The organism is Amycolatopsis sp. NPDC043887 (assembly GCF_056435665.1).
In genome coordinates this window covers 230687-287578 of sequence record NZ_JBWKEB010000002.1, presented here as the reverse complement: position 1 = coordinate 287578, position 56892 = coordinate 230687, and the positions used below count along the sequence as shown (strand labels likewise).

The window sequence follows — 56892 nt, the reverse complement described above, 5'->3', positions numbered from 1 at the left end:
ACTTCCGCGAAGGCCGCGTCACGACGTCGTTCATCGAGGAGCGCCCGCATCTGCTCACCGCGCGCCATTCGGCCGACCGCGGGACCAGGCTGCTGACCTACCTCGCCGACAAGACGGTCAACAAACCGCACGGCGAGCGTCCGCGCACCCTCGACCCGCAGGTCAAGCTGCCGAAGGTGCCCAAGGGGCTCGAACCGGCGCCCGGCTCGAAGCAGAAGCTCACCGAACTGGGCCCGGACGGTTTCGCCCGCTGGCTGCGGGAGTCGCCGACCATCGGCGTCACCGACACCACCTTCCGTGACGCGCACCAGTCGCTGCTCGCCACCCGGGTGCGGACGAAGGACCTCCTCGCGGTCGCGCCGGTGGTCGCTCGGACCACGCCGCAGCTGCTTTCGCTGGAATGCTGGGGCGGCGCGACCTACGACGTCGCGCTGAGGTTCCTGGCGGAGGACCCGTGGGAGCGGCTGGCGAAGCTGCGGGAAGCGGTGCCGAACATCTGCCTGCAGATGCTGCTGCGAGGCCGCAACACCGTCGGGTACACGCCGTACCCCACCGAGGTGACCAACGCCTTCGTCGAGGAGGCGACGGCGACCGGCATCGACATCTTCCGGATCTTCGACGCGCTCAACGACGTCGAGCAGATGCGCCCGGCGATCGAAGCCGTCCGCGAGACCGGCACCGCCGTCGCCGAGGTGGCGCTCTGCTACACCTCGGACCTGTCGGACCCGGCGGAGAAGCTGTACACGCTGGACTACTACCTCAAGCTGGCGGAGCAGATCGTCGGCGCGGGGGCGCACGTCCTGGCCATCAAGGACATGGCGGGCCTGCTGCGGGCGCCGGCGGCGGCGCGGCTGGTTTCCGCGCTGCGCAAGGAGTTCGACCTCCCCGTGCACATCCACACGCACGACACCGCGGGTGGCCAGCTGGCGACGTACCTGGCCGCGATCCAGGCCGGGGCGGACGCCGTCGACGGTGCCGTCGCGTCCATGGCGGGCACGACGTCGCAGCCGTCGCTTTCCGCGCTCGTCGCGGCCACCGACCACTCGGACCGGCCGACCGGGCTCGACCTGCAGGCGATCGGTGACCTGGAGCCGTACTGGGAGAGCGTGCGCAAGATCTACGCGCCGTTCGAGGCGGGGCTCTCCTCGCCGACCGGGCGGGTGTACCACCACGAGATCCCGGGCGGTCAGCTGTCGAACCTGCGCACCCAGGCGATTTCGCTCGGTCTCGGGGAGCGGTTCGAGGACATCGAGGCGATGTACGCGGCCGCGGACAAGATCCTCGGCCACCTGGTCAAGGTCACGCCTTCGTCCAAAGTGGTCGGTGACCTCGCGCTGCACCTCGTAGGCGCGGGTGTCTCGCCGTCCGACTTCGAGGCGGAGCCGAACAAGTTCGACATCCCCGACTCGGTGATCGGCTTCCTGCGCGGCGAACTGGGCGACCCGCCCGGGGGCTGGCCGGAGCCGTTCCGCACGAAGGCACTCGAAGGCCGCGCGCGGCCGAAGCCGGTGCAGGAACTGTCCGAAGAGGACCGCAAGGGGCTGGCCGAGAACCGGCGCGCGACGCTGAACCGGCTGCTGTTCCCCGGGCCCACGAAGGACTTCGAGGCGCACCGCGAGCAGTACGGTGACACCTCCGTCCTGCCGTCCAAGGACTTCTTCTACGGCCTGCGGCCGGGCGAGGAGTACTCGGTCGACCTCGAACAGGGTGTCCGGCTGCTGATCGAACTGGAGGCCATCGGCGAGGCCGACGAGCGCGGGCTGCGCACGGTGATGTCCACGCTCAACGGCCAGCTGCGCCCGATCCAGGTCCGCGACACCTCGATCGCGTCGGACATCCCGGCGACCGAGAAGGCCGACAAGGGCGACCCGAAGCAGATCGCCGCGCCGTTCGCGGGCGTGGTCACGTTGCAGGTGTCCGAGGGCGACGAGGTCGAGGCCGGTGCGACGGTCGCGACCATCGAGGCGATGAAGATGGAGGCGTCGATCACCGCGGCGAGCGGCGGCAAGGTGTCGCGGCGCGCGATCAACGCCGTCCAGCAGGTGGAAGGCGGGGACCTGCTCCTCGTCCTGGAGTGACCTAATCCGGAGTGCCGTGAAGGCCTCCTTCACTACCTTCAGGGTAGGGAAGGAGGCCTTCACGGACTTGCGGCCGCCGCTAGCCTGGACCGGGTGCTGATCAACGCCGTACCCCAGTTCCAGGGCGCTCTGACCGAACGCGCGCCGGAGTTGCCCGAAGGTTGCGTCGCGCTCGCCGAGCTCGCGGGCCACGTGCTGGGCGTGCCGGTGCACCACATCCGGCAGACCCGCGAGACGTCGCCCGCGGTCGACGGCATCGCCAACCGCGCGGTGCTCACCGGCGCGAACCGCGCCGCACAGCTCGCCGCCCTCGAAGCACCGGGCGGCCCGGTGCTCACCATCGGCGGGGACTGCGGCGTCGAGCTGATCCCGATCGGGGTCGCGCGCTACCGCTTCGGGCCGGGGCTCGGCGTCGCCTGGTTCGACGCGCATTCCGACCTCAACACCGCGGAGACGTCGCCATCCGGCGCGTTCCACGGCATGGTGCTGCGGTCGCTGCTCGGCGAGGGCGACCCGGAGTTCGCCGCGAACCCGCCGGTCGAACCCGGACGCGTCGTCCTCGCGGGGACGAGGGCCTTCGACGACGCCGAGCGGGCCGTGGTCGACCGCGGGCTCGTCGTCGAGACGGCCGACGTCGCCGCCGGGCTGGCCGGCGCGGACAAGGTCTACGTCCATCTCGATCTCGACGTGCTCGACCCGGCGGAGTTCGACGGGCTGAACTATCCGGAGCCCGGTGGCTTGACGATCGAGCGCCTGGTGGCGATGCTTCGCGGGCTGAGCGGGTTCGAGGTCGTGGGCGCGGGGATCACCGAATGCGCCGGCACCGAGGTCCGCGTGCTGGAGCCCGTGCTCGAAGTACTCGGGGAATTGCTCACCGGAAAGCAGTGACGCTCCGTATTCATCGGCCGTTCGTACGTACCGCGCGAGGCGTTTGCCGGGCACTTGTCATCAAAATTCAGGGATGACCCGTGATTTTGTCACGATGATGACAAGAAATCGGTTTCTTCTGCGAAAGGTGACACATTCACGAGCGACTCCGCGATGTGTTCGTTGTCACCCCACGACGATCGTGGGAGGTCGGGACGCTGGGCGGAGCAAAGGAGCTGCGATGTCGGTGGAGCGCGGAATCGAACACGCTGCGCAGCCCCCTGCGGCACTTCCCCGTAAGCTCGCCGACATTTTGCGACCGGAACTGGGCAGTCTCGCCAACGAGATCGTCGACGAGATCCGGGCGACCATCCCCGCGTACGCGCGCCCGCTCGACGGGCCGTACGGGAAGTCGATCCGCGCGGGCGTCGAGTACGCGATCACGTTGTTCGTCGCCCAGATCGCGGATCCGAGCGTCTCCAAGGAACAGTCGCACGAGGTCCACCACCGCCTCGGGCAGAACGAGATGCGGGAGGGCCGGAGCCTCGACACCCTCCAGTCGGCGTACCGGGTCGGCGCCAGGGTTTCATGGCGGCGCATCATGCGGGTCGGCCGCCGCAGCGGTCTCTCGTCCGCGGTCATGTCGCAACTGGCCGACGCGATGCTCGCGTTCATGGACGAACTCGCGTCCGTCGCGCTGGACGGATACCTCGAAGCGAAGGCGCGCACCGCGGGGGCGCTGGACACCTGGCGCCGCAAACTGCTGCACCTGGTGCTGGAAACCCCGCCCGCGCCGTCGAAGGCGATCGCGGAACTCGCGCAGCTGACCGGCTGGACGGTGCCCGAGCGCGCGACGCCGGTGGTGCTGCACCCGATCGGCGAAACCGTCAGACCCCGGCGGCACAACGCCGTGGATTCGGACGTGCTCGCCGAACTCGACTGCGCTGAGCCGCGTGTGCTCGTCCCCGGCGAGATCTCCGTCGCCCGCCTGGCCACCCTGCAGGCCGCGCTGCCGGACTACCGGCTCTCGATCGGCCCGTGCCGCCCGCTGGACTCCGTCGCCGATTCCCTCCGCTGGGCGCGCGAGGCCCTGCACCTGTCCGAACGCGGCATCATCCAGGCCCGCCGGGTGATCCGCGCCGAAGAACACCTCGCCACCCTGCTCGTGAACGCGGACGCCGCGCTGACCTGCCAGCTGCGCGACCGCCTGTTCGCCCCGCTCGCGGAGATGACCGGGAAACAGCGGGAACGGCTGCTCGAAACCCTGCGAGCCTGGCTCGACAGCCAGGGCAACGTCGTCGACATCGCCGAGCGTCTCCAGGTCCACCCGCAGACCGTGCGCTACCGCATGCGGCAGTTGCAGGCGACGTTCGGCGAGCACCTGCGGGACCCGGGGGCACGGTTCGAGATGGAGCTCGCGCTGCGGGCCGGGGTCAGCCCTTCGGCGTCGGCGGGGTTCGCGCTGCCTGAGGTGCTTCCGGCGCCGCGGAAGAGTCCACAGTGGACGCCGAGTGGCTCGTAGCGACCTGGTTGCCGCCGGGGTGACCCCGGTGAGCCGCGCGCAGCTTCTCCGATTCGGAGGAGACCGGCGGCGTGACCGGCTGTCCCGCCGTCACCGGTGCGGCCTCGGCGATCCGGGCCGGGACCGTCAGGACGGCGGCCACGCTGAGGGCCGCGACGACGAAGGCCGTCCGTGCGCCGACGGGTCTCCGGATCCGGGCTCTCACAGCGTTTTCCATTGCTCGTAGCGCTCCTTTTCCGCGGAAGGGGGCAAGAGGTGGTCGATCCGCCTGAGCTGGCTGAGCAGGCTCAACCGTCCGACGATCGCGCGGGCTTCAGGTCCTGGCGACGGACCCGCCAGGAGTTCGCGTGCCGTTTCGACCGGCGGCGAGTCGTGCAGGAACTCGTGGAGGAGTCGCATCGGGTCGAGGAGAGCGATGTCCGTCCTGGGGCCGACGGCGAGGATCAGCGCAGCAGTCAGATGGAACCTGTTCGCCGTCGCGGATTGCCTGCTGTATCCGCCGTAGGGCATCAGCCAGGAAAAGAACGTCTCGGCGATCTCGGCGCAGTGCCGCAACCGATCGTCGGTGAGTTCCCGGCAGTGCTTGATGAACCCGCCCCGGAAGTCCTCGTCGATCAACGCCCAGGGCGTCTCCTCCAGCAGGTCGATCGGATTCGCCTTCGCCAGCCGCGTGGGATCGACGGCCGCCAGCCTGTCGGTCAGCTCCTCGAAGGTCATCCACCTGACCTCCGAGAACGTGGGCATAGCCGTCTGGTTTTCCTTCATGAGATGAAGTACCCCTTCGCTTCGAAGGCGTTCTTGCCGATCTGGTAGTAGCCGCGCTAACGCGAATCGCTCGGCGCCTCGACACTGCCCTCGTTGGTGCGGCGGCCGGGGCCGGCCATTCGCGACTTCGACGAACCCGGCTTCGCGGCGGCCTCCCTGGACGGCGCCGTCCGGGAGGGCGGCGTCGCTCGGCCGAGACACGTGGCACACTGGCCGAAGTGAACGGGCGGACGGCGCGCGTTCGCCGGATCGGTGGCCTCGCCGATCCTCAGCGGCGCGCCACAGGCGGATCCACATTGGGGCACTTGCGCTCCAGATCCCAGGGCAACCCGACCTGGTTGACTCCGACACAAGCCTGGTTCCCCGGCCCCGACGCCATCCCGCTCATCAGCGAGTCGAGATCCTCCTTCACACCGCAGCCCGAAAACGGGGGCAACGTGAAGTCCCGATAGGCGGGATCCGTCCACTTCGGATCGGTGCGCACGACGCCACCGGTGAACATCCCGTACTTCTCCCCGCGGAGATTGATCTTGATCGGCTCGGCGGTGAGGCAGTTGTCGCCGACGTCGAGGCCGACCCCGTTGATGGTGACCCCGCTCAGTTTCCCGTAGACCTTGAGCGGGGTGAGGACGGTCGAGCTGCCCTCCGGTTCCGGGATCGAAACGCCGTCGACGTCGATGATGTGATTGCCGGTCGCGTAGTCCTCCGGCAACAGCTCCATGGTCGCGGTGATCGGGACGAAGCCGAAACCGAGGAAGGTGATCGTGCTCGGCGGCATCATGACGGAGCCGGTGATCTTGCCGGGGCCTTCGGTGTTCTCCAGGTCGACGTGCCACACCGCGTTGACCATGAACGCGGGCTTCAGCCGGGCGAAGGCGCCGAGTTTCGTGATCGACGACGTGCCCTGCAGTTCGAACGGCTGCAACGCGATGGGGTAGAGGGCGTTGGCGTGGACGTCATCAGCGGCTCGCGCGTCGGCACCGGGCTTCTTCTGCTCACCGGGCTTGCCGGACTCCGGCTTGGGCTTCCCGAGCGGCAGGAGCGCGACACTGCCGAGCAGCGTGTTCTGGTCCGGCGCCTGGGTGCAGGTGATCGGTTTCAGCGGTGTCTCGGCGGCGGTCAGCGCGAGCGACGGCGCGCCCGTGCTCAGCCGCAGTTCGGACGGCACCTTCAGCAGGATGTCGGGGACGGTGCCCGTCGCGACCAGCTTCAGTTCGCCGGTGGCGGGCACCTTCGTCGCCGGGATCGTCAGGGAGACCGGGACCGGGGTCTTCTTGTCCCCGTTCGCGGCCGTGAGCTCGACGGTCGCACCGCCCGCGACCTCGGCGACGGCTCCGAGTGACCCTTCGCCGATGGTGAAGGTCAGCGAGAAGTCCTTGACCTGAACGGGTTTTCCGGTCTGGACGACCTTCGGCAGCGTCGCCTGGACGTCCATGGTGACCGGCCGTTCCCCGACTGGATCCGGGAAGACACAGGTGTTCGCGAGACTCTGGTGCGCGGACGTGGCGCCTTGCAGCGGTGCCGGCGGTGGTGTGGCCGGGTCGGTCGCGGCCGAAGAGGACAGTGCGCCGCTCACCCCCACGAGCAGGATGACGCCCGCCAGAACGGGAAACCTCCCGAGTGCCCGGCGAACCTGCTGCGTCATGGGTGTTCCTCTCGTGCCTTGCGCGGATGGAGACCGTGCGGGGCGGGCGTCCCCGCCCCGCACGGGTGGTTCATCAGGTGATCGGGATCGCCGGGCTGAACGCGCGGTTCTGTGCCGGGTTGGTGTTCTTCACGGTGCAGTTGAAGTTCCACGTCGTCCAGGTGCCGTCCTTCTTGTGGAAGTCCAGCGGAGCGTTGATCGTGGTGCCGAGCGAGGCGGTCGCCGAACCGGGAGCGCCGGCGGTGAACGTCGGGACACCGGTGCCCGCGCCCTGGACGATGTTGAACGACCGGGGGCCGGGCACGTACGGGTTGATCTGGGTCGGGACGTCCAGGTTCGTCACCGTCGCCGAAGTGGGCGTGGCGTTGGTGATGGTGATCGGCATGTTGGCCTTGCCGCGGACGCCGTCGTAGTTGGCGGCGTTGAGCAGCGCGTTGATGGTGGCGTTGATCGTCGCGGTCCCCGAGATGTTCGTCGGGGTGGCGGTGCCGCCCGAGGCGATCGACGTCGGGCCGTCGAACTGGGCCTTCACGTCCAGCTGCTGCTGGCCGATGCCGGGGAAGTTGCACATGTAGGCGACGGTGCCGGTGGCGTAGGTGGTCGCGGCGGCGGCCGTGCCGGCGGTGAGCACGGCGACCGCGCCCATCGCGACGGCGGTGGTGGCGACGCCGGCTGACAACTTGCCAAGTCTACGGGACATACCTGTCATCTCCTTTGATCCAGTTTACGTCTCGGGCGGCTTTCCCCATGCGCCTTTCGGCGGATTTTTCTGATCAAATATGCTCGACTCGAGCGGCTTTCTCGGTGGTGGGGTAAACCGAGGTTACCCGCGAGTTATGTACGTAACAAGGATTCATGTCGACATGTTTCGAAGTGGGCGATGGGCCCGTTCTTTCTTGTCAGCGCGCGCTGAATTCGATTATGAAGTTTGTCCGGGGATGACAAAGAGGCGGCCGATCGGTGGAACCGGGTTAACATTCCGCGCATGTCTTCCGAGAATCGACGATCGGGATCACGACGGGTAGCGGGCGTCGCGATTACCGTAATGATCGCAACGGTTTCCCTTTCCGGTACGGCAAGCGCCGCGCCGACCGGCGAAGCGCGGCCATGGGGGAGCAACGACTACGGACAGGGGACCATACCGGCCGCGGCGCTCGGCGCCAGTGCGGTCTCCGCGGGCGCGATCACCCACCTCGCGCTCAAGGGCGGCGGGGTGATCGCCTGGGGGAACGACAGCTACGGCCAGCTGGCCGTCCCGTCCGCGGCCACGTCCGGGGTCTCGGCGATCGCCGCCGGCTGGGCGCACGAACTCGCGCTGAAGAACGGCGGTGTTATCGCCTGGGGCAACGGTTTCTACGGTCAGAACGTGGTACCGGCGGCCGCGACGTCGGGGGTCACGGCGATCTCCACCAGCGCGTACTTCAATCTGGCGCTCAAAACGAACGGCAGCGTGCTGAGCTGGGGTTCGAGGACGGCCGTGCCCACGACGGTTTCGTCGGGGGTCACCGCGATCTCGGCGGGCGGCGATCACGGGCTGGCGCTCAAGAACGGCGGCGTCGTCGCCTGGGGGAGCAACGGGAAAGGCCAGATCACCGTGCCCGCGGCGGCCACGTCCGGGGTCTCGGCGGTCTCCGCCGGGTTCCGGCACAGCATCGCGCTGAAGAACGGCGGCGTCATCGCGTGGGGCGACAACTTCTACGGCCAGGCCACGGTTCCGCCGGAGGCGCAGTCCGGCGTCGTCGCCATCGACGCGGGGTTCAACCACAATGTCGCGCTGAAAGCCGACGGGAGCGTCTTCGCCTGGGGCAGCAACGTGAAGTCGGAAAGCCGTGACACCAGCACGGAACCGCCGACGGACTTCTGGAAGTTCTCCGGGGTCTGCGCTCCGGTCTACGCCGTTTCCGCAGGTGACAGCACCGGGGTCGCGCTGGTCGACCCGACGGCGCCGTATTTCTGCTGACGGTCCGTGAAGGCCTCCTTGCCTACCCTGAAGGTAGGGAAGGAGGCCTTCACGGACTGCAGGCCCCGACGGGTGTCAGGACAGGTTGGACTTCATGCTCAGGTCGATCGTGTTGCCGGGACCGGAGATCAACGCCCCCAGCGCGAGGTCGTTGATGAAGCAGTCCTTGAACTCGGGGATGGTGAACGTCCCCGAAGACGGGATGGTCGGCGCGAACAGGTCGACGTTCTTCGACACCAGGGTCAGGTCGAGCGGTTTGACGGTCTTGCAGGCGTTCGGCACCGTCGGGAGCGGGATGACCGGCCAGAACAGGCCGACCACGATGTTGTCGATCAGCATGTTCGCCTGAGAGTGGGTGGTCAGGTCGCCGTTGGCGAGCGTGCCGGTGACCGGGCCGGTCGGCTCGATCCGCACACGGGCCTTGATCTTGAAGACACCCGAGACCAGCGAGATGTTCGCCGTCGAGGGCGGCAGGGAAAGGTTTCCGCGGATGCCGACGTTGTCACCGTCGATGACCAGGGCGCCGTCGAGCTGGCCGGGGCCGAGATCGAGGGTGCCGCCGGTCTTCTTCACCGTGGTCTTCCCGGTGACGGTGTAGGACACCGGGATCTCCACCGGATCGTCCGCGAGGGCGGGGGTCGCGGCGAGGCTGCCCGCCACGGCGAGCGCGGACGTGAGCGCGACGACCGTGCCGAGACGGCGACGGGCTGATTTAGGGCGCGTTCGACCGAACATGGGATTCTCCTCGTTTTCTCTCCTGGTTTACAAAGCGGACGAATGAGGGATCACCGGGGGACGAGATCGGTGATGACCCAGTTGTCGCCTTCACGTTCCGCGGTGATCGAAAGCTGCGCCGCGGCCGCTGTCGAAGAATTGTTGTCGGCCCGGGTGGCCGCTTGATCGAGGAATACCAGCAACTTCGCTTTACCGTCGCCGAGTTCCTGGACGGCGGATGAGGAGACGCGGGTGGTGAGAACGAGTTTCTGCGCCGGAGCCTTTTCCCTGACCTGGGCGAACAACTGGTTGTAGGACTCCAGCGCCTTGCCTCTGAGCACCGACGCGGCCGCCTTTTCGGTGGCGTCGGTCCGGTCGTAGGAATAGGAGAAGATCTTGTCGAGCGCCACGGTCACCGCGGAGTTCACCTCGGCGGTCGCGCCGACGTCGGTGAGCGCGGTGTTGGCCGCCGACGGCGCCGCCGAGATCGACTTCGCCTCCAGCGTGAACCACACCCCGGCCGCGACCAGCACGGCCGCCGCCACCAGCAGGATCAGCGGCAGCTTCGACCGGCGTGATGGCGTCTCGGTGACCTCTTCTTCGACGACCTCGGTTTCGGTGTCGGCCGTGGCGGTCATCGCGCACCCACCGGCAGCTGGTCGAGCGCGCTGAGCTTCCAGCCCTCGTCCGTCCTGGTCAGCCCGGCGGCGAACCGGTTGCGCTTCGTCGTCGGCGCCGCGCCCTCCTTCGCCATCGTGATCTCCACCGACGCCAGCATCTTGGCCGTTCCCGCGTGGTCGTCCAGTTCGCTGATCGCCGCGTCGAGCACCTTGCCCGTCGAGACGGTCGCGTCCTGGGTGAGCGTCCGTTTCGTCGCGTCGTCGGCCTTGCCCAGCTGCTCGCGCAGCGGGCCGGTGGACGCGGCGAGCCAGTCGGCGATGCCCTGGTCGACGCGGTGGTGGTCGAGGCTCGTGAGCCGGGCGACGAGTTCACGCCCGGACTTCAGCGCTTCGTCGCGCGAGTTGCCGTAGGACACGGCCTCGGAACCCGTCGCGGTGAACCAGGTGTACCCGGCCCATCCCGCGAACGCGCAGGCCGCGGCGAACACGGCGATCGCGATCTTCAGTTGCGCAGCCACAACATCTCCTCGAGGCTGGTGGACGTCGGCTGGCCGTCGGCGCCGAAGCCGCCGGGGATCGCGGCGGGCGGGACGCCGCCCTTCGGCGCGTTCTGCGAGCCTCGGACCGAACTCGCGTTGCCCTTTTCGAGCGTGCACGCGGCACCGGTGTTGAACGGCAGCGCCGAGAGTTCCGCGCTGCTGCGGACCTTCGTGCCCCCGTAGCCCTTGGCGCACGGCATCGGGTCGAAGAACGTCAGGACCAGCCCGATCTTCCCGGACTGCTCGTCGACGGCGGCGTCGACCGCGGACACCGCCTTCGGGGTGTTGATCAGGAGCTGCCGGAGGCCGTCAGTGCGGGCGGAGAACACGTGCGAGGTGGTGAGCAGGTTCGCCAGCAGGATCGGCAGGCCCGGTTCGTTGTCCCGCAGCAGCCCGGAGAGCTGGGTCGCCGCGTCGGGCGCCGTCGCGATCAGCCGCCGCAGGTCACCGTCCGAACGGGACAGTTGCTCGGCGAACTGCTTGGCGTTGCCGCTGAACTGCCGCCACGCCTGCGACGAGTCGACTTGCGTCTTCAGCACGGTCGAGCCGTCGGTGATCAGCTTCTCCGTCTGCGGCAGGTGGTTCGCGGCCTGTTTGGTGAAGTCGGTGGTGGAGTCCAGCAGCACCTGCAGGTTCGCGCCGGAACCGCGCAGGGCGTTGTCGAGTTCGTCGACCACGGTTCGCAGGTCCTCGGTCGGCACGGACGCGGTCAGCGAGTCGAGGTCGGTCAGCAGATGCTGCACCGGCAGTGGAACGGCCGTCGCCTCACGCGGGATGACCGAACCTTCGGCGAGGTACGGCCCGTCGCCGGTCCGCGGCTGGAGGTCGACGAACTGCTCGCCCACCGCGGACCGGTTCGCCACGACCGCCCGCGAGTTCGCGGGGATCGGGGGCGCGTCGTCGTCGATCACCAGGTCCGCTTCCATGCCACCGTCGGTGAGCCGCAGTTCGCCGACCCGGCCGACGGCGACGCCCCGATAGGTCACCTCGCCGTTGGTGAACAGGCCCCCGCCGTCGGTCAGCGAAAGCTTCACGGTGTACCCGCCCGCCCCGAAGAGCCGGCCGAGGCCCGCGTAACTGGCCCCGACGAACGCCGTCGTCGCCAGCGCGAGGATGACGAACGCGATCACCTGGATCCGGACACGGGTGGTGAGCATCAGCTACCTCCGGAGGACGGCAGCGGCAAGGTCGGGAGCCCCGGCGGAACCCCTTCGCCAGGGGGCGGGAGTTCGACACCCGGCGCGGGGATCACCGAGGCGTACACGTTCAGGTAATCGCCCTTGATGCCGTCGCGGACGGCGTCGGTGAACGGGAACGTCGGCAGGATCTCCAGCGACTTGGGCAGGCTCTCGCCGGCGTCGGCCAGCCGCTTGAGGATCGGCGCGAGCGCGGTGAGGTCCGCGACGAGATCTGCCCGGCTCTTCTTGATCACGTCGACACCGACGCCGGAGAGCCGGTCCAGTGACTGCAGCATCGAGACGAGCTGGGTGCGCTGGTCGGAAAGGCTCTGGAGGCCGGGGGTGAGATCGGTGAGCGCGCCCTCGACCTGCTTCTTCCGGTTCGCCAGCGTCGTGGAGAGCCGGTTGAGCCCGTCGAGCGCGGAGGTGATGTCGGAGCGGTGCGTGTCCAGGTTGGACACCAGCTGTTCCACAGTGGACAAGAACGAGCGGATCTCCTCCTCGTTGCCGTCCATCACCTTCGACAACTCCCGGTTGATGGTCTGCAACTGGCCGATCCCGCCGCCGTTGAGCAGCAGCGACAGCGCGCCGAAGATCTCCTCGAACTCCGGGTTGCGGTTCGTGCTCGCGACCGGGATCACCGCGCCCTCGCCCAGCCTGCCCTCGGCCTTCGCCGCGCTCGGGGCCAGTTCGATGAACTTCTCGCCGAGCAGGCTGGACTGGCGCAGCCGCGCGATGGCGTTGGCGGGCAGGTGGACGTCGCCGTTGACCGCAAGGACGGTCTCGGCCGTCCAGCCGTCTTCACCGAGCTTGATGGTCTCGACCCGGCCGACCGGGACGTCGCCGACCTTCACCGCGGCCTGGGGGACCAGGTCGAGGACGTCGGCGAACTGCACGGTCACCCGGTACGGATGGTCGCCGATGTCCGCGCCGCCGGGGAGCGGCAGGTCGTAGACGCCCTTGAAATCCGAGGAACAGGCGGTGAGCGCGACACAGCACGCGGCGAGCGCGGCGATCTTCCGTTTCGCGGCCATCAGCGCCCCCCGGTGTAGGTGTCGCCGGTGACCGGCAGCGGGAGCGGGAGGTATTCGAGCATGTTGCCGCGGCTCTGCAGCTTGCCGGTCTTCGGGTCGACGGCTTCGAGCACGTTCGTCACCGCAAGCGGGATCGTGTCGAGGGTTTCGGCCAGCGCGGCGCGCTTGTCGACCAGTGTCCCGGTTGTCACCGCGAGCTTGTCCACATTGGACTTGATCAGCGCGCGGTTGTCCTTGATGAACTGCTGGATCTCCGCCAGCGCGCCGCCGAGACCGTTGAGCGCGCGGGCGAGCTCGTCCTTGTTCCGGGCGAGCGTGCCGGTCACCGAGGCGAGCTGCTTGTTGACCTCGCTGACGTTCCGGTCGTTGGTGGCCAGCATCGAGGTGAACCGCTGCAGTTCGTCGACGGTGGCGAACAGGTTCTGCGAGTTCCCGGAGAGGGTCCTGGCGAGGTCGGCGAAGTTGCGCACCGACTCGTTGAACGGCTTGCCGTTGCCCTGGAGGTTCTTCGCGCCGGTGCGCAGGAGTTCCGAAAGCGCGCCGTCGGCGTTCGCGCCGTTGGGGCCGAGGGCCTTGGCGAGGGTGTCGAGGCTGGAGTAGAGCTGGTCGAGTTCCACCGGCGTTCCGGTGCGCTCGACCGGGATCACCGCGCCGTTGTCCAGCCGGTTCCCGGCGCGGGTGAGCTTGGTGAACTGGACGTAGCGGTCGGCCACCACGCTCGGCGCCACGACCAGGACGTTCGTATCGGCGGCGATCGGGGTCGACCCGTCGACGGTCAGGACGACCTTCACCCGTTCCCCTTCCGGGTCCACCGATTCGACCTGGCCGACGCGGACGCCGAGCACCCGCACGTCCGATCCGCTGTAGACGCCGACGGCGCGCGAGAAGTACACGGTGACGCGGTCGAGCCCGGTGCCGGAGAAGATCCACCAGAGCCCGCCGACGACGGCCAGCGCGAGCACGAGCGCGAGGGTGACGAATCTGCTGATCACCGGCCACCTCCCGGGATCGGCGGGGTGCAGGGATCCCGGTTCTCCGGGATGAGCCCGCACAGGTAGCCGTCCACCCAGCGTCCGTTGCCGAGCGAGTTGTTCACCACGCGGAAGTACGGCGCGGCGAGTTCGAGGCTCTTGGCGAGATTGTCGTTCTGCCGCTGCAGGATGTCGGTCACCTCTCCGAGCTGGCTGAGCGCTCCGCCGAGCTGGTCCTTGTTGTCCTTCACCAGTCCCGAAAGCTGGACGGCGAGGTCCTGCGAACCGGTCAGCAGGTCGTGGATCGCCTGCCGCCGGTTGTCCAGTTCGGTCAGCAGCAGGTTGCCGTCCGAAAGGAGTTTGGCGAAGTCGTCGTTCGAGTTCGCGAGCGTGGTGGTGAGGCCGTGCGCGTTGGACAGCAGGCTGGCGAGCTCGTTGTCCCTGGAGGACACGGTCTTCGACAGCGATGTCAGCCCTTCGAGCGCCTTCTTGATGTGCGCGGGCGAGTTCTTGAACGTGTCGCTGAGTGTCGTGAAGCTCTCCGCGAGCTGATCGGTGTCGATGGCGCCCGCGGTGTCGGCCAGCCCGTTGAACGCCTCGGTGACGTCGTACGGTGTCACGGTCCTGGTGCGCGGGATGACCTGCTTCGGGTTCTGCACCGACTCGCCGGTCGGGCGCAGGGCGAGGAACTTCCTGCCCAGCAGGGTCTTGATCTTGATCTCGGCGGCGGTCCTGTCGCCGATCCAGGCGTCCTTGACCCGGAAGCTGACCACGACGTGATCTTCGGCGAGCCGGACGTCGCTCACCTCGCCGACCTTGATCCCGGCGATGCGGACTTCGTCGTCCGCCTGCAACCCGGCGGCTTCGGAGAATTCGGCCTGATAGGTGGTTCCGGAGCCGATGATCGGGAGGTTCTCGTAGTTGAGCGTCGCGGTCAGCAGCGCGGCCGCGACGGCGCTGCCGACGAGACCGATGACGATCGGGTTCCGCTCCTTGAAGGGTTTCACGACGTGCACCTCTCCGCCGTCGCCGGGACCCCGCGCGGAGGCTTGGTCTGCAGGACGGCCGAGCACAGGTAGAAGTTCATCCAGGATCCGTAGGAGCCGATCCGCCCCAGGTCGTTCAGCTTCCCCGGGAGAACGGTGAGGAAGCGGTCGACCTCGGCCTTGCCGGTCTCCGTCGTCAGCTGACCGGCGAGCAGGCCCAGCCCTTCGATGCTGTCCTTGAGCGGTTTCCTGCCCTGTTCGAGCAGACCGGCCGTGGCGGTGGTGAGATCCGCCAGCCCGGAGACGGCTTCCCCGATCTCGGTGCGGTCACCGGCGAGCCCCGCCACCAGCTCCTTCAGCGTGGAGACCAAAGTGGACAGTGCGTCGCCCTTGCCGTTGATGCTCTTCAGCACCGTGTCCAGGTTCATGATCACGTCGCCGATCACCTTGTCGCGGCCGGCGAGCGTGGTGGTCAGCGAACCGGTGTGCGCAAGCAGGCTTTCCACCGTGCCGCCTTCACCCTGCAGCACCTGGACGATCTCGCCGGAGAGCTGGTTGACGTCCTTGGGCGACAACGCCTGGAACAGCGGTTTGAAGCCGTTGAACAGCTCCGTGAGATCCAGCGCGGGCGTCGTGCGCTCCAGGGGGATCTCCGCGCCGGGCTCCAGTAGCTCGCGCGTGCCCTTGCCGCGTTCGAGCGCGATGTAACGCTGGCCGACCATGTTGCGGTACTTGATCACCGCGGTCACGTCGGCGGGCAGCGTGCGCTGGGAGTCGAGGGAGAACCGGACGCGGGCCAGGCTGTGGTCGGCGATCTCGAGTTCCTCGATCTGGCCGACGCGGACCCCGGAGATCCGGACGTCGTCGCCGACGTTAAGCGACGTCGCGTCGAGGAACTTGGCGCTGTAGGTCTTCGTGTCACCGAGGCCGGTGTTCGTGATGGACACGGCCAGCAGCACCGTGGCCAGCGTCGTGACGACGACGAAGATCAGCCCCTTGATCAGCGGGCTCACGAAGTTCCTCATCGCAGGGTCACCTCCGTGCCCCGGTAGAGCGGGCCGACGAGCACGCTGCCCCAGGCGGGGACCTGGTTGGCCGGGACGCCGATCGAGGGGGCGACCAGCGTGGAGATCAGTTCCCGTTCCTGCGGCGAGTTCGCCAGGCCGAGGTCGCCCTGCGCGCCGAGCGTCGGAACGGTGTCGATCGCTTCGATCCCTTGGCTCATCAGGCCGTTCGACGGGTAGCAGCGCGGTTCACCGGTGGCGTCGTAGACCGGATCGTCCTTGCCGGGAACGTATTTGGCCCGGGGCTGGCTGACGGTGATCTCCGCGTGCAGGCCGGGTTCGTCCGTGCCGGCGCCCAGCACCTTGTCCATCTGCGGCTTCAGTTTGGCGAGCGCGTCCAGCGTGCAGGCGAAACTGGGCGAGTACTTCGCGGCGACCTCCAGTGGTGCGCGGCTGTCGGCGGCGAGCGCGATGATGTTGGCGCGGTTGTTGGCGAGGAACGTCGTGACCTGCTGGGAGGACGACGTCACCTGCTGGTACACCGACGCCAGTTCGGCACGTTTCTCCTCGACCGTGTCGAGCGTGACGGCCGAGGCGCTCAGCGCGTCGAGCAGATCCGGCGCGATGTCGCCGTACAGCTTGGAAACTTCCGCGAGGTCACGGATGTTGTCGTTCAGCTTCGGCAGGTTCGGGTTGAAGTCCTTCAGGTAGGCGGCCGCGGTGGCGAGCGTGTCGCCGATCTGGTCGCCGCGGCCTTCCAGCGCGGTGCCGACGGTGGTCAGCGTGGTCGCGAGCTTCTGCGGCTGGACCGCCTTGAGCAGGGGCAGCAGATTGTCGAAGACCCGCTCCAGCTCGATCGCGTTGGCCGACCGGTCCTGCGTGATCACGTCGCCGGAGGCGAGCGGTCCCGCCGTCGAACCGTCCGGAATGGACAGTTGCACGTACCGCTCACCGAACAGCGTCTTCGGCACGAGCAGCGCGGACACGTTCTTGGGCAGTTTCGAGACCTTGCCGGGTTCCATGGCCAGGTCGATCTCCGCGCCGCCCGGCGTCGCGCGGACGTCACGGATCTCGCCGACCACCACGCCGCGGGCCTTGACCTGCCCGCCCGTGCGCAACTGGTTGCCGACGCGGTCCGCCTGCAGCGTCACCGGCACGGATTCGACGAAATCCTTCCGGTAGATCTTGATCGACAGCAGCACGAGGGCGGACATCACCACGAGGAACAGCACCCCGGCCGTCCTGACCCCGGCTTTGCGCAGCCCGCGCCGGCTCATCCGGCCACCTGCACCGTCGTGGTCGCGCCCCAGATCGCGAGGCTGAGGAAGAAGTCCAGCACGCTGACCGCCACGATCGCCGTCCGCACGCCGCGGCCGACGGCGACGCCGACGCCCGCCGGCCCGCCACTCGCGCGGAAGCCGTAGTAACAGTGGGCGAGCACGATCACGACGCTGAACACCAGTACCTTGCCGAACGACCAGAGCACGTCGCCCGGTGGCAGGAACAGCAGGAAGTAGTGGTCGTAGGTGCCCGCGGACTGGCCGTAGAACCAGACGGTGATCTGGCGTGACGCGAGATACGAGGTCAGCAGGCCGATCGCGTACAACGGGATGACCGCGAGGAAACCCGCGATGATCCGGGTGGTCACCAGGTACGGGACGCTGGGGATGCCCATCACTTCCAGCGCGTCGATCTCCTCGGAGATCCGCATGGCGCCCAGTTGCGCGGTGAAACCGCAGCCGACGGTGGCCGACAACGCCAGCCCGGCCACGAGCGGCGCGATCTCGCGGGTGTTGAAGTACGCGGAGACGAACCCGGCGAACGCCGACGTGCCGACCTGGTTGAGCGCCGAGTAACCCTGGAGCCCGACGACCGTGCCGGTGAACACGGTCATCCCGATCATCACGCCGATCGTGCCGCCGATGACCGCGAGCGCGCCGCTGCCGAAGCTGACTTCGGCCAGCAGGCGGGTGATCTCGCGGAGGTAGCGGCGCACCGCGCGTGGCACCCAGGCGAGTGCCTTGAGGAAAAAGAGGATCTGGTCGCCGAGCGTGTCCAGGAACCCGAACCGGCGATCGACCGCCTCGCGGACCCGCGTCGCGCGGGTGGGTGTCGTCGTGACCATCAGCTGCCCTTCGCCGGGACGAGCTGCAGGTAAAGCGTCGTCAGCACGAGGTTCAACAGGAACAGGAGCAGGAACGTGATGACCACGGATTGGTTCACCGCGTCACCGACGCCTTTCGGGCCGCCTTTCGGATTGAGTCCGCGATAAGACGCGACGATCGCCGCGACGAAACCGAAGATGACCGCCTTGATCTCGCTGATCCAGAGGTCCGGAAGCTGCGCGAGAGCGGAGAAACTGGCCAGATACGCACCCGGTGTCCCGTTCTGCATGATGACGTTGAAGAAATAGCCGCCGAGGACGCCGACCACGCTGACCATTCCGTTGAGGAATGCGGCGACCCCCATCGCGGCGAGCACCCGCGGCACGATCAGGCGCTGGATGGGGGAGACCCCGAGCACCTCCATCGCGTCGATCTCCTCGCGGATCGTGCGGGAGCCGAGGTCCGCGCACATCGCCGAGCCGCCGGCACCCGCGATCAGCAACGCGGTCACGATCGGGCTGGCCTGCTGGATGATCGCCAGCACACTGGCCGCGCCGGTGAAGGACTGCGCGCCGATCTGCGCGGTCAGCGAACCGATGTGCAGCGCGATCACCGCGCCGAACGGGATCGCGACCAGCGCCGTCGGCAGGATCGACACACTCGCGATGAACCAGAACTGCTGGATCAGCTCGCGCGCCTGGAACGGCCGCCGGAAGGTCAGGCGGACGACGTCGAGGCCGAGTGAGTAGAGCCTGCCGGTCTCCCGGATCGCACCCGCGCCGGGGAATGAGGGTGCGTTAGTCCGGACGCCCACGCCGACCCTCCCGTTTTCCGGGCACGGCGAATACACCCCAGCTTGCGCAATTCCTTTGCTCCGAATGGCGGAACGGAATCGTTGAACAGTATCAACGGGGTGTTACCGTGCTGTTTGCTACTGGTCGGTACGCTAATCACGCGCCTGCCTGGTGACAAGAACTTCGGTGTGATCAAGACGTCACGTCCTGGTAACCGGAGAATTCTTGTTCCTTTTTGACAAAGGCGGGCTCGGGCCTTGTCCGTTCTTTCGTGTCCGGTGGCGCGCTGGTCCATTCGTGGCGCGGCGGCGGCTCTCGATCGATCCTCGAGGTCGGCGGCGACCGGTGCTGCCTCGCGCGCACTGGCGGGGCGGCTGCGCACCCACGTGTCGCTTGTCCGTGAAGGCCTCCTTGCCTACCTTGAGGGTAGGGAAGGAGGCCTTCACGGCGAGACAGAAGCCTCAGCGCGCCAGTTCGGAGACCAGCTCGTACGACCGCACCCGGTCCGCCTGGTCGTGCACCATGGTCGTGATCATCAGCTCGTTCGCGCCCGTGTCGGCCAGCAGGGTCTCGAGTCCCTTGTGGACCGTCTCGGGCGAGCCGATGATGCTGCTCGCGGCCCGGTCCTCGATGAACACGCGCTCGATGTCGGTGTACGGGTAGGCCGTGGCCTCTTCCGGGGTCGGCAGCGGAATGGGGCGGCCCTTGCGCAGGCTGAGGAACGTCAGGCCGCTGGGGGCGGCGAGGTACTGGGCGCGCTCGTCGGTCTCGGCGGCCACCACGGAGACGCCGAGCATCACGTACGGCTCGTCGAGGACGTCCGACGGTTTGAACGAGTCGCGGTAGAGCGCCACGGCGGGGAGCGTGTTCTCGGCGCTGAAGTGGTGCGCGAACGAGAACGGCAGGCCCAGTTCGCCCGTCATCCGCGCGCTGAAGCCGCTCGACCCGAGCAGCCACACCGGCGGCTTGTTGCCTTCGGCGGTGACGGCGTTGACGGCGCGCTGGTCGGAGTGCTCGAAGTAGGCCAGCAACTCCGCGAACTGCTGCGGGAAGTTCTCCGCGGTGAGCCCGCCGGGGCCGCGCAGCGCCAGGGCGGTCCGCTGGTCGGTGCCCGGGGCGCGCCCGATGCCGAGGTCGATCCGGCCGGGGTGGAACGCCTCCAGGGTGCCGAACTGCTCGGCCACCACCAGCGGCGCGTGGTTCGGCAGCATGACCCCGCCGGAGCCGACCCGGATGCGTTCGGTGGCGGCCGCGACCTGGCCGATCATCACGGCGGTCGCGGAGCTCGCGATACCGGGCATGTTGTGGTGCTCGGCGAGCCAGTACCGGTGGTAACCGAGGGCTTCGGTCCGGCGCGCGAGGTCGAGAGTGTTGCGCAGCGCGTCCGCGACACCGCCTCCGGCCACGACGGGCGAGAGGTCGAGCACGGACAGCGGGATGTCAGGCAAGGAGGTCACGCGTCGGTACAACGCCGCGGACCCGCGATCCCTTCCCGCACCTGTCGGTCGATCGAAATTAACCGACTCGATGTACCCGGTACGCGGCGGAGTCTTCCTGTTTCCAGGGTACGGTTGCCCCCTAATACGAGCGTGGGAAACCACTGAAAAGAAAGGATTAAAGGGTGCCGCGTCCGGAACGACCGTTGGACCCCGGGGACGATCCGTTGCTGGGGTTCGCCGCCGATCTCCGGCGTCTGCGGGAGAAGGCCGGGAATCCGACGTACCGGGAGCTGGGCAGGCGCGCCCACTACTCCGCCGGCACCCTCTCCGAGGCCGCCGGCGGGAAGAAGATGCCCAGCTTGGCGGTCACGTTGGCCTATGTCCGGGCGTGCGACGGCCCCGAGGAGGAGTGGGAGGCCCGATGGCACGACGTGACCGAGCGGACGCGTGCCGGAGTCGGTGATTCACCGATTGTCCCGGCGAATGGGGAATCGGTCCCTTATATCGGTCTGGCCGCATTCGGGCCGGAGGACGCGAGCCGATTCTTCGGGCGCGAACGACTTGTCGAAAAAATCGTCGGCAGGCTTTCGGGTCAACGATTCTTGGCCGTTCTGGGTGCTTCGGGTTCGGGTAAGTCGTCCTTGCTCAGGGCAGGCCTCCTTCCCGCGCTCGCCGAGACCTCCGTCACCCTGCTGATGACCCCGGGTTCACGGCCGTTGCAGGAGTGCGCCGTCCAGTTCGGCGCCGCGCTCGGGCTCGCACCCGGCGGGCTGCTCACCGAGTTCACCGACCATCCCCGCAACCTCGGCCTCGCCGCCCGTCAGCTGGTCGCCGACCGCGAGGGCGACGTCGTGCTGGTCGTCGACCAGTTCGAAGAGGTCTTCACACTCTGCCAGGACGCAGACGAACGGACGGCGTTCCTGTCGGCGCTGCTCACCGCGACGACCGAGCCGGAGAGCCGGGCCAGGGTCGTCCTCGGCATCCGCACCGACTTCTACACCCACTGCGCGCGGCATCCCGAGCTGGTCGAGGCCATGCAGGACGCGCAGATCCTCGTCGGCCCGATGAGCACCGAGGAGCTGCGGCAGGCCATCTCGCGGCCGGCGATCGACGCCGGGTACCGCGTCGAGAACGCGCTGGTCTCACGGCTCGTCGCCGACGCGACCGGGCAGCCCGGTGTGTTGCCGCTGCTCTCCCACGCACTGCTGGAGACCTGGCGCCGCCGTCATGGCAACACCCTCACCCTCACCGGCTACGAGTCCACCGGCGGGATCGAACGGTCGGTCGCGCAGACCTCCGAGCACACCTTCACCGCGCTGACCGAACACCAGCAGCGGCTGGCGAACCAGATCTTCCTGCGGATGACCGCGCTCGGTGAAGGCACCGAGGACACCAAACGCCGCATCACCCGCGACGAGGTGGACGCCGACGACCCGGACGTCGCCGTCGTGCTGGACAGGCTGGCGTCTTCGCGGCTGGTCACGCTCGACGACAACGGCATCGATATCGCGCACGAGGCGCTGATCCGGGGCTGGCCGCGCCTGCGCGAGTGGCTCGCCGAGGACCGTGAAGGCCTGCGTGTGCACCGCCAGCTCACCGAGGCGACCGACGCTTGGGAGTCCGTCGGCCGCGACGACGGCTGGCTCTACCGCGGCGCGCGGCTGGCCATCGCCAGGGAGTGGGCGGGGGAGCACGACAGCGCGCTTTCCCAGCGTGAGCGCCGGTTCCTCGAGGCGAGCGTCGCGATCGAGAACCACGAGCAGGCTGTCGCCCGGCGCCGCACCCGGCGGCTGCGTCAGCTGGTCGCGCTCCTGGCCGTGCTGCTCGTGCTGGCGACGGCGGCGATGGTGTACGCGGTGCGCGCCGAGCAGACCGCGACCAGCCAGCGCAACAGCGCGCTCGCGCAGAAGGTCGCCGGGCAGGCCATCGAGATGCGGACGACGAATCCGGCGCTGGCCGCGCAGCTCGCGCTGGCGGCGTACCGCGTCGATCCGAGCGTGGACACCCGCGGCAGCGTGCTCGGGATGTTCGAGTCGCCCTACTCGACCAGGGTCCGCGGGCACGGCCACCGCGTCAACGCGACCGCCCTGCGCGGCGACGGCCAGGTGATGGTCACCGGCAGCTGGGACCAGACGGCCAAGCTGTGGGACATCAAGGATCCCCACCGCCCGAACGAGCTGGCCACGCTCTCCGGGCACACCGCCAACGTCAACTCGGTGTCCTTCAGCGCCGACGGCGCGACGGTCGCGACGGCGGGCTGGGACAAGACCGCGCGACTGTGGAACGTCGCCGAACCGGCGAAACCCGGGCCGGGCGTACTGGTGGGGGAGCATCCGAGCCGGGTCAACGCGGTGGCGTTCAGCCCGAAGGCGGCGGTGCTCGCCACCGCGGACGGCGATGGCACGGTGCGCCTGTTCGACGTCCGCGATCCCGCGAAACCGGTGCTCGCGGCCACCCTCACCGGGCACACCGGCAACGTCAACGGTCTCGCCTACGCCCCCGACGGGCGGACGCTCGTCTCGACCGGCGCCGACAAGACCGCGCGGTTGTGGGACGTCGCCGACCCGCTCAAGGCCAGGCCACTCGGCGTGGTGAGCGGGCACACCGCGGGTATCCACTCCGCGGCGTTCAGCCCGGACGGCCGGACGCTCGCCACCGCGAGCATCGACCAGACCGCGCGCCTGTGGAACGTCGCCGATCCGATGGCGCCGTCACCGCTGGGGACGACGGCCGCGCACAAGACCATCGTGCGGTCCGTGGCGTTCAGCCCCGACGGGACGACGCTGGCCACGACCGGTTTCGACCGCGCCGCACGGCTGTGGGACATCGCCGATCCGGCGAAGCCGCGCGAGAAGCCGGCGCTCGTCGGGCATACCGCGGCCGTGGTCTGGGCGGTGTTCTCCCCGGACGGCCGCACGCTGGTGACGGCGAGCGACGACCAGACGGTACGGATGTGGGATCTGCCGGGTCCCGCGATCAGCGGTCCCGCGAGGTCGGCGTGCCGGGCGGTGTTCAGCTCCGACGGGAAGCTGCTGGCCACCGGCAGCCAGGACGGCGTGGTGCGCCTGGTCGACGTCTCCGACACCCGGAATCCGCGTGAGGTGGGCAAGGTCGCGGGCTTCGGCCAGGGCGTCTGCGGTCTCGCCTTCAGTCCGGACGGGCGGACGCTCGCCGCCGGCTCCTGGGACCACACCATGCGGCTGATCGACGTCACCGACCCGCGCAAGCCGGTCGACACCGGCGTCTTCTACCGCCCGTCGGACGAGATCGACCCCGTCGCGTTCAGTCCGGACGGCCGGACGCTCGCGACCGCGGGCAGCGGGCACACCGTGAAGCTGTGGGACGTCGCCGACATCCGGCGGCCGGTCGAACTCGCGACCCTCACCGGACACGAGGACGACGTCCATTCGATCGCGTTCAGCCCGGACGGCCGCATCCTGCTCAGCGGTGGCTGGGACCATACCGCCCGGCTGTGGGACGTCTCGATGGCGAAGGCGCCGAAGTCGCTTTCGGTATTGAAGGGGCACTCCGACACGGTGTTCTCGGTCGCCTACAGCCCGGACGGCAAACTCGCCGCGACCGGGAGCGCCGATCGCACCGGCAGGCTGTGGGACGTGACGAATCCGGCTGCCCCGCGGGAGGCGGCGCTGCTGGCCGGGCACACCGACAACGTCATCTCGGTCGCCTTCAGCGGGGGCGGGAAGACCTTCGCGACCGGCAGCTACGACCGGTCCGTGCGACTATGGGACGTCTCCGATCCGGGAGCCGTCCGCGAATCGGCGAACCTGACCGACGACGTCGACCGGGTCAACGCCGTGGCGTTCGCCCCCGACGGGCACACTCTCGCGGGCTCGGTCGCGGACGGCAGCGTGCGGTTGTGGGAGACCAGCCCCGAACGGGCCGCCGAACGCATCTGCGCGACCGTGTACCCGCGGATCACGGCGGAAGAGTGGGAACAACACCTGCCGGGGCTCGATTACCGGCCTCCGTGCCCGTGACCACGGCCGATTCGTTGTTCGGCGTTGTTGTTCGGTGAGATCGCCGTGACACCGAACAACGAACAGGCGCTAGAAATACCCCTGGACGTGCGATGCGTCCCCACATCGTTCACTCACCGGGGGTCTGAAGGGCTCCTTCAGGGCATTCACCAGTGTCCTGAAGGAGCCCTTCAGCTTTTTCGCGCACGCGTTTAGTCCTCTGGATGCGGTAGTTGCACACGCAACTACCGCATCCAGAGGACTAAACGCGTGAGGGGGTCAGGCGGCCGGGATCCAGTCCGGGTTCGAGGCCAGGACGGTCAGCTGCTGGGTCGCGCGGGTCAGCGCGACGTACAGCACCCGGCGTCCGGTGGTCGACTCCGTGATGAGGTCGTTGGGCTCCACCAGGACGACGGCGTCGTACTCGAGGCCCTTGGAGTCGAGGCTGCCGACGACCTTGAGCCGCTCGTCCGACAGCCCGTCGAGCCAGCCCTCGACCTCGGGCACCCGGTCCATGGCGGTGATCACGCCGACGGTGCCTTCGACGACACCCAGCATTTCCTTCACCGCGGTCTGCGTCGCCGCCTCCAGCCCGGCGGCCTCGACGGGCCGGACCTCCGGCGTGATACCGGTCTGCCGCACCGCGCGCGGGAGCTCGTCGGCCTCCGCGTGACCGGCGACGACCTTCGCGGCCAGGTCGAAGATCTCCGCCGAGTTCCGGTAGTTGGTGCGCAGGGTGAACCGGCGCCGCGTCGTCTTGAGCCCGAAGGCCTGGTCCCGCGCCATCGCGGCCTCGGCCGGATCCGGCCACGAACTCTGCACCGGGTCGCCGACCACGGTCCAGCTCGCGTACTTGCCGCGCCGCCCGACCATCCGCCACTGCATCGGCGAGAGGTCCTGCGACTCGTCGACGACCACGTGCGAGTACTCGTCGTAGTGCTCGGGCCGGGTCGGGGCGCCGCCGCGTTCCGGGTTGACCTCGACGTTCTGGCGGGTCCGGCGGCTCTTGGGCGGCGGGCCGATCAGGACGCGCAGCTCGTCGAGGAGCGCGACGTCCGCGATGGTCCAGCCGCGCGAGCGATCGGCGAAATCGGCCGCGAGCATGCTGATCTCGCCGCGGTTGAGCAGGCCTTTCGCCGCGGACGCGAGCCGCTTCTCGTCGCCGAGCCACCGCAGGATCTGCGCCGGGTACAGGATCGGCCACCAGACCACCAGGAACCGGTGGAATTCGATGCGCTCACCGAGTTCGGTGATCAGCTCGGCCTTGTCGATCTGACGGCCGTCGTCCTTCGCATGCTGCTCGGCCTTCGCGGCGAGCGCGTCGAGCAGTAGTTCGGCGGCGCGGATCCGCGACCGGTTCGGCGGCCCGCCCGCGGTGTGCACCTTGCGGCGAACCTTGTCGAGCTCGCGCGCGTTGAGCCGCAGCACCTCGCCGCGGTAGACGATCTTCATGTCCTCCGGCGCGTCTTCCGGCGTGTCCCGCAGCGCGCGCAGCAGGATCTTGCGCATCCGCAGCGATCCCTTGATCGCCGCAAGCGGCGCCGGGTCCTGGCGGGTCGCTTCGAGACCGTCGAGGACCTCGCCGAGCGCGCGCAGTTCGACGTTCGTCTCACCCATCGACGGCAGCACCCGCGAGATGTAGCTGGTGAACACCCCGGACGGGCCGATCACCAGCACGCCCGCGCCGCCGAGCTGGCGCCGGTGGCGGTAGAGCAGGTACGCCGCGCGGTGCAGCGCGACCGCGGTCTTGCCGGTGCCGGGGCCGCCGGTGATCTCCGTGACCCCGCGCCACGGCGCCCGGATGACCTCGTCCTGCTCCTTCTGGATGGTGGCGACGATGTCCCGCATCTTCTCGCCACGCGACCGCCCGAGCGCGGCCATCAACGCGCCTTCGCCGACGATCTGCATGCCGTCAGGGACCGCGTCCGCGATCAGGACGTCGTCGTCGACGTCGAGCACGGTTTGGCCGGAGCACCGGATCACCCGGCGCCGGACGACGTCCATCGGCTCCTCGGCCGTCGCCTGGTAGAACGCCGCGGCCGCGGGCGCGCGCCAGTCGGTGACGAGGTTGTCGAACTCGGCGTCGCGGATGCCGAGGCGGCCCACGTAGATGTGGTCGTTGTCGAGGTGGTCGAGCCTGCCGAACACCAGCCCCTCGTACTCCGCGTCGAGGGTCTGGAGGGTCTGATTGGCGTGGTACACCATCATGTCCCGTTCGAACAGCATGGACGCCTGCTCGAAGATGGCTTCCCGCCCGGCGCCATGGCCGATCTCATAGCCCTTGGTACGCATGGCCTCAGCCTGGGCTCGCAATTCGGCGAGCCGGGTGTAGACGGTGTCCACATGGGCTTGCTCGATGGCGATCTCGGCCCGTCTGACCCGAGGTTCGGACACGCAACGCTCCTAAACGCTTCTATCGCCTCCGAGGGCGAAGGACGACTCTACGCGAGCTGGGCGGCGGCTTCACCAAGTCCCGGCCAACGTCACGGCGGAAGGCGTTGAGGCACGATGCACGCATGACCAGGATCGTGGCGGGGACCGCGGGCGGCAGGCGGCTGAAGGTCCCGCCGAAAGGCACGAGGCCCACGTCGGAACGCGTGCGCGAGGCGCTGTTCAACGCGCTGGAGGTCGCCGGCGAGCTCCAGGGTGCCCAGGTCCTCGACCTTTACGCCGGTTCGGGCGCGCTCGGGCTGGAGGCGTTGTCCCGCGGCGCGTCCGGCGCGCTGTTCGTCGAGTCGGACCGGCGCGCGGTAGAAGTGCTCAAGGGGAACGTCGCCGCGCTGGGGCTCGGCGGCGCGGTCCGGGCCGGGGCCGTCGAGTCCGTCGTGGCCGCGCCGGCGCCGGAGACGTTCGACATCGTCCTCGCCGATCCGCCCTACGCTGTGGATTCCACCCGTCTGGGGGAGGTCATGGCCGCGCTCGCGGCGGGCCGGTGGGTCACGGACGGCGCGCTGGTGGTGATCGAGCGGGCCGCTAGGGACGGCGAGCCGGACTGGCCGCCGGGCTTCGAGCCGATGCGGACGAAGCGCTACGGCGACACCGCGCTCTACTGGGCCGAATATCAGGTGTGACGCAGAACGCGCAGAACGCGCAGGACGATCCTCGCCTTGGTAGCGTCCGCGCCATGCGGCGTGCGGTCTGTCCCGGGTCCTACGACCCGGCCACCAATGGACATCTCGACATCATCGAGCGGGCGGCGAAGCTGTTCGACGAGGTCGTCGTCGCGGTGGGGGTGAACAAGAGCAAGAAGGGCCTGTTCACCACCGAGGAGCGGATGGACATGCTTCGCGAGATCACCGCGAAGCTGCCGAACGTCCGCGTCGACTCGTGGCAGGGACTCCTGGTCGACTACTGCCGCGAGAACGACATCATCGCGGTCGCGAAGGGGCTGCGATCGGTCAGCGACTTCGACTACGAGCTCCAGATGGCGCAGATGAACCGCGAGCTGACCGGGCTCGAAACGCTGCTGATGGCCAACAACCCGGCGTACGGATTCGTGTCGAGTTCGCTGGTCAAGGAGGTCACCGCGCTCGGCGGCGACATCGAGCACCTGGTGCCGCCGATAGTGTTCAAACGCCTCTCGGAGAAGTACTCCGAACGAGGTTGACCCGAACGGCCGAAGCCGTTGGTCGGGCGTTGGTGAGCGGGGATGAAGAGTTCATCTCGGCGCCTTCTGGTGAATACACGATCGGGTTACGGTCCGAAAATGACCAACAAACGATCGCGGATCGCCGCCGCGCTGCTCGTTCTGCTTGTCACGTTCTTCGGCGGGCTGAGTGCCGCGCAGGCCACGGCCGCCCCCGTCTCGGTCCAGCAGAACCCGTGCGGGGATCTCACCGGGTTCAAGCACGTGTCGCTGTCGTCGCTGCCCGCCGAGGCGACGACGACCTACGACCTCATCCAGAAGGGTGGCCCGTTCCCGTACCCGGACAAGGACGGCACGGTCTTCTCCAACCGCGAGAACATCCTCCCGAAGTGCGCGTCGGGCTACTACCGCGAGTACACGGTCCCGACACCGGGCTCGCCCGATCGCGGTGCGCGCCGCATCGTCACCGGTAACGCCGGTGAGCACTTCTACACCGCCGACCACTACAAGACCTTCTCCGTGATCGACGCCGACGGCACCCCGGCGCCGTCCTGCGGCGACACCTCGAAGCTGACGAAGATCGGCTACTCGACGCTGTCCTCCGCGGCGAAGTCCGTGGTGGACAAGGCTCGCGGCGGCGCGACCGGCACGGTCTACGAGAACCGCGAAGGTGTCCTGCCGTCGTGCGCTTCCGGCTACTACCAGCTGTTCCCGGTGGGCACGAGCGACCGCGTGATCTCCGGCAAGGGCGGTGAGATCGTCTATACGCCGGACCGCTACGCGACCTTCAAACTGGTGAACCTCGCCGGCTGATCCGCCCCCGTGCAACATTTCGTGCCTCCCCGTCCGTGAGATACACCGGAACACGGACGAGGAGGCACGATGCGGTCTGGGGATGACGCGAGCTTCAGGGAGTTCGCCAGGGACAAGGCGCTACCGCTCAGGCGGACGGCGTATCTGCTCTGCGGCGACTGGCATCTCGCGGAGGATCTGGTCCAAACCGCGCTCATACGCCTTTACCGGGTCTGGCCGAAGGTCCGCCGGAAAGGGCCCGTCGACAACTACACGAGGCAGATCCTGATGCGCTGCTGGCTCGACGAGCGGCGACGACCATGGCGGAGCAGAGAGAACCGCGACGGCGTCGTCCCCGAAGAGCCCGTGGCCCCGGCCGATGCCGGGATCTCGGATTCGCTGCTTCGCGCCCTCGCCGAAGTTCCCCCGAAACAGCGCGCCGCCGTCGTGCTGCGCTGTTCGGAAGGGACGGTCAGGAGCCAGGCCGCGCGAGGACTCGACGTCCTGCGCGCGGCCCTGCAGAGACAGCACGACGAGGCTGTCTCCGGGAGGAGCGCGTGATGGACGAACTCGAAAACAGGCTGCGCGGGATCACACTGGCCGAACCCCCGCTCGGTTTCGACCCGGACGAGGTCGCCGGGACGGCGGCGAAGAAGGCGCGGAATCGGCGAGGGATCCTCGCCACCGGGGCCGCGACGCTGGCGGTGATCGCGGCCGCGGTGGTGTTCGTGGCGCCGGGGGACGATCCCGTGGTCACGCCCGCCGTGCCGACTGTCTCAGCGAAGCCGCCGGAAACCGGGAAACCGCCGGTGTCGCCGAAAGTGAATCTGACGGCTCAGAAAGCGCGGATCACCGGGCATCTGACGACCACGCTGCCCACCGTGCTCACCGGGGCCGGTGACATTCAGGTCCGCTCCATCCACCAGTTGCGGACCGAGAACGACTGGGACGTCCTCGTCGCCGTGGCCGGGTACCGGGACGCCGGCGGCTTCGCCCGTGCCCTCGTCATCACGATCAGCGGTACCGAGGCCGCCAAGCTGGGCTTCTCCCTCGAAGACAGCTGCAAGCCGGGACGAAAGGCCATCGCCGGACTCGACGCGGACATCTCCGGCGTGACGAGCGGCGAACCGGTGGACTGCGTGAAGCTGCCCCAAGCCGACGGAAGCACCGTCGTCCTCTCCGGGATCGTCCCGTCACTGCCTCCCGGTGAAGTCGAGGCCACGCGCGGGGCGGTCGTGTACCGGGCCGACGGCACGTCCGTGACCGTGACGGACAGCGCGGTCGACGGTGGCTCGCCCTCGTCCGACGATCAGCTGATCAGACTGGTCACGGATCCCGGGCTCAACCTGCGGTAGGTGGCGCGCGGTACCGGCGGGGACACGCCCGGTACCGCGCGCTTTCACCCCTTACGGCGGTGATGAGGGCAAACTGATCTCAGGGAATGTGGGGATCGCTGTAGCAGTAGGTAGGGAGTGGGCCGTGTACCGGGTTTTCGAGGCGCTCGACGAACTCGTCACCATCGTGGAGGAAGCCCGCGGCGTGCCGATGACCTCCAGTTGTGTCGTCCCGCGTGGGGACACCCTGGAACTGCTCGACGACATCCGCGACGCGCTGCCGGGCGAGGTGGACGACGCCCAGGACGTCCTGGACAAACGTGATCAGCTGATCCAGACCGCCCGCACCGAAGCGGCGGAGACGATCACCACGGCGAACACCGAGGCCGACCGCACGGTCGCCGACGCGCAGGCCGAGGCCGAGCGCATCCTCGCCGACGCCCGCGCCCGCGCCGAGCAGATGATGAGCGACGCGCACGCCGAGGCCGAGCGCATGGTCGCCGCCGGGCAGGCCGAGTTCCAGAACCTCACCGACCGCTCCCGCGCGGAGTCGGAGCGGATGATCCAGGCGGGCCGCGACGCCTACGAGCGCGCCATCGAGGACGGCCGCGCCGAACAGGCCCGGCTCGTCGCCCAGACCGAGGTCGTCCAGGCCGCGCACGGCGAGGCGGCCCGCATCGTCGACGAGGCGCACGTCGAGGCCGACAAGCAGCGCGGCGACTGCGACGCCTACGTCGACGGGAAGCTTGCCGAGTTCTCCGAACTGCTGGCGACCACGCTGCGGACGGTCGACTCCGGGCGCAACCACCTCCGGTCCCCGGTCAACCTGCCGGGCAACAGCCGGACGTCGCTGTACGACTACCAGTCCTGATCGCTCAAGTACTTGAAGGCTCCCTCCACGCGCTAGAGCCGGCTCGGGAACCCTGCGACACCAGTTCGACAGCTGTTCATCGCCCATGCCAGCGGCGGCGCTCGACGAACTTTCGCCACCGCACCGCGCCGCGCTGCTGGTTCATTTGGCAACGGAGGTGGTGAAGGCCTCCTTCCTTACCTTGAGGGTAGGTAAGGAGGCCTTCACGGCACTTCCGAGCTCCGGCCGCCCGAAAGTGAGTGGCGGTACCTGCGTACCCTGGTGACCGATGTCTGAGAACAAGTCGCCGCAGGCCAGGCCTGCGCAACTGGACGACCGGAACCCGTGGGTGCTCGACACCCGCGAACTCGGCCGTCACGCCGGCCTGAGCAAGGCCGTCCAACGGTCGATCCCCGTCGAGACCGCGCTCGGTGTGCCCGACGTCATCACCATCGACGCCGGTTCCACCCTCGGACTCGACCTGATGCTCGAGTCCGTCGTCGAGGGTGTGCTCGTCAGCGGCACGGCGTCCGCCGTCGCGACGGGGCACTGCTCGCGGTGCCTCGACCCGATCACCGAGGACGTCGAGGTCGACCTGACCGAGCTCTTCGCCTACCCCGGCTCCGCGACCGAGGAGACCACCGACGAGGACGAGATCCCGCGCCTGGTGGACGACCGGATCGACCTCGAGCCGACGGTCCGTGACGCGGTGGTGCTGGCACTGCCGCTGGCCCCGCTGTGCGCCGAGGACTGCCGGGGACTGTGCACCGAATGCGGTGTCAAGTGGGCCGATCTCGAGCCCGGGCACGGGCATGAGAAGATAGACCCTCGGTGGGCCGCGCTGGTCGATCGTTTCGATGACGAAACGGGCGATGACCAGGCTGATGGCCCCGGAAAGCAAGCCTGACGAGCACCAGCTCGTTCCGGAGAAGCAAGTTCGCTCGCGACCGCGGGCAGACCGTCTGAAGGAGATCTACTCGTGGCCGTCCCGAAGCGGAAGATGTCGCGATCCAACACCCGCGCGCGCCGCAGCCAGTGGAAGGCGGCTCCGGTTCAGCTGGTGCCCTGCTCCAACCGCGCCTGCAAGCAGCCGAAGCTCCAGCACATCGCGTGCCCGGCCTGCGGCCAGCACAACGGTCGCCAGGTCGTCGAGCCCGCCTGATCGGCAGCCGACGACATGGGGGGCAAATCTGCCGGTGGACCACCCGCGGACCCCGCACCACTGCTCGAAGCTCTCGGGATCACGATCGAACCCGAGCTGCTGACGCTGTCGCTGACCCACCGTTCTTATGCCTATGAGAACGGTGGGTTGCCGCCGAACGAGCGTTTGGAGTTCCTCGGCGACGCGGTGCTGGGCCTGGTCGTCACCGACCACCTCTACAACACCCATCCCGAACTGGCCGAGGGACAGCTCGCGAAGCTCCGGGCCAGCGTGGTCAACATGCACGCGCTGGCCAGGGTCGCGCGCGGCCTCGGTGAGGGCGGGCTGGGCAAGCACCTGTTGCTGGGCAAGGGCGAAGAGCTCACCGGCGGCCGGGACAAGGCGAGCATCCTCGCCGACGGGCTCGAAGCCGTCATCGGCGCCGCGTACCAGCAGCACGGCATCGACGTCGCGCGCAAGCTCGTGCACCACCTGTTCGACGACCTGCTCGCCGAGGCGCCGCTGCGTGGCGCCGGCCTGGACTGGAAGACCAGCCTCCAGGAGCTGACGGCGTCGGCCGGGCTCGGCGTGCCCGAGTACAAGGTCGAGGACACCGGGCCCGATCACCGCAAGGAGTTCAGCGCCACCGTCCTCGTCGGCGGGCGTGAACTCGGCTACGGCTCGGGAACGACCAAGAAGGAAGCCGAGCAGAAGGCCGCCGAGACGGCCTGGCGACAGCTTTCGGCCGAGCTCGACGTCGACCAGCCGCCGAAGACGACCTGAGTCTTCCTCAGCGGGACGGTTCGTTGACGCACGAGCCGGTGAATCAGTAACGTCATCGCAGTCCGCCGCCACTGACGCGACCGTTCAGGTCGCCTGTCGAGAGGTCGGCGGATGCGTGTTCTCTGCCTTGTCACAGCGACGGCTTTGGCGCTGGTGACAGGTCCTGCCACTGCTTCGGGTGCTCAGGTCGTCCGGGTGACGTCGCTGAGCGCGTTGCAGTCCGCGATCGACAAGGCCGCTCCCGGCGACGAGATCCGGCTGGCCGACGGCAGCTATTCGGCGGGTTCGGCCATCGCGATCAAACGGTCGGGGACGGCGAACGCGCCGATCACGATCACCGCGGAACACGTCGGCAAGGCCGAGATCAAGGGATCGATGGGGTTCTCGTTCTCCTCCGGGGCCTCGCATGTCGTGCTGCGCGGGTTCAAGCTCCGGCACGGTGGATCGCTGAGCGTGCCGGTGGGCAGCACGCACAACCGGCTGACCAGGCTCGACGTCCGGCTCACCGGCGGCGGCAACTGGGTCACCCTCAACGGCGACGACACCGAGTTCGACCACAACGTGCTGCAGAACCGCACCACCCAAGGTGTCTTCCTCCAGGTGCTCGGCCCGGCGAAGGACATGGCGAAGCGGGTGCATGTGCACCACAACCACTTCTCCAACCACGGGTTCACCGGTGCGAACGGTGGCGAGTCGATCCGGTTCGGGCTGAGCCACCACCAGAAGTACAAGGCGGGCGGGATCGTCGAGTACAACCTGTTCGAGAAGGCCGACGGGGATTCCGAGGCGATTTCCGTGAAGTCGTCGGACAACGTCATCCGGTACAACACGATCCGCGACAGCCGCGGTTTCCTCGTGCTGCGCCACGGCGATCGCAGCGTGGTGGAGGGGAACATCCTGCTGGGCCGGTCCGGGATCCGCTTCCACGGCAACGACCACAAGATCGTCAACAACTACGTGCACACCACGGCGAACCGCGGGATCGTCTTCGGCTCGGGCAACGAGGCGGACAGCGGACCGGACAGCAAACTCCACGACCGGCCCGACCGGGTCGTGGTCGCGTACAACACCGTCGTCGGGACCACGGACGTCGTCCACGGCGACGGCGGTGACTTCAAACCCAAGGACTGCGTGCTCGCGAACAACGTCCTGCAGGGGACGGGAAAGCTCGTGACCATGCCGGGCGGTTCGGTCGTGAAGTACGAGGGGAACATCGCCTGGGGCGGGCCGGCGGGGATGCCGTCCGGGTACCGGTCGGTCGACCCGAAGCTGGTGCGGGACGGGTTGTACCGCCTGTCGTCCGGGAGCCCCGCGGTCGACGCCGGTGTCGGTTCCTACCCGTACGCGGGCACGGATTTCGATCTGCAGAAGCGATCCGGGAAGTACGACGTCGGGGCCGACGAGCTGCTGCCGGGCGGGGCGCGGAAGGCACTGACGAAGGCGGATGTCGGGCCGCTCGCCCCCTGACCCCGCTCCATACCGGTACCTCGCCCGCTTCACGCGCCGCGGGGGCGACCGTGGCGGCGGCGAAGGTAGCGAAGGCCTCCTTCCCTACCTTCAGGGTAGGTAAGGAGGCCTTCACGGACCGACCCCACGAGCCACTCACGAGGTGATACGAGGGCCGATGGGAGAATCGACGGCATGCCCGAACTCCCCGAGGTCGAGGTGGTCCGTGCCGGGCTCGAGGCGCATGTCTCCGGCCGGACGATCACCGAGGTCGAAGTTCTCCACGCCCGCGCGATCCGCCGCCACGAACTCGGCGCCGAGGACTTCAGCGGACGGCTTTCCGGGGTGAAGATCACCGCCGCCCGCCGACGCGGCAAGTATCTCTGGCTGGAGCTCTCCGACGGCCAGGCCATGCTCGCGCACCTCGGCATGAGCGGCCAGATGCTCGTCCAGCCCGAGGACGCACCCGACGAGAAGCACCTTCGCGTGCGGTTCCGCTTCGCCGACAACGGGCCGGAGTTGCGCTTCGTCGACCAGCGGACCTTCGGAGGGCTCGCGCTCGCGGAACTCACCGAAGTCGACGGGACGGCCTTGCCGGGCACCATCGCGCATATCGCCCGCGACCCGATGGATCCGCGGTTCGACCTCGATCAGGCCGTCCGCGCGCTGCGGTCGAGGCGGACCGAGCTCAAACGCGCCCTGCTCGACCAGACCCTCGTCTCCGGGATCGGCAACATCTACGCCGACGAGGCACTCTGGCGCTCCAAGCTCCACTGGGCCCGCCCGACCGACAGGCTCACCGCCGCCCATGGCCGCGCCGTGCTCACCGCCGCCAGCGACGTGATGGCCGAGGCGCTGGTCGCCGGCGGGACGTCGTTCGACGCGCTTTACGTCAACATCAACGGCGAGTCCGGCTACTTCGACAGGTCACTCGACGCCTACGGCCAGGAAGGACTGCCCTGTGGCCGGTGCGGGACGGCCATCCGGCGCGACCCCTTCATGAACCGGTCGTCGTTCTCCTGCCCGCGATGCCAGCCGAAGCCGCGCGCGAGGTGAAAACTGTCGTGTACGCCGTGGGCGTCGCGTCAACTAGCATGAACGGGCACGACATGTAGGGAGTGGGATGGTGGCCGCGACCGAGCCCGGTAAGACGACGCTCGCCGAGAAGATCGACAAGCTGTTCCAGATCGTGCTGAGACCCGATCGCGAGCCGTACAGCCACGAGGAGGTCGCCAAGGCCTGCCGCGAGGCGACCGGCGAGAGCTTCTCGACGACGTACCTGTGGCAATTGCGCACGGGGCGTCGCGACAATCCGACGAAACGCCATCTCGAGGCGCTCGCGCAGTTCTTCGGCGTCTCGCCCGCGTACTTCTTCGACGACGAGCAGAGCGCCAAGATCGCCGAGGAACTCGCGCTCCTCGGCGCCCTTCGCGACGCCGGTGTCCGCGACGTCGCGCTGCGGGCCGTAACGCTTTCCCCCGACGGACTCGACACCATCAGCGACATGATCGACGCGATCGCCCGCAGGGAATCCGGACGGGGCGGCCCGAAGAAGGAGTCGTGAGTGGACCGCCGTCGTAAGGAGTTGTGGCGCCGCTGCCGGAGTCTCGCCGACGGCGTCACCCTTCCCGAACCCTTCGACGCCGAGTCCTTCGTCGCGGACCTGGCGGCCGAACGCGGCCGCCCCATCGAATTGATGCAGGTCAGCGTTCCTTCCAGCGGCCCGTGCGGGCTGCTGATGAGCACGGAACGCGCGGACTACATCCTGTATCCGACCAACACCACCGCGCTGCACCGGCGGCACATCCTGCTGCACGAGGTCGGCCACCTCTTGTGCGGCCACGTCGGCTCGGACGCCGGGGCCGACGGGATCGTGCTCGACGCCGCCGCGGGAAAGACCCTCATGCCGAACCTGTCACCCGAACTCGTCCGCCGTGTCCTCGGCCGCACGAGCTACAGCGCCGTCGAGGAGCAGGAGGCCGAACTGCTCGCCAGCCTCCTCGCGCACCGTGTCGCGCGGACCGTGATGCGCGGCGCCGCGCGTCCCGACGAGAGCGGGAGCGATCTCGCCGGCGGGATGGCGAGGGTCGACGACCTCTTCGGCAGCCGGAAACGGCGCCTGCCGTGACCGAAACCATCGCGTACCTCTGCTGCGTGGTGGCTTTCGCGGGCTTCGGCTACAAGCTGATCCAGGCCCGCCACACCCAGCCGGCGCGGCGGATGTGGTTCCTCTCCGCCTTCGGGATGTGCATCGCGGGCGGCATCATGCTGCTCACCCCGGCCATGGAGAACGCCGTCGGCGTGGAAGAACCCATGGGCAGCCTCCTGAACCTCGGGGCGGACCTGCTCAAGATCGGCGCGATGGCGTTCGCGGTCGCGTTCGCGCGTTCGCTGAAACTGGGGGAGGGCAAGCGGATCGGGTGGCACGCGGTGCTTTCCTGGGCCGTGGTGGTCGCCGAAACCGCGCTCTTCTTCCTGTCCGACAGCTACCGGGTAGGCGACCACACCGCAGCCGGTCCGGGCAGGCTCGGCTGGTTCGTCGCGTACAACGTCCTTTTCCTCGTCTACGGCCTGATCAGCCTGCTGACCTTCTCCATCGTCTTCGCCCGTTTCGCGCGTCATGCCGATCCCGGTCCGCTTCGCATCGGGCTGTGGCTGCTCGTCGGTGGCGGGGTTTCCGCGCTGGGCTGGACATTCTGGGACGTCGACGACATCTACATCCTCGCCACCACCGATGCGGTCGACGCCGGTGAGGACACGTTCTCGGCGATCCTGGCGGCGCTGAGCGTCGGGCTCGCAGGGGCGGGCGCGACGCTCAGCGTGTGGGGGCCCGCGCTGGCCACGCCGTTCCGGCTGATCGGCGCGTACCGGACGTATCGCCGGATCGAACCGCTGTGGGCCGCGCTGCGCGAAGCCGTCCCGGGAATCGCGCTGGATCCAGGCCCCGGTATGCCGGGTGGCGTCGAATTCGCCTTGTACCGCAGGGTCATCGAGATCCGGGACGGCCATCTCGCGCTGCGGCCCTACTTCGATCCGGACGTCCCGCCGGTCGCGGAAGCCGAAGCACGCGAGGCGAAGGTCCCCGAAGCCCGGATCGCCGCGACGATCGAGGCCGCGGCCTTGGCCGCCGCGCTCGTCGCCGCCGAGGCGGGCCGCCGGTACGCCCCCGACGACGTTCCGGCGACCTACCTCGACGAGCCGGACATCGCCACCGAAGCGGCGTGGCTGGTGGAGGTCACGCGAGCCTGGCGGCGGTCCATTGTGGTCGGACGCATTCGCGAACGGACCCGGGAAACCCTTACGGTCTAAGCAATGATCGCGGTGACGGCGGCCGCCGCCGAGACCAGCGCGAGCCAGACCGGCGGGGCGACGTCCTTGATCCCGTCGCCCGCCCGCACGTGGGAGACCACCGCCCCGATCAGCAACGCCACCAGGCCGATCGCCGCCGCGACCCCGAGCGGCCGCCAGAAGAACCCGGCCACCAGACCCGCCGCCCCCGCGAGTTCGAGCGCGCCGATCCCCTGGATCGCCCGGACCGAGAAGCCGAGCCTCTCGGTCCGGGAGACCAACGCCGGCTGACGCAGGACCTTCGCCACCCCCAGTACGGCGAAGATCGCGGCCAGCAGCACCGACAGCACCACATGAGTCACGGCCATTACGGAACTCCTTGGTGTTGAAGGACTTCAGACGGTGACGCGGCGCATCGTCGCGAACCCGCCCGCCCCGGCGAGGCAGACCAGCAGCGCGATCACCCCGGTCACGCCGCCGACGGTCAGCGTGCTGAAGAACGTGCCGAGTTTCGGCCAGGAATCGGTCCAGCTGAGCAGCAGCACCCCGCCTACCAGTATCAGGACCTGCGCGGCGGTGAACAGGGTCACGCCCAGGACCGCGGCGCGCCGGTAGATCAGGCCGTACCACATGCCGTAGACGAACATCAGCGTCAGCAGCACGAACGACGTGAGCAGGGTCAGGTACCAGGAACCGTCGAGCAGCCAGGGCACCCGGAAGTAGTTGAGGCCGAGTCCCCAGCCGCCGGTCGCGTTCTCGATCGCCTGGAACACGACGATCCCCACCGCGTACAGCGCGGACAGCCCGGCGACCAGGAGGATCGTGCCCAGATAGTACGACCGCCTCGACACGCCCAGCGCGAGCCCGAACGGCAGCGACTTCGTCATGCTCAAGGCACCGCAGACGAACATGAACACGTACAGCGTGAACAGGCCGCCGGAGTAGTTCTCCTCGGGTGTCTCGGGGATCACCGCGAAGATGGTGAGATTCACCAGGAACGCGAAGAACGTGACGCCGACCGGGAGGACCAGGAACTGGAGCCGGTCCACCAGGTGGTAGCGCGCGACGTTGACCAGGGTGTTCATGCGGACGCCTCCTCTGCGGCCTGTCCGTTGGAGGTGTGCACCATCAGTTGCTGCAAGGAAAGCGGCTCGAGTTTCAGGTGCAGGGCCGTCGCCTTCGCCTTCGAAGCGGCGTCGAGCGCGTCGGCGACGGTGACCGAAGCCCGCGAACCGATCTTGCGGCGGTGCAACACCCGGCGCCCGGTGACGAAGTCGTCCACCGCGAGGGCGGGACCCGAGACCGTGACGGCCGAGCCGCGCAGTTCGTCGGCCGCCGCGTCGAGGACGACGCGGCCCTTGTCGATCATCACCACGTGCTCCAGCAGATCGGCCACTTCGTCGATCAGGTGCGTGGAGAGCAGGATCGTGCGCGGATGGGCCGAGTAGTCGTCGAGCAACCGGTCGTAGAACAGTTGGCGCGCGACGGCGTCGAGACCCGCGTACGGCTCGTCGAGCAGCGTGAGTTCCGCTCGCGCCGCGAGTCCGATCGTGATGGACAGCGCCGAGCGCATCCCTCGCGAGAGCTTCTTGATCGGGCGCTTCGTCGGCAGGTCGAAATCGCGGAGCAGCGTGTCGGCGAGTTCCGCGTCCCAGTTCGGATAGAACCACGACGCGGCCGAAAGCGCGTGCCGCACCTTGAAATCCGGGAACTGCTGGTCTTCGCGGACGAGCACCAGGCGCTTCAGCACCCGCTCGTTTTCCACCGGGCTCTCGCCGAACACGCGGACCGAGCCCGCGGTGGCGAACTCCTGCGCGGTGACGATGCGCAGGAAGGTGCTCTTGCCCGCGCCGTTGCGGCCCAGCAGGCCGGTGATCTTGCCTTCTTCGATGTCGACCGAGACATCGCCGAGCGCGAGATGGTCGCCGTAGCGCCGGGTCAGGCCGGTGGTCGAAATGGTCGGCGTCATGCGGCGGGTCCTCCGTTCCGGTGTCCGTTCCCGCGGATGAGCGAGATCAGGGTTTCGTCGTCGATGCCGAGGCGTCGCGCTTCGCTGAGCATCGGGTCGAGGTACTGCTCGGCGAACCGTTGCCGCCGGTCGGTGAGCAGCTTCTGCCGCGCCCCGGCGGCGACGAACATGCCGATACCGCGCCGCTTTTCGAGCAGGCCGTCATCGGCGAGCACGTTGATCCCCTTGGCCGCCGTCGCCGGATTGATCCGGTAGAAGGCGGCGAGTTCGTTGGTTGACGGCACGCGTTCCCCCTCGGCCAGGCTTCCCTCGGCGATGTCGTCGGCGATCTGTTCGGCGATCTGCACGAACAGGGGTGTTCCTTCGTCGAGCACGACACCTCCGTCCCCAGTCTTCGAGCACCTCATTGGTGCGGTGGTTCATTACTGGACTAAGTAACCCATGGACCACCCCTTCGACGCAAGTCGCCTCCGCCGTGCGCACTACTGTGCAATGCGTGGTACCTTCTGTTGCGTAAGACTGGGAGGGACGCGACTGTGGAGATCAGTCAGCTACTAAAAGGCGTGCTGGACCTCGCCGTTCTCGCGGTGCTTCGCGGAGAGGACGGCTACGGCTACGACGTGCTTCGAAGACTTCGCATCGCGGGGTTGCAGGAAGTGGGCGACGCTTCGGTGTACGGGACTCTTCGGCGCCTGTACAAGGCAGGCCTGCTGACGTCCTATGTGGTGCCGAGCGAGGAAGGCCCGCACCGCAAGTACTACAGCCTCAACGAGCCGGGTCGCCAGCGGCTCGAAGAGTCGGGGCAGACCTGGCGCACTTTCGCCACGACGATGAACAGCCTGTTGGGAGAGGCAGTATGAGCACGCAGAATCCGACCGCCGTGCGGGTGTATCTGGCGAGGGTCAGGAGCGCGCTCGCCGACCTGCCGGAGAGTGAAGTCGAGGAGATCCTTGAAGACGTCCGGCCTCATCTCGCCGAGATGGAGGCGGAACTGGGGGACAATCCCAAGGTCGAAGCCTTGATCGAGCGTCTTGGCAGCCCGGAGAGCTACGCCGCCGAGCTGCGGGCGTCCGGTGGCTACCCGCCGCGTCCGCCCGACGCGGGCGGCAAAACCACCGTGCTGAAGGCGAAGACCGGGATCGGCGGAGCGCGGTTCGCGTTCTGGGGCCTGCTGTTCTCGGTCTGCGGCTTCGCGTTGTTCGGCTTCGCGGCCGCGGTGTGGGTCCGGGTGGATCCGTTGCTGGGCCTGCTTTTCGTCGCGCCCGTGCTCGCGATCAGCGTCGCCTACGTGGTCCGCAACGGCGTCGCCCCCATCGCGGAACTGCCTGAAGTGGCCAAGCTCCGCGAGATCGCGAACTCGTTCCAGAACGACCGGAACAGCAAGGGGCTCACCTACTTCCGCATGCTCAAGCCGGCGTGGTGGCTACTGTGCGCGGCGGTACTGGTCATCTTCGGCTTGTTGCTCGTGCTCCGCGACACCGAAGCCGTGCTGCTCATGCCGCTGATGCTGTTGGCGGCCGTGGCGGTGGTCTGGGCAGGCTCGAAGCTGAAGACCGACCGGCGGCTGCTGTGGCTGGCCGTGCCGATTTCGGCGTTCGTCGTCGGCAGCATGCTCGGCGGTGCGGGCGCGGCGGTCGACCTGATCGCGAAGCGGTCCTACGGTGGCGGCTCCTACAACAGCGGTTACACGCCCAACTACAACGACAACTATGGCAATCCGCAGTTGATGTACGGCAGCCAGGAGGTGGAGAACATCTACGCGTTCGACGCCGAGGGCAAACCGCTGACCGAGATCTACCTCTACGACGAGGACGGCCGTCCGCTCAGCACGACCAGGTACGCCTGTGAGCGCAGCACGGGCGAGAAGCGGAAGGCCGGCGACGACAACCGCTACCCGCGTCCGCGGGTCGAGCGAGGAGTCCGGGACAGCGAAGGAAACCTCGACGGCTACAACGGTTCGCACGGTTACTGTCTGGAAAGGACGGACGTGCCCTTCAGCGCGGCGATCCCCAAGGCCGTGCCGGTGCCGCCGACTTCTCAGGCCGCTCCGCCGTCGTCCACCTCGGTGGCGCCGCCGTCGAACTCCACCCAGCCGACGCGCTAGGTGGCCCGGGTGGAGGCGGACGCCGGGGGCCGCCTCCACCCGATTTCTCCCGCGTTTCGTCCTCTGAATGCGGTAGTTCGCGTTGCCAACCACCGCATTCAGAGGACGAAACGCGGATGCGAGACGCCCCGTAGCGGATGACAGGAAAGGGTCGTTCAGGACGAAAAACGTCCTGAACGACCCTTTCATGACACATCAGGCGGGGGGCTCAGTGGTTGAACGCGCTCCTGGCGGCCAGGTCGGCCAGCAGGGCGCGGCCCTTCTCGGCGTTGCGCGGCTGGGCCAGCACGTCGTAACGCCGGGCGACCAGCTGGCTCTGCGAGATGAACCCGCGCTTGTTCTTCGAAGCCGCGTATCCCAGCGCGCCGAACAGCAGGTTGAATCCGATACCGCCGACGAGGCCGACGAGGATCGGCACCAGCCCGGCGCCCGGGTTCAGCAGGCTCAGCACGAGGCCGAGGAACATACCGAACATCGCGCCCGACAGCGCCGAGCTGGTCAGCACCTTGCTCCAGCCCATCCGTCCGGCGATCCGCTCGACCAGGACCGGCTCGACACCGACGATCGTGACGTCCGTGATCGGGAAGTCCGTTCCCGCGAGGTGGTCGACGGCACGCTGCGCTTCGGAGTACGACTCGTACGAGCCGATCGGCCACCCACTGGGCATCGTCGGGAGCTGAGCCCGCCCCTGGGGCTCGGTGAACGTGGTCTGCTGCGTGAATGCCTGTGTCATTCCTTCTCACCTCTCTTGATCCGTACAACGTCCCGGATGCGCGGATCTCCTCCCGGTGCGGCGGGATTCACAGCATCTTCTCAGCCGGGCATCGCAGACAATCCGCCCAGGGATCAACTACGGTGAGCAATGGGTAACCAAACAGACCATTGATCGAGTTGACCATGGTGGGCCGACCCGGTAGGAAGAAGCCGCAAAGGTACCGCTTCGAACCTTTAGGTGAGGCTGATGGCGAACAGGCGCGGCATGCTCACGCTGGATCGGCTCCGGGAACTGGTCGAGGACGGCACCGTCGACACGGTGCTGGTGGCGATCACCGATATGCAGGGCAGGCTGCAGGGCAAACGCTGCGCCGCCGAGTACTTCCTCAACGAGGTCGTCGAGCACGCCACCGAAGCGTGCAACTACCTGCTCGCGGTCGACGTGGACATGAACACCGTCGACGGCTACGCGATGTCGTCCTGGGAGACCGGCTACGGCGACTTCGTCATGCGCCCGGACTTCGGCACGCTGCGCCTGCTTCCGTGGCAGGAGGGCACCGCGCTCGTCCTCGCCGACCTCGAACGGGTGGAGGGGGGCGCCGTGGCCCCTTCGCCGCGCCAGATCCTGCGCGGTCAGCTCGACCGGCTCGCCGCACGAGGTCTCGCCGCGTACGTCGGGACCGAACTGGAGTTCATCGTCTTCGACGACACCTACGAATCGGCCTGGGACAAGCGGTACCAGGACCTGCGGCCGGCCAATCAGTACAACGTCGACTATTCGATGCTCGGCACCGCGCGGATCGAGCCGCTGCTGCGTCGTATCCGCAACGACATGGGCGGAGCGGGCCTGTACGTCGAGTCCGCCAAGGGCGAGTGCAACCCCGGCCAGCACGAGATCGCGTTCCGTTACGCCGACGCGCTGACCACCTGCGACAACCACAGCGTCTACAAGACCGGCTCCAAGGAGATCGCCGCGCAGGAGGGGAAGAGTCTCACGTTCATGGCGAAGTACAACGAACGCGAGGGCAACTCGTGCCACATCCACATCAGCCTGCGCTCCGCCGAGGGCGAGCCCGTCCTGGCGGGTGACGGTCCCGGCGGGTTCTCGCCGCTGATGGAGCACTTCCTCGCCGGCCAGCTCGCCGGGCTGCGTGAGCTGACCTGCTTCTTCGCCCCGAACATCAACTCCTACAAGCGGTTCGTCCCCGGCAGTTTCGCGCCGACGGCCGTCGCGTGGGGCACCGACAACCGCACGTGCGCGCTCCGCGTCGTCGGGCACGGCGACTCGCTGCGCACCGAGAACCGAGTCCCGGGCGGCGACGTCAACCCGTACCTCGCGGTGGCCGCGTTGATCGCGGCAGGTTTGCACGGCATCGAGAACGGACTGGAGCTGGAGCCGGAGTTCCACGGCAACGCCTACGGTTCCGGCAAGCCGACCGTGCCGACGACCCTGCGGGAAGCCGCGGCGCTGTTGGACGAGAGCGAGCTTGCCAGGACCGCGTTCGGGGACGAGGTCGTCGACCACTACCTGAACGCGGCGAAGGTCGAACTGACCGCGTACGACGCCGCCGTCACCGACTGGGAGCGGATCCGTGGCTTCGAACGTCTCTGAGCCCCTGATCGGGCTCACTTCCTATCTGGAGCCCGCGAAGTTCCTCGTCTGGGAGACCGAAGCCGCCCTGCTGCACCGGGTCTACGTCGACGGGATCGTCGCGGCGGGCGGCGTCCCGGTCCTGCTGCCGCCGGTGAGCGGGGCACACGATCGGCTGATCTCCGCCGTGGACGGACTCGTGCTGGCCGGCGGCGCCGACGTCGACCCTGCGCGCTACGGCCAGGAGCAGCACGCGACGACGTACACGAGGCCGAACCGGGACGCCTTCGAGTTCGGCCTGCTGCGGTCCGCTTTGGACGCGGGAAAACCGGTGCTGGGTGTGTGCCGCGGGCTGCAGGTGCTCAGCGTCGCGCTGGGCGGCACGCTCGCGCAGCATCTACCGGACACTTTGGACAGTGCGGATCACCAGCCCGCGCCGGGGACCTTCGGCACCACTACGGTGAGCCTCGCCGAGGGCAGCCGCGTCGCCTCGATCCTCGGCGCCGAGACCAGGGTGCCGTGTTACCACCATCAGGCGATCGACAAGCTCGGCGACGGGCTGGTCCCGGTCGGCTGGGCCGCCGACGGGACCATCGAGGCGGCCGAGCTGCCCGGCGGCGGGTTCGTCCTCGGCGTCCAATGGCATCCCGAACAGAACCCCGACGACATCAGGCTTTTCGAGGCGCTGGTGAAAGCTGCGAAGGAGCACGCATGACCACGTTCGAGGTGATCAACCCAGCCACCGAAGAGGTGGTGAGGTCGGTCGAGCTGACCTCGGCGGAGGAGACCGGCGCGGCGATCGCCCGCGCGCACGCGGCGTTCCCCACCTGGCGCGCCGTGGCCCCCGGCGACCGGGCGCGGCTGCTGCGCCGGTTCGCCGACGCCGTCGACGCCGACATCGAGAACCTCGCCGCGCTGGAGGTCGCCAACGCGGGCCACACGATCGGCAACGCGCGCTGGGAAGCGGGCAACGTCCGCGATGTGCTGACGTACTACTCGGCTTCGCCCGAACGGTTGAGCGGCAAGCAGATCCCGGTACCCGGCGGGGTGAACATGACGTTCCACGAGCCGCTCGGCGTCGTCGGGGTCATCGTGCCGTGGAACTTCCCGATGCCCATCGCGGGCTGGGGGTTCGCGCCCGCGCTCGCCGCCGGGAACACCGTCGTGCTGAAGCCCGCCGAGCTCACCCCGCTGACCGCGATCCGCCTCGGCGAACTCGCCCGTGAGTCGGGGATCCCCGAAGACGTCTTCCAGGTGCTTCCCGGCAAGGGATCGGTGGTGGGGCAGCGGTTCGTGGACCACCCGGCGGTGCGGAAGGTGGTGTTCACCGGCTCGACCGAGGTCGGCAAGCAGATCATGGCGGGCTGTGCCGCGCGGGTGAAGCGGGTGACGCTGGAACTGGGCGGCAAGAACGCGAACATCGTCTTCGCCGACGCAGACCTGGAGAAGGCCGCGGCCACCGCGCCGTACGGCGTCTTCGACAACGCCGGGCAGGACTGTTGCGCGCGGTCGCTGATCCTGGTGCAGTCGAGCGTGTACGAGAAGTTCATGGAGCTGCTGGAACCCGCGGTGAACGGCGTCGTCGTGGGGGATCCGCGGCTGGAAGTGACCGAGATGGGCCCGCTGATCTCGGCGGGACACCACGCGAAGGTGTCGTCCTATGTGGACGACGCGGCGCCGGTCGCCTTCCGGGGCAACGCGCCCGTCGGACCCGGATACTGGTTCGCGCCGACCGTCGTCACCCCGCCGGACCTGCGGCATCCGCTGGCGTCGGACGAGATCTTCGGCCCGGTCGTCGCCGTGGTCCCGTTCGCCGACGAGACGGACGCGGTGACCATGGCCAACCACACCGAGTACGGGCTGTCCGGCTCGATCTGGACCCGCGACGTCGGCCGGGCCTTCCGCGTCGCGCGCGGCGTCGAAGCCGGGAACCTGTCGGTCAACTCGCATTCGTCCGTCCGGTACTGGACGCCGTTCGGCGGGTTCAAGCAGTCCGGGCTGGGCCGCGAACTGGGCCCCGACGCCGTCGATGCCTTCACCGAGACCAAGAACGTCTTCATCAACACAGAGTGAGCCGGTCTCTTTTCGTATCAAGACCATCAGCACGGAGGAATAGGCATGGTTCAGCGTTTCGAAGGCCGCGTCGCGGTCATCACCGGCGGGAGCAGCGGCATCGGCCTCGCCACGGCGCGGCGGCTGGCGAGCGAGGGCGCGAAGGTCGTCATCGGCGACATCTCCGCCGGGACGGGCAAAGCCGCGGCCGACGAGGTCGGCGGCCTGTTCGTGCAGGCCGACGTCACCGACGCCGAGCAGGTCGAGGCCCTGTTCCAGACCACTGTGGACACTTTCGGCTCGGTCGACGTCGCGTTCAACAACGCGGGCATCTCCCCGCCCGAGGACGACTCGATCCTCACCACGGGCATCGACGCGTGGGAGAAGGTGCAGAAGGTCAACCTGACCTCGGTCTACCTGTGCTGCAAGGCCGTGCTGCCGCATATGCGGCGGCAGGGCAAGGGCTCGATCGTCAACACGGCGTCGTTCGTCGCGGTCATGGGCGCGGCGACGTCGCAGATCTCCTACACCGCGTCCAAGGGCGGGGTGCTGGCGATGAGCCGGGAACTGGGCGTGCAGTTCGCGCGGGAGAACATCCGGGTGAACGCGCTGTGCCCGGGACCGGTGAACACGCCGCTGCTGAAGGAACTGTTCGCGAAAGACCCCGAGCGGGCCGCGCGGCGGCTGGTGCACGTGCCGGTCGGGCGGTTCGCGGAGCCGGAGGAGATCGCGGCGGCCGTCGCGTTCCTGGCGAGCGACGACGCCTCGTTCATCACGGCTTCGCAGTTCCTGGTGGACGGCGGCATCTCCGGCGCCTACGTCACGCCCCTCTGACCGCCACGCATTTAGTCCTCTAAATGCGCGCCGTTGGGTCGCGATGTCCGTGAAGGCCTCCTTCCCTACCTTGAGAGTAGGGAAGGAGGCCTTCACGGACTTGGGCCCGGCGCGAACCGTGGCTGTACTTCCGGCCGCCGTCACTCGTCCCGGTGGCCGGGATGGCGACCCGCTGACCTGCGCTGTAGTCCTGAGACGCGGGACCACCCGGTTCCGCGATCCGAGAAGCGCGGGAGGCCCCAGAATGACCCGGCAGATGAGCACCGCCATGCGTGACTGCATCGACCTGTGCAACGAGTGCCACGTCAGGTGCGAGGAGATGATGACGCGCTGCATGGAGATGGGCGGCGCGAAGCTCGGCATGATGATGGTGACCTGCGCGGACATGTCCCGCATGTGCGCCGACATGATGATGCGCTGCTCCGCCATGGTCGCCGACCTCGAGATGATGCGCATGTGCGCGAAGATGTGCGGCCTCGCCTCCCAGATGATGCGCATGTGCGCCGAGGAGTGCGCCAAGACCGGCGACGCCGAGCTCGCCGACGCCGCCGACATGATGATGCGGTGCGCCGAGCTCTGCGGCACGATCACCGCCGAGATGATGATGGAGAACGCGTAACTCGCGTGCTCAGGCACGTAACTCGCGTGCTTGGAGGCGGAACTCACGAGTTACGTCTCCAAGCACGCGAGTTCCGGCTCCAAGCACGCGAGTGCGGCTCAAGTGACGTGCTCGGCTGGAAGTAGACGCGCGCTGAACACGCCAGGTACGGTGTGCGCACAACTTCAGACAGGGCCGTCGAGCTGGAGCGGGAGAGCCCCCACGAACGTGGTGGGGCACCGAAGGAGCAAACTCCCCGGAATCTCTCAGGTACCCACTACCGCTTCACGCGAGGCCACTCTGGAAAGCAGGCGCGCAAGTGCGTCTCACCCAAGGTGAAAGCCACCCTGAACGGTGGTGAAACTCTCAGGTGCCATGACAGAGGGGGAGTTCCCAGCGCACCGGTCTATCCGGCGCCTGACCCAAGGAGCTCCCTTGACCAGTACGTCCTTCGACGACCGGCACATCGGCCCCTCGGAGTCCGAGCAGGCCAAGATGCTCGCCGAGGTCGGCTACGGCAGTCTCGATGCCCTGGTGCAGGCCGCCGTGCCGTCCGCGATCCGGGTCACCCGCGACCTCGAACTTCCCCCCGCCGCGTCCGAAGAGGACGCCATCGCCGAGCTTCGCGCACTCGCCGCGCTCAACAAGCCGATGACGCAGATGATCGGTCTCGGCTTCCACGACACGGTCACCCCGGCGGTCATCCGCCGCAACGTGCTGGAGAACCCGGCCTGGTACACGGCGTACACGCCGTATCAGCCGGAGATCTCGCAGGGCCGTCTCGAAGCCCTCCTCAACTTCCAGACCATGGTCTCGGAGCTGGCCGGTCTCGCCACCGCGAATGCCTCCCTGCTCGACGAGTCCACCGCCGTCGCCGAGGCCGTCATGCTGATGCGCCGCGCGTCGAAGGCGAAGTCGAACAAGGTCGTCCTCGACGCAGAGTGCCTGCCGCAGACGATCGCGGTCGTCCGCACCCGCGCCGAGGCCATGGGCGTCGAGGTCGAGGTCCGTGACCTGCTCACCGGCCTGCCGGAGGAGTTCTTCGGCGTCGTCGTCCAGTACCCGGGCGCTTCCGGCGTGCTGCGCGGCGCGGGCTTCTACTCCGCCATCTCCGAGACCGCGAAGGCCGCCGGCGCGCTGTACGCCGTCGCCGCCGACCTGCTCGCCCTCACGCTGATCACCGCGCCGGGTGAGTTCGGCGCCGACATCGCCGCCGGTTCGACCCAGCGCTTCGGCGTCCCGCTCGGGTACGGCGGTCCGCACGCCGGGTACATGGCCGTCCGCGCCGGGCTCGAGCGTTCGCTGCCGGGCCGCCTGGTCGGGGTCTCGGTCGACGCCGACGGCAACCCCGCGTACCGCCTCGCCCTGCAGACGCGTGAGCAGCACATCCGCCGCGAGAAGGCGACCTCCAACATCTGCACCGCGCAGGTGCTGCCCGCCGTGCTCGCCGCGATGTACGCGGTCTACCACGGTCCCGACGGCCTCAAGCGCATCGCGACCCGCGTCCACGGCCTCGCCGCGGGCCTGGCGGACGCCCTCCGAGCGGCAGGCGTCGAGGTCGTGCACGAGGGCTTCTTCGATACCGTCCTCGCCCGCATGCCCGGACAGGCCGAAGCGGTCGTCGCGGTGGCGCGGGAGAACGGGATCAACCTCGGCCCGGTCGACGCCGACCACGTCCGCATCGCGGTCGACGAGGTCACCACGCCCGCGATCATCGCCAAGGTGCTCAACGCGTTCGGCGTCGACACCCCCGCCGCCGACGCCCGTGCGCTGCCCGCCGGCCTCGGCCGCGAGAGCGAGTATCTCACCCACGAGGTCTTCCACTCGCACCGCTCCGAGACCGCGATGCTGCGCTACCTGCGCGGTCTGTCCGATCTGGACTACGCGCTCGACCGCGGCATGATCCCGCTCGGCTCCTGCACGATGAAGCTCAACGCCACCACCGAGATGGAGCCGATCAGCTGGCGCGAGTTCGCGGGGATCCACCCCTTCGCGCCCGCGGACCAGGCCGAGGGCTACCACGTGCTGGTCGAGCAGCTGTCCGGCTGGCTGGCCGAGGTCACCGGGTACGACAAGGTTTCGCTGCAGCCGAACGCGGGCAGCCAGGGCGAGCTCGCCGGTCTGCTCGCGATCCGCGCGTACCACCACGCCAACGGTCAGACCGAGCGCGAGGTCTGCCTGATCCCGTCGTCCGCGCACGGCACGAACGCCGCCTCCGCGGTGATGGCCGGGATGCGCGTCGTCGTGGTCAAGTGCACCGACGAGGGCAACGTCGACCTCGAAGACCTGCGGGCCAAGGTCGAGGCCAACCGCGACACGCTGTCCGCGATCATGGTCACGTACCCGTCCACGCACGGCGTGTACGAGAACGGCATCGACGAGCTGGCCAAGATCGTCCACGACGCGGGCGGCCAGGTCTACGTCGACGGCGCGAATCTCAACGCCCTGCTGGGTCTCGCCAAGCCGGGAGAGTTCGGCGGCGACGTCTCGCACCTGAACCTGCACAAGACCTTCTGCATCCCGCACGGAGGCGGCGGCCCCGGCGTCGGCCCGGTCGCGGTCCGCGCGCACCTCGCGCCGTACCTGCCCAACCACCCGATGCTGGAGAAGGCCGGTCCGGAAACCGGTGTCGGCCCGATCAGCGCCGCACCGTACGGCTCGGCGTCGATCCTGCCGATCTCGTGGGCGTACGTCCGCATGATGGGCGCGGGCGGGCTCACCGCCGCGACGCAGGTCGCGGTCCTCGCGGCGAACTACGTGGCCAAGCGCCTCAACCAGCACTACCCGGTGCTCTACACCGGCCAGGACGGCCTGGTCGCGCACGAGTGCATCCTCGACCTGCGCGGGCTCACCAAGGAGACCGGCGTCACCGTCGACGACGTCGCGAAGCGCCTGATCGACTACGGCTTCCACGCTCCGACCATGTCGTTCCCGGTCGCGGGCACGCTGATGGTCGAGCCGACCGAGTCCGAGGACCTCGGCGAGATCGACCGCTTCATCGCGGCGATGATCGCCATCCGCGCGGAGATCGACGCCGTCGCGCAGGGCAAGTGGGCCGCGGACAACAGCCCGCTGCGCAACGCCCCGCACACCGCCGAGACCCTCGTCGGCGACTGGGACCTGCCGTACGACCGCGAACTGGCGGTGTACCCCGCCGGGGTGAACCGCAAGTCCAAGTACTGGCCCCCGGTGCGCCGCATCGACGGTGCGCGCGGGGACCGTAACCTCGTCTGCTCCTGCCCGCCGCTCAACGCCTACGAGAACTGAGGCACTTGATGTCGAAAGAGACGTCCCTGCACGGAGTCCACAAAGGACTGGGTGCGCTGTTCACCGATTTCGCGGGCTGGTCGATGCCGATCCGCTATTCCAGCGAACTGGCGGAGCACAAGGCGGTCCGCGAGGCCGCCGGCCTGTTCGACCTCTCGCACATGGCCGAGATCGAGGTGACCGGCCCGCAGGCCGCCGACACCCTCGACTACGCGCTGGTCGGCAACCTGTCCGGCGTGAAGCCGGGCCGGGCGCGCTACACGATGATCTGCGACGAGAACGGCGGCGTGCTGGACGACCTGGTCGTCTACCGCCTCGCCGACGAGAAGTTCCTGGTCGTGGCCAACGCGGGCAACGCCGGCGTGGTCGCGGAGGCGCTGGCCGAGCGGGTCTCGGGTTTCGACGCGGTCGTCGAGAACAAGTCCGAGGACGTCGCGCTGATCGCCGTCCAGGGACCGAAGGCCGTCGAGATCCTCGGCGCCGTCACCGACGCCGACCTGGGCGCGCTCAAGTACTACGCGAGCGTCCCGGCCGTCGTGAAGGGTCACGACGTCCTGCTCGCCCGCACCGGGTACACCGGTGAGGACGGCTTCGAGCTGTACGTCCCGGCCGGTGAGGCTCCCGCCGTCTGGCGCATCCTGACCGACGCGGGCGAGCCGCACGGCCTGCTCCCGGCCGGTCTCGCCTGCCGCGACACCCTGCGCCTCGAAGCGGGAATGCCGTTGTACGGCAACGAGCTCAGCCTCCAGCTGAGCCCGTTCGAAGCCGGCCTCGGGCGCGTGGTCAAGTTCGAGAAGCCGGGCGACTTCGTGGGCAAGGCCGCCCTCGAAGAACTGTCCAAGAAGGACGTTCCCAGGGTCCGCGTCGGGCTCAAGGGCTCCGGCCGCCGCGCCCCGCGCCACGGCTACACCGTCCTGGCGGGTGACACCGAGATCGGCGAGGTCACCAGCGGTGCCCTCTCGCCGACGCTGGGTTACCCGATCGCCATGGCCTACGTGGACCGGGAGCACTCCGAGCCCGGCACCGAGCTTTCCGTCGACATCCGGGGCCGTATCGAGCCCGTCGAGGTCGTCGCCCTGCCCTTCTACTCCCGCGCCTGAAAGGCCCTCCTCTGATCATGAGCATCCCCCAGGACCTGAAGTACACGAAGGAACACGAGTGGCTGAGCGTCGCCGACGGCGTCGCCACCGTGGGCATCACCGCCTTCGCCGCCGAGTCGCTCGGTGACATCGTGTTCGTCCAGCTCCCCTCGGTCGGCGACACCGTCACCGCGGGCGAGGTGTTCGGCGAGGTCGAGTCGACCAAATCGGTCAGCGAGCTGTACGCACCCGTGGACGGCGAGGTCGTCGAGGTGAACGAGGCCACAACGGACACCCCCGAGCTCATCAACTCGGACCCGTACGCCGAAGGATGGCTCCTGAAGGTGCGTCTGTCCGGCGACGTGCCCGCCCTGCTCGACGCCCAGGCGTACGCCGTCCTGACCCAGGAGAACTGACATGTTCAATGCTGCCCTGTCCGAAGTGGACCCCGAGGTCGCCGCGGCCGTCGCGGCCGAACTCGACCGGCAGCAGTCGACCCTGGAGATGATCGCCTCGGAGAACTTCGCCCCGGTGGGCGTGCTCGAGGCGCAGGGTTCGGTGCTGACGAACAAGTACGCCGAGGGCTACCCCGGCCGCCGCTACTACGGCGGTTGTGAGCACGTCGACGTCATCGAGCAGCTGGCGATCGACCGCGCGAAGGCCCTGTTCGGCGCCGAGCACGCCAACGTCCAGCCGCATTCGGGCGCGCAGGCCAACGCCGCCGCCATGGTCGCGGTGCTCAACCCCGGCGACACCATCCTCGGTCTCGACCTCGCGCACGGCGGGCACCTGACCCACGGGATGAAGATCAACTTCTCCGGCAAGCTCTACAACGTCGTCGCCTACCACGTCGACAAGGAGACCGGGATCGTCGACGTTGAGGAGATCGAGCGCCTCGCCAAGGAGCACAAGCCGAAGCTGATCATCGCCGGCTGGTCGGCGTACCCGCGTCAGCTCGACTTCGCCGAGTTCCGCCGCATCGCCGACGAGGTCGGCGCGAAGGTCATGGTCGACATGGCGCACTTCGCCGGTCTGGTCGCCGCCGGGCTGCACCCGAGCCCGGTGCCCTACGCCGACATCGTCACCACGACCACGCACAAGACCCTCGGCGGCCCGCGCGGTGGCATCATCCTGTCCCGCCAGGAACTCGCCAAGAAGATCAACTCGGCGGTGTTCCCCGGCCAGCAGGGCGGTCCGCTGGAGCACGTCATCGCGGCCAAGGCCGTCGCGCTGAAGATCGCCGCGAGCGAGGAGTTCCGCGAGCGCCAGCAGCGCGTGCTCGAAGGCGCGAAGATCCTGGCCGACCGCCTTTCGCGCACGGACTGCACCGAGGCCGGAGTCCGCGTGCTGACCGGTGGCACCGACGTGCACCTGGTGCTCGTCGACCTGGTCAACTCCACTTTGGACGGTCAGCAGGCCGAGGACCGGCTGCACTCGGTCGGCATCACGGTCAACCGCAACGCCGTCCCGTTCGACCCGCGTCCGCCGATGGTCACCTCCGGCCTGCGGATCGGCACCCCGGCGCTCGCGACCCGCGGCTTCGGGGCCGAGGACTTCGCCGAGGTGGCCGACATCATCGCCGAGGCGCTGCGCCCGGACTTCGACGAGGCCCTGCGCCAGTCGCTGTCCGCCCGGGTCGAGCTGCTGGCGAAGAAGCACCCGCTGTACGCGGACCTCAACCGATGAGCGCGCTCCCCGAGGGGCGCAAACTTCTCCGGCTCGAAGTCCGCAACGCGCAGACCCCGATCGAGAAGAAGCCGCCGTGGATCAAGACCCGCGCGCGCATGGGTCCGGAGTTCACGGAGCTCAAGGGACTGGTCAAGCGTGAAGGCCTCCACACCGTGTGTGAGGAGGCCGGGTGTCCCAACATCTACGAGTGCTGGGAAGACCGTGAGGCCACGTTCCTGATCGGCGGGGACCAGTGCACGCGGCGCTGTGACTTCTGCCAGATCGACACGGGCAAGCCGGCGGCGCTGGATCGCACCGAGCCGCGCAAGGTGGCGGAGTCGGTGCAGGCCATGGGTTTGCGTTACTCGACGGTGACCGGTGTCGCGCGTGACGACCTGGAAGACGGCGGCGCGTGGCTGTACGCGGAGACCGTCCGTCAGATCCACGCGTTGAACCCGGGCACCGGTGTCGAGCTGTTGATCCCGGACTTCAACGCGGATCCGGATCAGCTGGCCGAGGTGTTCGGTTCGCGGCCGGAGGTGCTGGCGCACAACGTGGAGACGGTGCCGCGGATCTTCAAGCGGATCCGGCCGGGCTTCCGGTACGCGCGCTCGCTGGAGGTCATCACCCGGGCTCGTGAGGCCGGCCTGGTGACGAAGTCGAACCTGATCCTCGGCATGGGTGAGACGCCGGAGGAGGTGGCTCCGGCGATGAAGGATCTGGTCGACGCGGGCTGCGAGATCCTCACGATCACCCAGTACCTGCGGCCGTCGCCGAGGCATCATCCGGTGGACCGGTGGGTCAAGCCGGAGGAGTTCGTCGAGCATTCGAAGGCAGCCGAAGCGATGGGCTTCGCTGGTGTGATGGCCGGGCCGCTCGTACGCTCGTCGTATCGGGCCGGTCGCCTTTTCGCCCAGACGAAGGCCCACCGCGGCGAAGCGCTGTCGGAGAATTTGGCCCATCTCGCCGCCGAAGGGCCCGCGGCCCAAGAGGCCAGCTCACTGCTGGCCAGATAGGAAGGAGGGCAGATCAATGGCGATCAGCGTCTTCGACCTGTTTTCGATCGGCATCGGCCCTTCCAGTTCCCATACGGTGGGCCCGATGCGCGCCGCACTGACCTTTGTGGACGGACTGGCGGCCGACGGTGACCTCACCGCCACGGCACGCGTCCAGAGCGAGCTTTTCGGCTCGCTCGGCGCGACCGGGTTCGGGCACGGCAGCGACAAGGCCGTGCTGCTCGGGCTGTCGGGGGAGCGTCCGGAGGAGATCGACACCGGCACCGTGCCCGGCAAGATCGCGGAGATCCGCGAGTCCTGCCTGCTGAAGGTGCGCGGCGAGCACGAGATCGTGTTCACCGAGGACACCGATCTGACCATGCACCGGCGGAAGTCGCTGCCCGCGCATCCGAACGGCATGATCTTCCGCGCGTTCGGCGCCGACGGGAAGGTGCTGCGCGAGCGCACCTACTACTCCGTCGGCGGCGGGTTCGTCCGCGACGAGTCCTACGAGACCGACACTGTCGTCGTCGAGGACTCGACGAAGCTGGAGTTCCCGTTCCGCACCGGCGCGGACCTGCTGAAGCACTGCGAGGACACCGGGCTGTCCATCAGCGAGATCATGCTGCGCAACGAGCTTTCGTGGCGCACGCGCGAGGAGATCCGCGAAGGACTGCTGGAGATCTGGCAGGTCATGGCGGAATGCGTGCGCAACGGATGCGAGCACGAGGGCGTGCTGCCGGGCGGGCTGAAGGTGCCTCGGCGCGCGAAGGCGTTGCACGAGAAGCTGCTCGCCGAGGACGGCGTCGGCGACCCGCTGTACGCGATGGACTGGGTGAGCCTGTACGCGCTGGCGGTCAACGAGGAGAACGCCGCGGGCGGCCGCGTCGTCACCGCGCCGACCAACGGCGCGGCGGGGATCATCCCGGCCGTTCTGCACTACTACCAGCGGTTCATCCGGGGCTCGTCGGACGACGGCATCGTGACGTTCATGCTCACCGCGGGCGCGATCGGCTCGATCCTGAAGCAGACGGGCTCGATCTCGGGCGCCGAGGTCGGCTGTCAGGGCGAGGTCGGTTCGGCCAGCGCCATGGCCGCCGCCGGGCTCACCGAGGTCCTCGGCGGTTCACCCGCGCAGGTGGAGAACGCCGCCGAGATCGGCGTCGAGCATCACCTGGGACTGACCTGCGACCCGGTCGGCGGACTGGTGCAGATCCCGTGCATCGAACGCAACGCCGTCGGCGCGTCCAAGGCGATCCACGCCGCGCGGATGGCGATGCGCGGCGACGGTTCGCACGTCGTGACGCTGGACAAGGCGATCAAGACGATGCGCGAGACCGGCGCCGACATGAGCGTGAAGTACAAGGAGACCGCTCGCGGCGGCCTCGCCGTGAACGTCATCGAGTGCTGACCCCTCGCATTTAGTCCTCTGGATGCGGTACTTGCACACGCAAGTACCGCATCCAGAGGACGAATTGCGGGCCGCCTAAACTCGAAGGGTGGAGTCGAGCACGGTCGCGAACGCGGGTGACGCGCTGTTCCGCCCGGTGCGCGCGGGCAACGCCTTCGAGGAGACCGTCGAAAGGCTGCTCCAGGCGATCCGGCTGGGCGTGGTGGGCGCGGGGGAGCGGCTGCCCTCGGAGCGTGAGCTCGCCGAGCGGCTCGGGGTCAGCCGGGTGACGCTGCGCGAGGCCATCCGCGCGCTGTCCGACGCGGGTTACGTCGAGTCGCGGCGCGGGCGGTACGGCGGCACGTTCGTCAACGACGTCCTGCCCGACCCGCCCGCCGCCGACGGGCGGAAGGTCGACAACGCCACGCTGGAGGACGCGCTCGGCCTCCGGCACGTGCTGGAGACCGGCGCCGCCGAGATGGCGGCGTCGCGTTCGCTCAGCCCGGCCGACCGGCAGCATCTGACCAGCACGCTCGCCGAGGCCGCGGCGGCCGATGTCGGCGACTACCGGCGCAAGGATTCGCGGCTGCACCTGGCGATCGCCGAGGTCACCGCGTCCGGCTCGCTGACCACGGCGATGGCCGACGCGCGGATGCGGGTCAACCAGCTGCTCGACATGATCCCGCTGCTCGAACCGAATCTGGAGCATTCCAACGCCCAGCACGAGGCCATCGTCGACGCGATCCTCGCCGGGGACTCCGAGGCGGCCCGCCAGGCGATGACGGAACACGTCGAAGGGACCGCTTCACTGCTTCGCGCGTTCCTCGCTTGAGGTCAGCAGCGCGTGCGCGAAGTCGATGGCGTGCGGCGTATCCGGGAACACCCGCCCCTCCGCGCGGAGCCGATCCGCGACGCCGAGCTCGTCGAGCACCTTCTCGTGCCCGGGTTTGATCCCCGACACCAGGACCGTGATCCCGCGATGTTCGAGGCGTTCGATGGCGTCCCTCAGGACGAGGGCGCCGGTGGCGTCGATGGCCGACACCCGTGACATCCGGAGGATGACCACCCGCACCTCGGCCACCTCGGACAACTCCAGCAGGAACTGGTGGGCCGCGGCGAAGACCAGCGGGCCGTCGAGCCGGAACGCGACGATGTGCTCGTCCAGCAGCGCCCGTTCCTCGGCCGCGTGATCGGCGTGGTCGAGCGGCACCTC

At 68.6% G+C, this 56892-nt stretch carries 55 protein-coding genes and 1 riboswitch (2 of these 56 only partly in view); of the genes, 33 read left to right on the top strand and 22 right to left on the bottom strand.

The features are described from left to right. The 3 genes from AC069H_RS06485 to AC069H_RS06475 all read left to right on the top strand — a co-directional run. Positions 1 to 2078, top strand: partial view of a pyruvate carboxylase gene (locus AC069H_RS06485; protein ID WP_478231576.1) — the 3' portion only. It extends 1300 nt beyond the left edge of the window; the window shows 2078 of its 3378 coding nt (coding positions 1301-3378); its start codon lies beyond the left edge, outside the window; the stop codon is at positions 2076 to 2078. Positions 2079 to 2171: 93 nt separating this feature from the next. After that, positions 2172 to 2966 carry an arginase family protein gene (locus AC069H_RS06480; protein WP_478225743.1) on the top strand — a complete coding sequence of 265 codons (795 nt, stop codon included), beginning with the start codon at positions 2172 to 2174 and terminating at the stop codon, positions 2964 to 2966. A gap of 220 nt (positions 2967 to 3186) precedes the next feature. After that, positions 3187 to 4467 (top strand): PucR family transcriptional regulator, encoded by a 1281-nt coding sequence (locus AC069H_RS06475; RefSeq protein WP_478225742.1) that lies wholly within the window; start codon positions 3187 to 3189, stop codon positions 4465 to 4467. Between the two features lie 201 nt (positions 4468 to 4668). Here AC069H_RS06475 and AC069H_RS06470 read toward each other — a convergent pair whose 3' ends face one another. From AC069H_RS06470 to AC069H_RS06460, 3 genes are all read right to left on the bottom strand, one after another. Beyond that, the gene (locus AC069H_RS06470) at positions 4669 to 5184 is read right to left on the bottom strand and encodes a hypothetical protein (RefSeq protein WP_478225741.1); all 516 of its coding nucleotides are present in this window, start codon (positions 5182 to 5184) and stop codon (positions 4669 to 4671) included. Positions 5185 to 5500: 316 nt separating this feature from the next. Beyond that, a complete protein-coding gene (locus AC069H_RS06465) occupies positions 5501 to 6877 on the bottom strand; it encodes a DUF6801 domain-containing protein (protein WP_478225740.1) in 1377 nt (458 codons plus the stop codon). A gap of 73 nt (positions 6878 to 6950) precedes the next feature. Then, positions 6951 to 7556, bottom strand: a complete 606-nt coding sequence (locus AC069H_RS06460) for a DUF6801 domain-containing protein (protein ID WP_478225739.1) — start codon at positions 7554 to 7556, stop codon at positions 6951 to 6953. Between the two features lie 366 nt (positions 7557 to 7922). Between AC069H_RS06460 and AC069H_RS06455 the strand changes: the two genes are divergently transcribed. After that, a complete protein-coding gene (locus AC069H_RS06455; protein WP_340683386.1) occupies positions 7923 to 8837 on the top strand; it encodes an RCC1 domain-containing protein in 915 nt (304 codons plus the stop codon). A gap of 75 nt (positions 8838 to 8912) precedes the next feature. Here AC069H_RS06455 and AC069H_RS06450 read toward each other — a convergent pair whose 3' ends face one another. The 12 genes from AC069H_RS06450 to AC069H_RS06395 form a co-directional block, all read right to left on the bottom strand. Further along, the gene (locus AC069H_RS06450; protein WP_478225738.1) at positions 8913 to 9572 is read right to left on the bottom strand and encodes a hypothetical protein; all 660 of its coding nucleotides are present in this window, start codon (positions 9570 to 9572) and stop codon (positions 8913 to 8915) included. A gap of 50 nt (positions 9573 to 9622) precedes the next feature. Then, complete coding sequence (locus AC069H_RS06445; protein ID WP_478225736.1) at positions 9623 to 10189, bottom strand: hypothetical protein; 567 nt, start codon at positions 10187 to 10189, stop codon at positions 9623 to 9625. Beyond that, positions 10186 to 10689 carry a hypothetical protein gene (locus tag AC069H_RS06440; RefSeq protein WP_340683383.1) on the bottom strand — a complete coding sequence of 168 codons (504 nt, stop codon included), beginning with the start codon at positions 10687 to 10689 and terminating at the stop codon, positions 10186 to 10188. The genes AC069H_RS06445 and AC069H_RS06440 overlap by 4 nt, the downstream gene beginning before the upstream one ends. Next, entirely contained in the window at positions 10674 to 11867 is a 1194-nt protein-coding gene (locus tag AC069H_RS06435; protein ID WP_478231575.1) for an MCE family protein, read from the bottom strand. The genes AC069H_RS06440 and AC069H_RS06435 overlap by 16 nt, the downstream gene beginning before the upstream one ends. Beyond that, a complete protein-coding gene (locus tag AC069H_RS06430; protein ID WP_478225734.1) occupies positions 11867 to 12922 on the bottom strand; it encodes an MCE family protein in 1056 nt (351 codons plus the stop codon). Before AC069H_RS06430 ends, AC069H_RS06435 begins: the two co-directional genes overlap by 1 nt. After that, positions 12922 to 13914 carry an MCE family protein gene (locus AC069H_RS06425; RefSeq protein ID WP_478231574.1) on the bottom strand — a complete coding sequence of 331 codons (993 nt, stop codon included), beginning with the start codon at positions 13912 to 13914 and terminating at the stop codon, positions 12922 to 12924. The genes AC069H_RS06430 and AC069H_RS06425 overlap by 1 nt, the downstream gene beginning before the upstream one ends. Next, complete coding sequence (locus AC069H_RS06420; protein WP_478231573.1) at positions 13911 to 14900, bottom strand: MCE family protein; 990 nt, start codon at positions 14898 to 14900, stop codon at positions 13911 to 13913. The genes AC069H_RS06425 and AC069H_RS06420 overlap by 4 nt, the downstream gene beginning before the upstream one ends. Next, entirely contained in the window at positions 14897 to 15904 is a 1008-nt protein-coding gene (locus AC069H_RS06415; RefSeq protein WP_478231572.1) for an MCE family protein, read from the bottom strand. Before AC069H_RS06415 ends, AC069H_RS06420 begins: the two co-directional genes overlap by 4 nt. After that, positions 15901 to 17160 carry an MCE family protein gene (locus AC069H_RS06410; protein ID WP_478231571.1) on the bottom strand — a complete coding sequence of 420 codons (1260 nt, stop codon included), beginning with the start codon at positions 17158 to 17160 and terminating at the stop codon, positions 15901 to 15903. The genes AC069H_RS06415 and AC069H_RS06410 overlap by 4 nt, the downstream gene beginning before the upstream one ends. Continuing rightward, on the bottom strand, positions 17157 to 18008 hold the full coding sequence (locus tag AC069H_RS06405) for an MlaE family ABC transporter permease (protein ID WP_038509575.1): 852 nt from the start codon (positions 18006 to 18008) through the stop codon (positions 17157 to 17159). The genes AC069H_RS06410 and AC069H_RS06405 overlap by 4 nt, the downstream gene beginning before the upstream one ends. Beyond that, positions 18008 to 18802: an MlaE family ABC transporter permease gene (locus AC069H_RS06400; RefSeq protein ID WP_020630757.1), complete on the bottom strand. Its 795-nt coding sequence runs from the start codon at positions 18800 to 18802 to the stop codon at positions 18008 to 18010. The genes AC069H_RS06405 and AC069H_RS06400 overlap by 1 nt, the downstream gene beginning before the upstream one ends. 441 nt (positions 18803 to 19243) lie before the next feature. After that, positions 19244 to 20239, bottom strand: a complete 996-nt coding sequence (locus AC069H_RS06395) for an LLM class flavin-dependent oxidoreductase (RefSeq protein ID WP_478231570.1) — start codon at positions 20237 to 20239, stop codon at positions 19244 to 19246. 164 nt (positions 20240 to 20403) lie between these two features. On the opposite strand from AC069H_RS06395, the gene AC069H_RS06390 reads away from it, so the two are divergent. Then, positions 20404 to 24219 (top strand): nSTAND1 domain-containing NTPase, encoded by a 3816-nt coding sequence (locus tag AC069H_RS06390; RefSeq protein ID WP_478231569.1) that lies wholly within the window; start codon positions 20404 to 20406, stop codon positions 24217 to 24219. 258 nt (positions 24220 to 24477) lie between these two features. On the opposite strand, the gene AC069H_RS06385 is transcribed toward AC069H_RS06390, so the two are convergent. Continuing rightward, positions 24478 to 26592, bottom strand: coding sequence for a HelD family protein (locus AC069H_RS06385; protein ID WP_478231568.1), 2115 nt, complete (start codon positions 26590 to 26592; stop codon positions 24478 to 24480). Positions 26593 to 26714: 122 nt separating this feature from the next. On the opposite strand from AC069H_RS06385, the gene rsmD reads away from it, so the two are divergent. From rsmD to AC069H_RS06315, 14 genes are all read left to right on the top strand, one after another. Beyond that, on the top strand, positions 26715 to 27269 hold the full coding sequence (gene rsmD / locus AC069H_RS06380) for a 16S rRNA (guanine(966)-N(2))-methyltransferase RsmD (RefSeq protein ID WP_034323500.1): 555 nt from the start codon (positions 26715 to 26717) through the stop codon (positions 27267 to 27269). 53 nt (positions 27270 to 27322) lie between these two features. Continuing rightward, positions 27323 to 27805: a pantetheine-phosphate adenylyltransferase gene (gene coaD / locus AC069H_RS06375; protein ID WP_016336395.1), complete on the top strand. Its 483-nt coding sequence runs from the start codon at positions 27323 to 27325 to the stop codon at positions 27803 to 27805. 99 nt (positions 27806 to 27904) lie between these two features. Continuing rightward, positions 27905 to 28597 (top strand): ribonuclease domain-containing protein, encoded by a 693-nt coding sequence (locus tag AC069H_RS06370; RefSeq protein WP_478225725.1) that lies wholly within the window; start codon positions 27905 to 27907, stop codon positions 28595 to 28597. Positions 28598 to 28666: 69 nt separating this feature from the next. Then, entirely contained in the window at positions 28667 to 29137 is a 471-nt protein-coding gene (locus tag AC069H_RS06365; protein WP_478231567.1) for an RNA polymerase sigma factor, read from the top strand. Continuing rightward, a complete protein-coding gene (locus tag AC069H_RS06360; protein WP_478231566.1) occupies positions 29137 to 29931 on the top strand; it encodes a hypothetical protein in 795 nt (264 codons plus the stop codon). Before AC069H_RS06365 ends, AC069H_RS06360 begins: the two co-directional genes overlap by 1 nt. A gap of 124 nt (positions 29932 to 30055) precedes the next feature. Further along, positions 30056 to 30781, top strand: a complete 726-nt coding sequence (locus AC069H_RS06355) for a DivIVA domain-containing protein (RefSeq protein ID WP_034323487.1) — start codon at positions 30056 to 30058, stop codon at positions 30779 to 30781. A 268-nt stretch (positions 30782 to 31049) separates the two neighbouring features. Continuing rightward, positions 31050 to 31667 carry a YceD family protein gene (locus AC069H_RS06350; protein WP_478225722.1) on the top strand — a complete coding sequence of 206 codons (618 nt, stop codon included), beginning with the start codon at positions 31050 to 31052 and terminating at the stop codon, positions 31665 to 31667. A gap of 72 nt (positions 31668 to 31739) precedes the next feature. After that, positions 31740 to 31922, top strand: coding sequence for a 50S ribosomal protein L32 (rpmF, locus tag AC069H_RS06345; protein WP_005160412.1), 183 nt, complete (start codon positions 31740 to 31742; stop codon positions 31920 to 31922). 15 nt (positions 31923 to 31937) lie between these two features. Beyond that, a complete protein-coding gene (gene rnc, locus AC069H_RS06340) occupies positions 31938 to 32684 on the top strand; it encodes a ribonuclease III (protein ID WP_034323482.1) in 747 nt (248 codons plus the stop codon). Between the two features lie 111 nt (positions 32685 to 32795). Next, positions 32796 to 34151 (top strand): polysaccharide lyase 6 family protein, encoded by a 1356-nt coding sequence (locus AC069H_RS06335; RefSeq protein ID WP_478231565.1) that lies wholly within the window; start codon positions 32796 to 32798, stop codon positions 34149 to 34151. Between the two features lie 174 nt (positions 34152 to 34325). Beyond that, on the top strand, positions 34326 to 35186 hold the full coding sequence (gene mutM, locus AC069H_RS06330) for a bifunctional DNA-formamidopyrimidine glycosylase/DNA-(apurinic or apyrimidinic site) lyase (protein ID WP_478231564.1): 861 nt from the start codon (positions 34326 to 34328) through the stop codon (positions 35184 to 35186). 67 nt (positions 35187 to 35253) lie between these two features. Then, positions 35254 to 35694, top strand: coding sequence for a helix-turn-helix domain-containing protein (locus AC069H_RS06325; RefSeq protein WP_034323476.1), 441 nt, complete (start codon positions 35254 to 35256; stop codon positions 35692 to 35694). Next, positions 35695 to 36258, top strand: a complete 564-nt coding sequence (locus tag AC069H_RS06320; RefSeq protein ID WP_340683366.1) for a hypothetical protein — start codon at positions 35695 to 35697, stop codon at positions 36256 to 36258. Next, entirely contained in the window at positions 36255 to 37439 is a 1185-nt protein-coding gene (locus tag AC069H_RS06315) for an MAB_1171c family putative transporter (protein ID WP_478231563.1), read from the top strand. The genes AC069H_RS06320 and AC069H_RS06315 overlap by 4 nt, the downstream gene beginning before the upstream one ends. Here AC069H_RS06315 and AC069H_RS06310 read toward each other — a convergent pair. The 4 genes from AC069H_RS06310 to AC069H_RS06295 are packed head-to-tail and all read right to left on the bottom strand — an operon-like array spanning position 37436 to position 39761. Then, positions 37436 to 37786 (bottom strand): DoxX family protein, encoded by a 351-nt coding sequence (locus AC069H_RS06310; RefSeq protein WP_478231562.1) that lies wholly within the window; start codon positions 37784 to 37786, stop codon positions 37436 to 37438. The genes AC069H_RS06315 and AC069H_RS06310 overlap by 4 nt on opposite strands. Positions 37787 to 37813: 27 nt before the next feature. Next, the gene (locus AC069H_RS06305; RefSeq protein ID WP_340683363.1) at positions 37814 to 38503 is read right to left on the bottom strand and encodes an ABC transporter permease; all 690 of its coding nucleotides are present in this window, start codon (positions 38501 to 38503) and stop codon (positions 37814 to 37816) included. Next, positions 38500 to 39387 (bottom strand): ABC transporter ATP-binding protein, encoded by an 888-nt coding sequence (locus tag AC069H_RS06300; RefSeq protein ID WP_478225716.1) that lies wholly within the window; start codon positions 39385 to 39387, stop codon positions 38500 to 38502. Before AC069H_RS06300 ends, AC069H_RS06305 begins: the two co-directional genes overlap by 4 nt. Next, positions 39384 to 39761, bottom strand: a complete 378-nt coding sequence (locus AC069H_RS06295) for a GntR family transcriptional regulator (protein WP_034323460.1) — start codon at positions 39759 to 39761, stop codon at positions 39384 to 39386. Before AC069H_RS06295 ends, AC069H_RS06300 begins: the two co-directional genes overlap by 4 nt. Positions 39762 to 39923: 162 nt before the next feature. Here AC069H_RS06295 and AC069H_RS06290 point away from each other — a divergent pair, with 162 nt between their 5' ends. Both AC069H_RS06290 and AC069H_RS06285 read left to right on the top strand, forming a co-directional pair. Next, positions 39924 to 40247, top strand: coding sequence for a PadR family transcriptional regulator (locus tag AC069H_RS06290; RefSeq protein WP_478225715.1), 324 nt, complete (start codon positions 39924 to 39926; stop codon positions 40245 to 40247). Next, positions 40244 to 41491: a DUF1700 domain-containing protein gene (locus AC069H_RS06285; RefSeq protein WP_478225714.1), complete on the top strand. Its 1248-nt coding sequence runs from the start codon at positions 40244 to 40246 to the stop codon at positions 41489 to 41491. The genes AC069H_RS06290 and AC069H_RS06285 overlap by 4 nt, the downstream gene beginning before the upstream one ends. A gap of 208 nt (positions 41492 to 41699) precedes the next feature. Here AC069H_RS06285 and AC069H_RS06280 read toward each other — a convergent pair whose 3' ends face one another. Further along, the gene (locus AC069H_RS06280) at positions 41700 to 42224 is read right to left on the bottom strand and encodes a YflT domain-containing protein (RefSeq protein ID WP_034323444.1); all 525 of its coding nucleotides are present in this window, start codon (positions 42222 to 42224) and stop codon (positions 41700 to 41702) included. Between the two features lie 228 nt (positions 42225 to 42452). On the opposite strand from AC069H_RS06280, the gene AC069H_RS06275 reads away from it, so the two are divergent. The 12 genes from AC069H_RS06275 (at position 42453) to AC069H_RS06220 (ending at position 56511) form a co-directional block, all read left to right on the top strand. Further along, positions 42453 to 43817 (top strand): glutamine synthetase family protein, encoded by a 1365-nt coding sequence (locus AC069H_RS06275; RefSeq protein ID WP_478231561.1) that lies wholly within the window; start codon positions 42453 to 42455, stop codon positions 43815 to 43817. Beyond that, positions 43798 to 44511, top strand: a complete 714-nt coding sequence (locus AC069H_RS06270; protein WP_478231560.1) for a gamma-glutamyl-gamma-aminobutyrate hydrolase family protein — start codon at positions 43798 to 43800, stop codon at positions 44509 to 44511. The genes AC069H_RS06275 and AC069H_RS06270 overlap by 20 nt, the downstream gene beginning before the upstream one ends. Further along, entirely contained in the window at positions 44508 to 45869 is a 1362-nt protein-coding gene (locus tag AC069H_RS06265) for an aldehyde dehydrogenase family protein (RefSeq protein WP_478231559.1), read from the top strand. Before AC069H_RS06270 ends, AC069H_RS06265 begins: the two co-directional genes overlap by 4 nt. A 45-nt stretch (positions 45870 to 45914) precedes the next feature. After that, entirely contained in the window at positions 45915 to 46682 is a 768-nt protein-coding gene (locus tag AC069H_RS06260; protein ID WP_478231558.1) for a 3-oxoacyl-ACP reductase, read from the top strand. A 244-nt stretch (positions 46683 to 46926) separates the two neighbouring features. Further along, complete coding sequence (locus AC069H_RS06255; protein WP_395880584.1) at positions 46927 to 47301, top strand: four-helix bundle copper-binding protein; 375 nt, start codon at positions 46927 to 46929, stop codon at positions 47299 to 47301. A 178-nt stretch (positions 47302 to 47479) separates the two neighbouring features. Then, a riboswitch (glycine riboswitch) is annotated at positions 47480 to 47573 on the top strand. 142 nt (positions 47574 to 47715) lie between these two features. Continuing rightward, positions 47716 to 50547, top strand: coding sequence for an aminomethyl-transferring glycine dehydrogenase (gene gcvP / locus AC069H_RS06250; protein WP_478225707.1), 2832 nt, complete (start codon positions 47716 to 47718; stop codon positions 50545 to 50547). 8 nt (positions 50548 to 50555) lie between these two features. Beyond that, positions 50556 to 51647 carry a glycine cleavage system aminomethyltransferase GcvT gene (gene gcvT, locus AC069H_RS06245; RefSeq protein ID WP_478225706.1) on the top strand — a complete coding sequence of 364 codons (1092 nt, stop codon included), beginning with the start codon at positions 50556 to 50558 and terminating at the stop codon, positions 51645 to 51647. 17 nt (positions 51648 to 51664) lie between these two features. Continuing rightward, positions 51665 to 52042 carry a glycine cleavage system protein GcvH gene (gcvH, locus tag AC069H_RS06240; protein WP_125673314.1) on the top strand — a complete coding sequence of 126 codons (378 nt, stop codon included), beginning with the start codon at positions 51665 to 51667 and terminating at the stop codon, positions 52040 to 52042. A gap of 1 nt (position 52043) precedes the next feature. After that, complete coding sequence (gene glyA / locus AC069H_RS06235) at positions 52044 to 53312, top strand: serine hydroxymethyltransferase (RefSeq protein WP_478225705.1); 1269 nt, start codon at positions 52044 to 52046, stop codon at positions 53310 to 53312. After that, the gene (gene lipA / locus AC069H_RS06230) at positions 53309 to 54310 is read left to right on the top strand and encodes a lipoyl synthase (RefSeq protein ID WP_192742740.1); all 1002 of its coding nucleotides are present in this window, start codon (positions 53309 to 53311) and stop codon (positions 54308 to 54310) included. Before glyA ends, lipA begins: the two co-directional genes overlap by 4 nt. Positions 54311 to 54326: 16 nt before the next feature. Then, a complete protein-coding gene (locus AC069H_RS06225; protein ID WP_478231557.1) occupies positions 54327 to 55700 on the top strand; it encodes an L-serine ammonia-lyase in 1374 nt (457 codons plus the stop codon). 88 nt (positions 55701 to 55788) lie between these two features. Then, positions 55789 to 56511, top strand: a complete 723-nt coding sequence (locus AC069H_RS06220; protein ID WP_478231556.1) for a FadR/GntR family transcriptional regulator — start codon at positions 55789 to 55791, stop codon at positions 56509 to 56511. Here the strand turns inward: AC069H_RS06220 and AC069H_RS06215 are convergent. Continuing rightward, a protein-coding gene (locus AC069H_RS06215) for a SulP family inorganic anion transporter (protein WP_478231555.1) crosses the window boundary here: on the bottom strand, positions 56485 to 56892 show its end. 1263 nt of this gene lie beyond the right edge of the window; only the last 408 of its 1671 coding nucleotides appear in the window; its start codon lies beyond the right edge, outside the window; its stop codon occupies positions 56485 to 56487. The genes AC069H_RS06220 and AC069H_RS06215 overlap by 27 nt on opposite strands.

What these genes read in the sequence shown, in the direction of transcription:
- AC069H_RS06410 (WP_478231571.1), bottom strand. Translation starts at nt 17,160, where the DNA reads ATGAGCCGGCGCGGGCTGCGCAAAGCCGGGGTCAGGACGGCCGGGGTG.
- rsmD (WP_034323500.1), top strand. Translation starts at nt 26,715, where the DNA reads ATGACCAGGATCGTGGCGGGGACCGCGGGCGGCAGGCGGCTGAAGGTC.
- AC069H_RS06305 (WP_340683363.1), bottom strand. Translation starts at nt 38,503, where the DNA reads ATGAACACCCTGGTCAACGTCGCGCGCTACCACCTGGTGGACCGGCTC.
- gcvH (WP_125673314.1), top strand. Translation starts at nt 51,665, where the DNA reads ATGAGCATCCCCCAGGACCTGAAGTACACGAAGGAACACGAGTGGCTG.
- mutM (WP_478231564.1), top strand. Translation starts at nt 34,326, where the DNA reads ATGCCCGAACTCCCCGAGGTCGAGGTGGTCCGTGCCGGGCTCGAGGCG.
- AC069H_RS06265 (WP_478231559.1), top strand. Translation starts at nt 44,508, where the DNA reads ATGACCACGTTCGAGGTGATCAACCCAGCCACCGAAGAGGTGGTGAGG.
- coaD (WP_016336395.1), top strand. Translation starts at nt 27,323, where the DNA reads ATGCGGCGTGCGGTCTGTCCCGGGTCCTACGACCCGGCCACCAATGGA.
- AC069H_RS06430 (WP_478225734.1), bottom strand. Translation starts at nt 12,922, where the DNA reads ATGGCCGCGAAACGGAAGATCGCCGCGCTCGCCGCGTGCTGTGTCGCG.
- AC069H_RS06415 (WP_478231572.1), bottom strand. Translation starts at nt 15,904, where the DNA reads ATGAGGAACTTCGTGAGCCCGCTGATCAAGGGGCTGATCTTCGTCGTC.
- AC069H_RS06465 (WP_478225740.1), bottom strand. Translation starts at nt 6,877, where the DNA reads ATGACGCAGCAGGTTCGCCGGGCACTCGGGAGGTTTCCCGTTCTGGCG.
- AC069H_RS06325 (WP_034323476.1), top strand. Translation starts at nt 35,254, where the DNA reads ATGGTGGCCGCGACCGAGCCCGGTAAGACGACGCTCGCCGAGAAGATC.
- rnc (WP_034323482.1), top strand. Translation starts at nt 31,938, where the DNA reads ATGGGGGGCAAATCTGCCGGTGGACCACCCGCGGACCCCGCACCACTG.
- AC069H_RS06225 (WP_478231557.1), top strand. Translation starts at nt 54,327, where the DNA reads ATGGCGATCAGCGTCTTCGACCTGTTTTCGATCGGCATCGGCCCTTCC.
- lipA (WP_192742740.1), top strand. Translation starts at nt 53,309, where the DNA reads ATGAGCGCGCTCCCCGAGGGGCGCAAACTTCTCCGGCTCGAAGTCCGC.
- glyA (WP_478225705.1), top strand. Translation starts at nt 52,044, where the DNA reads ATGTTCAATGCTGCCCTGTCCGAAGTGGACCCCGAGGTCGCCGCGGCC.
- AC069H_RS06445 (WP_478225736.1), bottom strand. Translation starts at nt 10,189, where the DNA reads ATGACCGCCACGGCCGACACCGAAACCGAGGTCGTCGAAGAAGAGGTC.
- AC069H_RS06310 (WP_478231562.1), bottom strand. Translation starts at nt 37,786, where the DNA reads ATGGCCGTGACTCATGTGGTGCTGTCGGTGCTGCTGGCCGCGATCTTC.
- AC069H_RS06470 (WP_478225741.1), bottom strand. Translation starts at nt 5,184, where the DNA reads ATGACCTTCGAGGAGCTGACCGACAGGCTGGCGGCCGTCGATCCCACG.
- AC069H_RS06350 (WP_478225722.1), top strand. Translation starts at nt 31,050, where the DNA reads ATGTCTGAGAACAAGTCGCCGCAGGCCAGGCCTGCGCAACTGGACGAC.
- AC069H_RS06335 (WP_478231565.1), top strand. Translation starts at nt 32,796, where the DNA reads ATGCGTGTTCTCTGCCTTGTCACAGCGACGGCTTTGGCGCTGGTGACA.
- AC069H_RS06285 (WP_478225714.1), top strand. Translation starts at nt 40,244, where the DNA reads ATGAGCACGCAGAATCCGACCGCCGTGCGGGTGTATCTGGCGAGGGTC.
- AC069H_RS06405 (WP_038509575.1), bottom strand. Translation starts at nt 18,008, where the DNA reads ATGGTCACGACGACACCCACCCGCGCGACGCGGGTCCGCGAGGCGGTC.
- AC069H_RS06435 (WP_478231575.1), bottom strand. Translation starts at nt 11,867, where the DNA reads ATGCTCACCACCCGTGTCCGGATCCAGGTGATCGCGTTCGTCATCCTC.
- AC069H_RS06450 (WP_478225738.1), bottom strand. Translation starts at nt 9,572, where the DNA reads ATGTTCGGTCGAACGCGCCCTAAATCAGCCCGTCGCCGTCTCGGCACG.
- AC069H_RS06370 (WP_478225725.1), top strand. Translation starts at nt 27,905, where the DNA reads ATGACCAACAAACGATCGCGGATCGCCGCCGCGCTGCTCGTTCTGCTT.
- gcvT (WP_478225706.1), top strand. Translation starts at nt 50,556, where the DNA reads ATGTCGAAAGAGACGTCCCTGCACGGAGTCCACAAAGGACTGGGTGCG.
- AC069H_RS06255 (WP_395880584.1), top strand. Translation starts at nt 46,927, where the DNA reads ATGACCCGGCAGATGAGCACCGCCATGCGTGACTGCATCGACCTGTGC.
- AC069H_RS06275 (WP_478231561.1), top strand. Translation starts at nt 42,453, where the DNA reads ATGGCGAACAGGCGCGGCATGCTCACGCTGGATCGGCTCCGGGAACTG.
- AC069H_RS06455 (WP_340683386.1), top strand. Translation starts at nt 7,923, where the DNA reads ATGATCGCAACGGTTTCCCTTTCCGGTACGGCAAGCGCCGCGCCGACC.
- AC069H_RS06360 (WP_478231566.1), top strand. Translation starts at nt 29,137, where the DNA reads ATGGACGAACTCGAAAACAGGCTGCGCGGGATCACACTGGCCGAACCC.
- AC069H_RS06260 (WP_478231558.1), top strand. Translation starts at nt 45,915, where the DNA reads ATGGTTCAGCGTTTCGAAGGCCGCGTCGCGGTCATCACCGGCGGGAGC.
- AC069H_RS06300 (WP_478225716.1), bottom strand. Translation starts at nt 39,387, where the DNA reads ATGACGCCGACCATTTCGACCACCGGCCTGACCCGGCGCTACGGCGAC.
- AC069H_RS06365 (WP_478231567.1), top strand. Translation starts at nt 28,667, where the DNA reads ATGCGGTCTGGGGATGACGCGAGCTTCAGGGAGTTCGCCAGGGACAAG.
- AC069H_RS06280 (WP_034323444.1), bottom strand. Translation starts at nt 42,224, where the DNA reads ATGACACAGGCATTCACGCAGCAGACCACGTTCACCGAGCCCCAGGGG.
- AC069H_RS06475 (WP_478225742.1), top strand. Translation starts at nt 3,187, where the DNA reads ATGTCGGTGGAGCGCGGAATCGAACACGCTGCGCAGCCCCCTGCGGCA.